This is a genomic window from Streptosporangium nanhuense, assembly GCF_059358815.1.
Window position 1 is genome coordinate 514,874 of sequence record NZ_JCADBG010000002.1, and the last position, 57,671, is coordinate 572,544.

At 69.0% G+C, this 57,671-nt stretch carries 35 protein-coding genes and 1 tRNA gene (2 of these 36 running past the window's edge); 22 read left to right on the forward strand and 14 right to left on the reverse strand.

Features of this window, described 5'->3' with window-relative positions; translation table 11 throughout:
- The 6 genes from AC5L38_RS07100 to AC5L38_RS07125 form a co-directional block, all read right to left on the reverse strand.
- On the reverse strand, positions 1–2,709 hold the start of the coding sequence (locus AC5L38_RS07100; protein WP_495241932.1) for a type I polyketide synthase. 2,826 nt of this gene lie to the left of the window's left edge; 2,709 of the gene's 5,535 nt are visible here — the first part of the coding sequence; the start codon lies at positions 2,707–2,709; its stop codon lies beyond the left edge, outside the window.
- 482 nt (positions 2,710–3,191) lie between these two features.
- Positions 3,192–8,282 carry an amino acid adenylation domain-containing protein gene (locus AC5L38_RS07105; RefSeq protein WP_495241933.1) on the reverse strand — a complete coding sequence of 1,697 codons (5,091 nt, stop codon included), beginning with the start codon at positions 8,280–8,282 and terminating at the stop codon, positions 3,192–3,194.
- A gap of 380 nt (positions 8,283–8,662) precedes the next feature.
- Positions 8,663–11,851, reverse strand: a complete 3,189-nt coding sequence (locus AC5L38_RS07110) for a non-ribosomal peptide synthetase (protein ID WP_495241934.1) — start codon at positions 11,849–11,851, stop codon at positions 8,663–8,665.
- Complete coding sequence (locus AC5L38_RS07115; RefSeq protein WP_495241935.1) at positions 11,852–18,526, reverse strand: amino acid adenylation domain-containing protein; 6,675 nt, start codon at positions 18,524–18,526, stop codon at positions 11,852–11,854. It abuts the gene before it with no gap.
- A gap of 182 nt (positions 18,527–18,708) precedes the next feature.
- Complete coding sequence (locus AC5L38_RS07120) at positions 18,709–19,311, reverse strand: GNAT family N-acetyltransferase (RefSeq protein WP_495241936.1); 603 nt, start codon at positions 19,309–19,311, stop codon at positions 18,709–18,711.
- 337 nt (positions 19,312–19,648) lie between these two features.
- A tRNA-Leu gene (locus tag AC5L38_RS07125) sits at positions 19,649–19,725 on the reverse strand.
- A gap of 113 nt (positions 19,726–19,838) precedes the next feature.
- Between AC5L38_RS07125 and AC5L38_RS07130 the strand changes: the two genes are divergently transcribed.
- From AC5L38_RS07130 to AC5L38_RS07155, 6 genes are all read left to right on the forward strand, one after another.
- Positions 19,839–20,441 (forward strand): ANTAR domain-containing response regulator, encoded by a 603-nt coding sequence (locus AC5L38_RS07130; protein WP_495241937.1) that lies wholly within the window; start codon positions 19,839–19,841, stop codon positions 20,439–20,441.
- 356 nt (positions 20,442–20,797) lie between these two features.
- A complete protein-coding gene (locus tag AC5L38_RS07135) occupies positions 20,798–21,955 on the forward strand; it encodes a branched-chain amino acid ABC transporter substrate-binding protein (protein ID WP_495242081.1) in 1,158 nt (385 codons plus the stop codon).
- A gap of 160 nt (positions 21,956–22,115) precedes the next feature.
- Complete coding sequence (locus AC5L38_RS07140; RefSeq protein WP_495241938.1) at positions 22,116–23,084, forward strand: branched-chain amino acid ABC transporter permease; 969 nt, start codon at positions 22,116–22,118, stop codon at positions 23,082–23,084.
- On the forward strand, positions 23,081–24,250 hold the full coding sequence (locus AC5L38_RS07145) for a branched-chain amino acid ABC transporter permease (RefSeq protein ID WP_495241939.1): 1,170 nt from the start codon (positions 23,081–23,083) through the stop codon (positions 24,248–24,250). Before AC5L38_RS07140 ends, AC5L38_RS07145 begins: the two co-directional genes overlap by 4 nt.
- Positions 24,247–25,095 carry an ABC transporter ATP-binding protein gene (locus AC5L38_RS07150; RefSeq protein ID WP_495241940.1) on the forward strand — a complete coding sequence of 283 codons (849 nt, stop codon included), beginning with the start codon at positions 24,247–24,249 and terminating at the stop codon, positions 25,093–25,095. The genes AC5L38_RS07145 and AC5L38_RS07150 overlap by 4 nt, the downstream gene beginning before the upstream one ends.
- Entirely contained in the window at positions 25,085–25,909 is an 825-nt protein-coding gene (locus tag AC5L38_RS07155) for an ABC transporter ATP-binding protein (RefSeq protein WP_495241941.1), read from the forward strand. The genes AC5L38_RS07150 and AC5L38_RS07155 overlap by 11 nt, the downstream gene beginning before the upstream one ends.
- A 186-nt stretch (positions 25,910–26,095) precedes the next feature.
- Here AC5L38_RS07155 and AC5L38_RS07160 read toward each other — a convergent pair whose 3' ends face one another.
- Positions 26,096–26,665, reverse strand: a complete 570-nt coding sequence (locus AC5L38_RS07160) for a DUF4352 domain-containing protein (protein WP_495241942.1) — start codon at positions 26,663–26,665, stop codon at positions 26,096–26,098.
- A gap of 241 nt (positions 26,666–26,906) precedes the next feature.
- Between AC5L38_RS07160 and AC5L38_RS07165 the strand changes: the two genes are divergently transcribed.
- Genes AC5L38_RS07165 through AC5L38_RS07175 form a run of 3 tightly spaced genes read left to right on the forward strand, consistent with a single transcriptional unit; the run spans position 26,907 to position 29,413 of the window.
- On the forward strand, positions 26,907–27,770 hold the full coding sequence (locus AC5L38_RS07165) for an ABC transporter substrate-binding protein (RefSeq protein ID WP_495241943.1): 864 nt from the start codon (positions 26,907–26,909) through the stop codon (positions 27,768–27,770).
- 3 nt (positions 27,771–27,773) lie between these two features.
- Complete coding sequence (locus AC5L38_RS07170) at positions 27,774–28,622, forward strand: amino acid ABC transporter permease (protein WP_495241944.1); 849 nt, start codon at positions 27,774–27,776, stop codon at positions 28,620–28,622.
- Positions 28,619–29,413, forward strand: a complete 795-nt coding sequence (locus tag AC5L38_RS07175) for an amino acid ABC transporter ATP-binding protein (RefSeq protein ID WP_495241945.1) — start codon at positions 28,619–28,621, stop codon at positions 29,411–29,413. The genes AC5L38_RS07170 and AC5L38_RS07175 overlap by 4 nt, the downstream gene beginning before the upstream one ends.
- A gap of 554 nt (positions 29,414–29,967) precedes the next feature.
- On the opposite strand, the gene AC5L38_RS07180 is transcribed toward AC5L38_RS07175, so the two are convergent.
- The gene (locus AC5L38_RS07180) at positions 29,968–30,312 is read right to left on the reverse strand and encodes a PaaI family thioesterase (protein ID WP_495242082.1); all 345 of its coding nucleotides are present in this window, start codon (positions 30,310–30,312) and stop codon (positions 29,968–29,970) included.
- A gap of 146 nt (positions 30,313–30,458) precedes the next feature.
- Between AC5L38_RS07180 and polA the strand changes: the two genes are divergently transcribed.
- From polA to AC5L38_RS07210, 6 genes are all read left to right on the forward strand, one after another.
- On the forward strand, positions 30,459–33,188 hold the full coding sequence (polA, locus tag AC5L38_RS07185; protein ID WP_495241946.1) for a DNA polymerase I: 2,730 nt from the start codon (positions 30,459–30,461) through the stop codon (positions 33,186–33,188).
- Positions 33,189–33,348: 160 nt separating this feature from the next.
- Positions 33,349–34,455 (forward strand): polysaccharide deacetylase family protein, encoded by a 1,107-nt coding sequence (locus tag AC5L38_RS07190; protein WP_495241947.1) that lies wholly within the window; start codon positions 33,349–33,351, stop codon positions 34,453–34,455.
- Positions 34,456–34,673: 218 nt separating this feature from the next.
- On the forward strand, positions 34,674–36,179 hold the full coding sequence (gene rpsA, locus AC5L38_RS07195) for a 30S ribosomal protein S1 (RefSeq protein WP_362835365.1): 1,506 nt from the start codon (positions 34,674–34,676) through the stop codon (positions 36,177–36,179).
- A 315-nt stretch (positions 36,180–36,494) separates the two neighbouring features.
- Positions 36,495–36,950 (forward strand): GNAT family N-acetyltransferase, encoded by a 456-nt coding sequence (locus AC5L38_RS07200; RefSeq protein WP_495241948.1) that lies wholly within the window; start codon positions 36,495–36,497, stop codon positions 36,948–36,950.
- Positions 36,951–37,243: 293 nt separating this feature from the next.
- Positions 37,244–37,843, forward strand: a complete 600-nt coding sequence (coaE, locus tag AC5L38_RS07205) for a dephospho-CoA kinase (protein WP_495241949.1) — start codon at positions 37,244–37,246, stop codon at positions 37,841–37,843.
- 297 nt (positions 37,844–38,140) lie between these two features.
- Entirely contained in the window at positions 38,141–39,337 is a 1,197-nt protein-coding gene (locus tag AC5L38_RS07210; protein ID WP_495241950.1) for an SLC13 family permease, read from the forward strand.
- Between the two features lie 75 nt (positions 39,338–39,412).
- Here the strand turns inward: AC5L38_RS07210 and AC5L38_RS07215 are convergent, their stop codons facing one another.
- Positions 39,413–42,409 (reverse strand): AfsR/SARP family transcriptional regulator, encoded by a 2,997-nt coding sequence (locus AC5L38_RS07215; protein ID WP_495241951.1) that lies wholly within the window; start codon positions 42,407–42,409, stop codon positions 39,413–39,415.
- A 411-nt stretch (positions 42,410–42,820) separates the two neighbouring features.
- Between AC5L38_RS07215 and AC5L38_RS07220 the strand changes: the two genes are divergently transcribed.
- Positions 42,821–48,049 (forward strand): LamG-like jellyroll fold domain-containing protein, encoded by a 5,229-nt coding sequence (locus tag AC5L38_RS07220; protein WP_495241952.1) that lies wholly within the window; start codon positions 42,821–42,823, stop codon positions 48,047–48,049.
- A 63-nt stretch (positions 48,050–48,112) separates the two neighbouring features.
- The gene (locus AC5L38_RS07225) at positions 48,113–49,069 is read left to right on the forward strand and encodes a hypothetical protein (RefSeq protein ID WP_495241953.1); all 957 of its coding nucleotides are present in this window, start codon (positions 48,113–48,115) and stop codon (positions 49,067–49,069) included.
- Between the two features lie 277 nt (positions 49,070–49,346).
- On the opposite strand, the gene AC5L38_RS07230 is transcribed toward AC5L38_RS07225, so the two are convergent.
- Positions 49,347–49,568, reverse strand: a complete 222-nt coding sequence (locus AC5L38_RS07230; RefSeq protein ID WP_495241954.1) for a DUF397 domain-containing protein — start codon at positions 49,566–49,568, stop codon at positions 49,347–49,349.
- Entirely contained in the window at positions 49,550–50,377 is an 828-nt protein-coding gene (locus tag AC5L38_RS07235; protein ID WP_495241955.1) for a helix-turn-helix domain-containing protein, read from the reverse strand. Before AC5L38_RS07235 ends, AC5L38_RS07230 begins: the two co-directional genes overlap by 19 nt.
- Positions 50,378–50,629: 252 nt before the next feature.
- On the opposite strand from AC5L38_RS07235, the gene AC5L38_RS07240 reads away from it, so the two are divergent.
- From AC5L38_RS07240 to AC5L38_RS07255, 4 genes are all read left to right on the forward strand, one after another.
- Positions 50,630–51,049 carry an ATP-binding protein gene (locus AC5L38_RS07240; RefSeq protein WP_495241956.1) on the forward strand — a complete coding sequence of 140 codons (420 nt, stop codon included), beginning with the start codon at positions 50,630–50,632 and terminating at the stop codon, positions 51,047–51,049.
- A 546-nt stretch (positions 51,050–51,595) separates the two neighbouring features.
- Positions 51,596–52,822, forward strand: a complete 1,227-nt coding sequence (locus AC5L38_RS07245) for a DUF418 domain-containing protein (protein WP_495241957.1) — start codon at positions 51,596–51,598, stop codon at positions 52,820–52,822.
- A 59-nt stretch (positions 52,823–52,881) separates the two neighbouring features.
- Entirely contained in the window at positions 52,882–54,117 is a 1,236-nt protein-coding gene (locus AC5L38_RS07250; protein ID WP_495241958.1) for a sensor histidine kinase, read from the forward strand.
- Positions 54,114–54,776, forward strand: coding sequence for a response regulator (locus AC5L38_RS07255; protein WP_495241959.1), 663 nt, complete (start codon positions 54,114–54,116; stop codon positions 54,774–54,776). Before AC5L38_RS07250 ends, AC5L38_RS07255 begins: the two co-directional genes overlap by 4 nt.
- A gap of 72 nt (positions 54,777–54,848) precedes the next feature.
- Here the strand turns inward: AC5L38_RS07255 and AC5L38_RS07260 are convergent, their stop codons facing one another.
- On the reverse strand, positions 54,849–55,649 hold the full coding sequence (locus AC5L38_RS07260; RefSeq protein ID WP_495241960.1) for a hypothetical protein: 801 nt from the start codon (positions 55,647–55,649) through the stop codon (positions 54,849–54,851).
- Between the two features lie 83 nt (positions 55,650–55,732).
- Here AC5L38_RS07260 and AC5L38_RS07265 point away from each other — a divergent pair, with 83 nt between their 5' ends.
- On the forward strand, positions 55,733–56,521 hold the full coding sequence (locus AC5L38_RS07265) for a class I SAM-dependent methyltransferase (RefSeq protein ID WP_495241961.1): 789 nt from the start codon (positions 55,733–55,735) through the stop codon (positions 56,519–56,521).
- Positions 56,522–56,616: 95 nt separating this feature from the next.
- On the opposite strand, the gene AC5L38_RS07270 is transcribed toward AC5L38_RS07265, so the two are convergent.
- The gene (locus tag AC5L38_RS07270) at positions 56,617–56,841 is read right to left on the reverse strand and encodes a PIN domain-containing protein (RefSeq protein WP_495241962.1); all 225 of its coding nucleotides are present in this window, start codon (positions 56,839–56,841) and stop codon (positions 56,617–56,619) included.
- Positions 56,842–56,891: 50 nt separating this feature from the next.
- Positions 56,892–57,671, reverse strand: the 3' portion of a protein-coding gene (locus AC5L38_RS07275) for a DUF4259 domain-containing protein (protein ID WP_495241963.1). 42 nt of this gene lie beyond the right edge of the window; 780 of the gene's 822 nt are visible here — the last part of the coding sequence; the start codon falls outside the window, past its right edge — the gene reads right to left on this strand; its stop codon occupies positions 56,892–56,894.

Below are 57,671 nucleotides of genomic sequence, written 5' to 3' on the forward strand. Positions count from 1 at the left end.
GCGGTCCAGCGGCAGGTCGTCCTCGACCGGCGCGGGGTTGGCCACGCCGCCGGTGAACGCGCCCTGCGGGTCGGGGTCGATCCAGGCGCGCTGGCGCTCCCACGGGTAGGTCGGCAGCGAGATCCGGTGCCCCTCCTCGCCGAACGCCTCCAGCGCGACGCCGTGCACCCACAGGGTGCCGTACGCGGCCGACAGCACGGCAGTGTCTCCGGTGCCGCCACCGGCGTCCTTGGGGCCGGGCAGGGAGGGCAGCGGCGCGACCGCGCCCGGCGGGGTCTGCGCCCTGGCCAGCCCGGCCAGCTGCTTGCCGGGGCCGCACTCGATCATGATCCAGTCGCCCTCGGCGAGCAGGGTCGCCACGCAGTCGCCGAACAGCACCGGCTCGCGCATGTGCCGGGCCCAGTAAGACGGGTCCGTCGCCTCGTCCGCGGTGATCCAGGTGCCGGTCACGTTCGACAGGAACGGCAGGCTCGGCGCCGACCGCTCGACACCGGCGACCAGCGCGCGGAACTCGCCCAGGATCGGGTCCATCATCGAGGAGTGGAAGGCGTGCGAGGTGCGCAGCTCCATCCTGCCGATGCCCTCCTCCTCCAGCAGGGCCGACAGCTCGGCGATCGGGGCCGGGGGACCGGCCACCACGCACGTGCCGGGGCCGTTGACGGTCGCCACCGACACGCCGTCGGGCAGCAGCGGGCCGATCTCGTCCGGCGCGAGCTGCACCGCGAGCATCGCCCCGGCGGGCATGCCCTGCACCAGGCGGCCCCTCGCGGCCACCAGCCGCAGCGCGTCCGGCAGGCTGAAGACCCCGGCCACGGTCGCCGCGACGTACTCGCCGATGCTGTGGCCGATCATCCCGGCGGGCTCGGCGCCCAGCGAGCGCCACAGCGTGGCCAGGGCGTACTCCACGGTGAACAGGGCGGGCTGGGTCAGCGCCGTCTGCCGCAGCCGCTCGCCGGCCTCCTCGCCGGTGGCGAAGATCAACTCGCGCAGGTCCTCGCCCAGCACCGGCCGCAGGATCTCGGCGCACTCGTCGACCGCGTCCCTGAAGACCTTCTCGGTGCGGTACAGCTCGGCGCCCATGCCCGCGTACTGCGAGCCCTGCCCGGAGAACAGGAACGCCGGGCGCGGGGTGCGCCGGGAGGTGGCGCCGGGGATCGTGCGCTTGGGGTCGCGGAGCGCGGCGACCGCGTCGGCGACGTCGGAGGCCACCACCGCGCTCCTGCGCGACAGCTCCCTGCGCCCCACCCGCAGGGTGTGGGCGACGTCGGCCAGGTCGGCGTCGGGGTGGGCCTCCAGGTGCGCGGCCAGGCGCTCGGCGGCGGCGGCCAGCGCGGTGTCGGTCCTGCCCGAAAGCCGCAGCAGGTGCGCCGGGCGGGGCTCGCGCTCCAGGCGGGACGGCGCCGGGGCCTCCTCCAGCACGATGTGCGCGTTGGTGCCGCCGATGCCGAACGAGCTGACGCCCGCCCGCCGGGGGAAGCCGTTGCGCTCCCACTTGGTCGGCGCCCCCGTCACGTAGAACGGGCTCCGCGTGAAGTCGATCTTCGGGTTGGGGCTCTCGTAGTGCAGCGTGGGCGGGATCAGCCCGTTCTCCAGGGCCAGCACCGCCTTGATGATGCTGGCGATGCCCGCCGACTGGCCCAGGTGGCCGATGTTGCTCTTGACCGAGCCGATGCCGCACCACTGGGTGTCCTCGGTGTCCTGGAGGAACACGCTGCTCAGCGCCGCGACCTCGATCGGGTCGCCCAGCGCGGTGCCCGTGCCGTGCGCCTCGACGTAGGTGATGGTGCGCGGGTCGACCCCGCCCACCCCGAGCGCCTGGGCGATCACCGCGGCCTGGCCGTCCATGCTGGGCGCGGAGAACCCGACCTTGCTGGCGCCGTCGTTGTTGATCGCGTTGCCCAGGATGACCGCCCGGACGTTGTCGCCGTCCTCGATCGCCTCCGACAGCCGCTTCAGCACGATCACGCCACCGCCGCTGCCCCAGATCGTCCCGGCCGCCTTGGCGTCGAAGGCCCGGCAGTGGCCGTCGGGGGAGACGATGCCGTCCTCGTCGTACACGTACCCCTGACCCTGCGGCAGGTCGAGCATCGCGCTGCCCGCCAGGGCCATGTCGCACTCGCCGTTGCGCAGGGCCTCGGCGGCGACGTGGATCGCGACCAGCGAGGTCGAGCACGCGGTGTGCAGGGTGTAGCTCGGGCCGCGCAGGTCCAGCTTGTACGACGACAGCGTGGCGCAGTAGTCGACGTGGTTGCCGACCATGACGGCGAGCCAGCCCGCGTTCGCGTGGGCCTGCGCGTTGCTCCTGATGTTGATCCACTGGTAGAAGTCCCCGCCGGAACCGGCGTAGACGCCGATCTCGCCCGGGTACCTGAACGGGTCGTACCCCGCGTCCTCCAGGGCCGTGTGCGACAGTTCGAGGAAGAGCCGGTGCTGCGGGTCCCGGATCTCCGCCTCCCTGATCGACATGCCGAAGAACGCGGCGTCGAACTCCTGGTGGTCGTCGAGCATCATCGCGGCCGGGACGAAGTCCGGGTCGTCGAGGATGTGGTCGGGCACGCCGAGCGCCCGCTGTTCCTCACGGGTGAAGTGCGTCAGCGACTCGACTCCGTCGGCGAGGTTGCGCCAGAACTGTCTGGCGTCCCCGGCACCGGGCACTCGGCACGAGAGGCCGATGATCGCGATCGGTTCGACGGTGGGCTCCTCGGCCATGCGGGGGTCCCTTTCTTCCATGCGGGGCGCGGTCGGCGCCGGTGCGGGGGGGTGTACGGGGGTCGGCTCGGGTTCCGGTGCGGGGGGTCGTGTGGGTGGCGACTCGATCGCCGGCTCGGCTGTCGGGTGGTTCACCGGCCGGGTTCGCGCTCCGGAAGGTCGTGCGGTCGCCGGTTCGGTCACGGGTGCGGCTTCAGGCGTGAGGGGGCGGGCGGGGATCGGTCCGGCCGCGAGGGCCGGAGGAGGGGCGGGCATCGATTCGGATGTGAGTTCGGGTTCGGGGTCCGGTCCGGATTCGGCTGCGGGGCCGGGTCCGTTCTCGGGTTCGGGGTCCGGTCCGGATTCGGCTGCGGGGCCGGGTCCGGAGTCGGGTTCGGGGTCCGGTCCGGATCCGGCTGCGAGGTCGGATCCGGTCCCGGGTGCGGGTTCGGATGTGGGGCCGAGTCTGGGCTCGGATCCGGGTGCGGGTGAGTGTGCGGTTGTCAGCTCGGCTTCCTTGAGCGGTCCTTGAGGCGGTCCCGCCGCACGGCGAGCCGCCGTGCGGCGCGGTCGAGGCCGGGAGTGGGGCCTCCACCGTCGAGATGCGCGGCGAGCGCGCGGATGGTCGGATGGCGGAACAGGTCCACGATCGGGATCTCCCGGCCGAGGGCCGAGCCCAGGCGGGCCTGGACGGCGGCGATCGCCAGCGAGTGGCCGCCGATCTCGAAGAAGTTGTCGGCCGCGCCCACCCGCGGCACGCCGAGCACGGCCCGCCACACCTCGGCCACGGCCCGCTCGGTCGGGCCGGACACCTCGCCGCCCGCCTCGCCTCCCGGCCGGGACACGGGCGGGCGCAGCGCGGCGCGGTCGACCTTGCCGTTGGGGGTGAGCGGCAGCGTGGGCACCACGATCACCTCGGCGGGGACCGCGTGCTCGGGCAGCACCGCGCGCAGGTGGTCGAGCAGCCGCGGCGCGGCCAGCCCGGGCCTGCGGGGCACCGCGTAGGCGTGCAGCACCGTCTCGCGCCGCTCGTCCCGGTCGGCCACCGCGGCGGCGGCGCGGACCTCGGGGTGGGCGGACAGCGCCGCCTCCACCTCGCCGAGCTCCACCCGGAAACCGCGGATCTTCACCTGGTCGTCGCGCCGCCCGGCGATCGTCACCGTCCCGTCGGGGTTGAGGCGGCCGAGGTCGCCGGTGGCGAAGGCGTCCCCGGTGAAGCGGAGCCGGGTGAGATCGGGGTCGAGATAGCCGGTCGCCAGGTTGGCGCTGCGCACGACCACCTCGCCCAGCTCGCCCACCCCGGCCCGGCCGCCGTGCTCGCCGACCACGACCAGCTCGCTGCCCTCGATGCCGCGCCCCGCCGGGACGGGCTCGGCGCTCTCGCGCACCCAGCCGGGGATCTCGTGCCAGGCGTGGGCCTGCGGGGTCTCGGTGGTGCCGTAGAAGGCCACCAGGCGGGCGGACGGGACCAGGCGGCGCAGCCGCGCGGCGTCGGCGTGGGTGAGCCGGTCGCCGCCGGTCGCGACCAGCCGGACCCCGGGCAGCACCGCGCCGGTCCCGCAGAGCATCCTGGCCAGCTGCGGGGTGAGGTGCAGTACGGTGACGCGGTGCTCGCGCAGCCACGCGACCAGCCGGACGGGGTCGCGGAGCAGGTCCCGCTCCGGCACGCACAGCCGGGCGCCGGTGGCGAGCGGCACGAACACGTCGCGCAGCGCGGGGTCGTGCGCCAGGCCCGACAGCAGGGCGAACCGGTCGGCCGCGGTAACCGCGAAGGTCTTCGCGTACCAGTCGACGAAGTGCGCGAGCGGCCCCTCGCCGGTCACCACCGGCTTGGGGGCGCCGGTGGTCCCCGAGGTGAGCGACAGGTAGCCGCGCTCCGGATGCGGCTCCCACGGCGTCGCGCCGTCCTCCGGTGTCCCGTCCCCGTTTTCGAGCCGCGGAGTCTCGGGCGACGCAGTTCCGGACGGCGCGATCTCCGGGAGCGCGATCTCCGGAAGGCCCGCCAGGGAGGGGGCGTCCGGGCAGCGCAGCGCCGCCACGGCCCCGGCGGCGGCGGCCTGCCCGGCCAGCACCGGAGCCGGGTGCGCCGGGTCGAGAACCACCCAGCGGGCCCCGCTGGCCAGCACTCCCAGCAGCAGCCCGGGAAGCTCGGGGACCCGCGCGCCGAGCACCGCGACCGCCTGGCCGGGCGCGACCCCGGCCGCGCGCAGCGCCGAGGTCGTGCGCCGGCGCAGCGCGGTGAGCTCCGCGTACCCGAGGACCCGCCCCGCGCCCTCCACCACGACGTCGCGGTGCAGGGTGTCCAGCGGCCCGGGACCGTCCCAGACCGGCAGCGCGGCGGGTGCCTCCCGCGGGGCCAGCCGGGCCTCGCGCGCGGCCCCGCCCGGCTCGGCGAGCAGGTCGCCCAGCAGGTGCGTGTACCCGGCCAGCAGGGCGTCCATCCTGGCGGCGGAGAACAGGTCGGGGTTGTAGACGAGCTGCAGGGCGTATCCGTCGCCGCGCTCGCTGACGTACATCGTCAGGTCGAACAGCGCGCCCGGCAGCCCGGCGGGCAGCGGCTCGGTCACGCAGCCCGGCAGGTCCAGCTTGGGCTCGGCGAAGTTGTACATGTTGAACAGCACCTGCGTCACCGGGTTGCGCCCCAGGTCGCGCGGGACGCGCAGCGCCTCCACGACGCGCTCCAGCGGCACGTCGCCGTGCGAGACGACCTCGGCGAGCTCGTCGCGGCAGCGGGCCACGTGCTCCTCGAACGAGGCCTCGGGGTCCTGGCGCAGCCGCAGCGGCAGCATCCGCACGCACATGCCGATCAGCGACTCGAACGCGACGTGCCCCCGGTCGGCGTACGGGGTGCCGACGAGCAGGTCCCGCTGCCCGGAGAGCCTGGAGAGCACCTGCGCGAACGCGGCCAGCAACACCGGGTACGGGGTGACCCCCAGCCGGACCGCCAGCTTCCTGACACGCTCTCCGATCTCGGCGTCAATCTCGGCTGTTCGGAGCGCTCCAAAAAAAGTTTGCACAGGTGGGCGGGGGGTGTCCCTGGGCAGGTCGAGCACCATCGGGGCGTCCCTCAGGTGCTCGCGCCACCAGTCGAGCCCGTCGCCGTCCGAGCGTTCCCTCGACCAGCGCGCGTAGTCGGCGAACGACGCGCCCGCCGGACCCGGCGGGTCGCCGCGGTAGGCGGCGCTCAGGTCCCGGTAGAAGACGTCCTGGGACCAGCCGTCGAAGACGATGTGGTGCACCGTCACCGCGAGCACGTGGTCGTCCTCGGCCATCCGGATCAACCTGGCCCGGACCAGGGAGTCGTGCGCCAGGTCGAACCGCGTCCGCGCCTCGCTCTCCAGCGCCTCCGCCAGCGCGGCCTCGGGGTGGGGGAGCGCCGAGAGGTCGTCCAGCGGGAGCGGCACCTCGCCGGGCGGGACGGCCGTCACGTGGGGCACGCCGTCGCGGGAGGTGATCCGCCAGCGCAGCGTCTCGTGCCGGGCCACCACGGACTCCAGGGCGCCTCGCAGCGCGCGGTGGTCCAGCGGGCCGCGCACGCGCTCGGCCATCGCGATGTTGTGCGCGGGGGTGTCGGGGGCGAGCCGTTCCACGAACCACATGCGCCGTTGCGCGGGCGACAGCGACGGGGGCTCACCGGACAGGGGGCTTTCCGGGGGCGAGGCGTCCCGCAGGGGGGCGTTCCCGACACCGGAGGAGAGGGCGCCGTAGGTACGGGCCGCGTAGACGTCCTCGACCGAGATGTCCCGGCCGAGCTCCGCCCTGATGGCCGACACCAGGCGCATCGCCCGCAGCGAGTGCCCGCCGCGCTCGAAGAAGTCGTCGTCGGGGCCGGGGGCGGGGGCGTCGAGCACCCGTGCCCAGATCCCCGCCAGTCCTGAGGCGCCGGAGGTCTCCCCGTTCGCGTCACCGGAAGTCCCGGAGATGTCCTCGGAGAGACCGCGCAGGGCGGCGAGGTCGACCTTGCCGGAGGCGTTGAGCGGGAGGAAGGGGACGCGCACCACGCGGGTGGGCAGCATGTAGACCGGCAGCCTCCCGGCGCAGTGCACCCGCAGGGCGGCCAGCCCGGGCGCGTCCATCGGCGCGACGTAGGCGACCAGCTCGCCGGGGGCGTCGACCACGGCCTGCGCCACCTCGGGGTGGGCCCGCACCACCGACTCGACCTCGCCGATCTCGACCCGCTGGCCCTGGATCTTCACCTGCCGGTCCAGCCGCCCCATGAAGGCGATCCGGCCGTCCTCCTGCCAGGCGACGTGGTCGCCGGTGCGGTAGAGGCGCGCCCCGGGCACGGCGTCGAACGGGTCGGGCACGAACTTCTCGGCCGTCATGCCGGGCAGGCCCAGATAGCCGCGGCTGACCTGCGGCCCGCCGATGTACAGCTCGCCGGGGACGTCGACGGGACACTCGCGCATGTCCTCGTCCAGGACGTGCGCCCGGCAGCCGCTCAGCGGGTACCCGATCGGCAGCGACCGCTCCCAGCTCCCCGAAAGCTCGGTGCCGACCACGCAGACGGTCGTCTCCGTGGGGCCGTACCAGTTGTGGAAGCGGGTGTGCGCCGACCAGCGGGCCACCTGCTCGGGGCCCGGCGGCTCGCCGGCCGTGACCAGGTCGCGCAGGTGCGGCAGCCGGGCCGGGTCGACCAGCGGCAGCAGGGCGGGCGGGATGAAGCCCCAGGTGACGTCGTGCGCCTCCAGGAACCGCTGCAGGCGGGCCGGGTCGGTCCTGTCGTCGTCCGGCACCAGCTGCACGCAGCCGCCCACGGTGAGCGGCGCGAGCATGTCGAGCACCGAGACGTCGAACCCGAGCGCGGAGAACGCGATCGACCGGCACGTGCCGTCCAGGCCGAAGTGGGCCGCCGCGGCCGAGGCGAACGCGACCGCGGACGCGTGGCTCACGACGACGCCCTTGGGCCGCCCGGTCGACCCGGACGTGTACAGGACGTAGGCGGCGTTCCCCGGCAGCGCCGGGCCACCGTCGGCAATCTCGTCGGCAATCTCGCCGGGAATGCCGGGAGTCCCGCCGGGAATGCCGGGAATCCCACCGGGGATGCCGGGAATCCCGCCGGCGCGCTCCGCCGCGATTTCGGTCAGGATTTCCGCCGGGGTTCCGGCGGTGATTTCACCGGCGGTTCCGGAGGTGTTTTCGGACACGGATCCGGGCGTGGAGTTCGTTTCCGGCTCGACCAGGGGACGCCCGCATCCGTCCAGCAGCATGCGGCCGTGGGCGTCGGCCACGACGACCGCGACACCCGCGTCGTCGAGCACCTCGTCAAGTCGCCGGCGCGGGTGCGCCGGGTCGAGGGGGACGTACGCGCCGCCCGCCATCATGATGCCGAGGACGGCGACGGTCATCAGCGGTGTGCGCCTGGCACAGAGCCCGACCCGGTCCTCGGGACCGACCCCGAGGGCGCGTAACCGCAGCGCAAGCGCGGTGGCGGCGCCCATCAGCTCGCGGTAGGTGAGGCCGGTCTCCCACTGGCGGATCGCCGGTGCGGAGGGCGTCCTCGCCGCCTGGGCGGCGACGAGGCCGCACAACAGCGCGTCCGGGGCGATGTGGGATGGTCCGGTCGTCCAGGCGGCGGGAGCGGGAGCCGTCAACGGCGCCGGTTGAGTGGACGACGGACCGTGCAACGAGGCGGACGACGAGTCCCCCCGCATCGCTTCGAGCATTCACCCCCCATAGCCCTAAACAGGGTTTTTGCCCTGTCAAGTATTCACAAGCGATAAGCCAGACTATTCCTATTATTTGCGCCATCGGCAGTCAAGGATTGAAACTTAAACGTGTGTCGGAATGCCGGTTTCGGCCGCACGGGAAGATCATCGGGCGTTCTCACGCTCCGACATCACCGCAGTTCACGGCGATTCCGTGAACGGAAGGTGACCGGCCACTTCCGTGTGTCGTGAAGCGTCTCACTCCGTGGACACCGAATGTGGCCGGAAGCTACCAAGAGCAAGTGTCCAAAATGCCGATTTCGGTCCTAGTTCACCGGACTGTCATTTCGGTCGTACTCCTCGGCGATCCGCTCGGCCTCCTCGTCGGTGAGCCGGTCGATCTCCGTGGCCAGGCACTCCTCCACCACCAGCGCCAGCCCGCGGACCGAGCGCGTGGTGAACAGGGCGTTGAGCGGCAGGTCGATGCCCACCGCCGAGCAGATCCTCGCGACGACCTTGGTACCGAGCAGCGAGTGCCCGCCGACGTCGAAGAAGTCGTCGTCGATCCCGATGCCGTTCCTGCCCAGCACCTCGCACCAGATCTCGTGCACGAGCTCCTCACTCGCGGTGACCGGCCCGGCGGGCGCCGCCGGTGTCCCCTCCGCGACGGGGGAGGGCAGCGAGGCGCGGTCGAGCTTGCCGTTGGGCAGCCGGGGGAAGTCCCGCACCGGCACGAAGAGGCTCGGCACCATCGTGGCGGGCAGCCGCGAGGCCAGGAACGCCCGAAGCTCCCCGGCGCCCACACCCGCACCGGCCCCCGCACCGGCCCCCGCACCCGCGCCTGCACCCGCATCAGCGCCCGTATCCGCACCGGCGCCCGTGTCCACGTACGCGACCAGTGCCCGGCCGCCGGGAGCGTCGTCCCTGACCGCGGCGACCGCCCGCCGCACGCCCGGGTGCGCCGCCAGCGCGGCCTCCACCTCGCCCAGCTCGATCCGCACCCCCCGCACCTTCACCTGGTCGTCCGCGCGCCCGAGGAACTCCAGGGTCCCGTCGGGCAGCCGCCGCACCAGGTCGCCCGTCCGGTAGAGGCGGCCGCCCTGGCCGAACGGGTCGGGGACGAACCGCTCGGCGGTCAGCCCCGGCCGTCCCCGGTAGCCGCGGGCGACCCCGTCGCCGCCCAGGAACAGCTCCCCGGAGACCCCGACGGGCACCGGCTCCATCGCCTCGTCCAGCACGTACGCGGTGGTGCCCGCGACCGGCATGCCGATCGACATCGACTCCGCGCCCTCCGGCACCCGGTGCGCCAGCGACCAGATCGTCGTCTCCGTCGGCCCGTAGAGGTTCCACAGCTCGCCGGCGACCCGCCGGATCCGCCCGGCCAGCGGCACCGGCAGCGGCTCCCCGCCGCTGAACACGCGCGGCAGCCCGGCGGGCAGCCGCTCCAGGATCTCCTCCAGCACCGACGGCGGCGCCTGCACGGTCGTCACCCCCGCCCGCGTCACCAGCTCGCCCAGCCCGCCGTTGCCGTACGGGGGAGCCAGCACCACCGCGCCGCCCGCCGTCAGCGGGCCGAAGATCTCCAGCGCCGCGATGTCGAACGACAGCGAGGTGAGCAGCAGCATCCGCTCCCGCTCGGTGAACCCCAGCCCGGTGACCAGGTTCACCACCCCGCGATGCGGCACCACCACCCCCTTGGGCACCCCCGTCGACCCCGAGGTGTAGATCACGTAGGCGGGCGAGTCGGGGGAGAGCGGGCCGGGGACGAATTCGGACGCCCCGTTCATCGGCAGCGCGTCCAGCAGGATCGCCGGGGGATGGGACGGCGGCAGCCGCTCCACCATCGTCGCGCGGGTCAGCAGCAGCGGGCTGCCCGAGTCGGCCAGCATGAACCCCAGCCGGTCCGCCGGGTAGTCCGGGTCCAGCGGCACGTAGCAGCCGCCCGTCTTCAGCACCGCCAGCAGCGCCACGATCAGCTCCGCGCTCCTCGGCAGGCACACCGCGACCGGCGTCTCGGCCCCCACCCCGCGCTCGCGCAGCCGCCGGGCCAGCGCGCCCGCCCGCTCCTCCAGCTGCCGGTAGGTGAGGGTCCCGTCGACGGAGACGACCGCGTCGGCGTCCGGCGTCCGCTCCGCCCGCTCGGCGATCAGCTCGTGCAGGCAGCGCTCGGGGTAGGCGGCCTCGGGGCCGTGCCAGGAGGTGAGCAGCCGGGCCCGCTCGGGGCCGTCCGTCAGCGGCAGCCGGGAGATCGGCGATCCCGGGTCGTCGACGGCCGCGCCGAGCAGCGTCAGGAACGCCGAGACCAGGCGCCGGATCGTGTCCTCGTCGAACAGGTCCGTGCTGTACTCGACCCAGCCCTCCATCCTGCCGTCCGGATTGTGCAGCTCCATGGTGAGGTCGGCCTTGGAGGTGCCGTTCCCGTACCGGCCGCGCCCGTCCACCGCGACCTGGTTGAACCCCACCTGGAACAGCGGCGTCCTGCCGGGGTCGCGGGGCGGGTCCACCACCTCCACGAGCTTCGCGAACGGCACGTTCTGGTGGTCGAACGCCTCCAGCACGGTCGTGCGGACCCGGTCCAGCGCCTCGCCGAACGCGGGGTCGCCGCCCAGGTCGGTACGGAGCGGCAGGGTGTTGACGAACATGCCGATCAGCGCGTCCAGCTCCGGCAGCTCCCGCCCGGCGACGGGGGAGCCCACCACGACGTCGGTCCGCCCGCTCCAGCGCGCAAGCAGCACCGAGAACGCCGTCAGCAGCACCGTGAACGGCGTGGTGCCCCGAGCCCTGGCCAGCGCGCCCACCCGCTCGGTCAGCTCCTCGGGCACCGCGAAGTCCAGCGTCGAGCCCAGGTAGCTCATCGTGGCCGGGCGCGGCCGGTCGGAGGGCAGCTCCAGCGGCACGCTCCCGCGCAGCCGCTCCCGCCAGTAGGCCAGGTCGCCGTCCAGCTCGCCGCCGCCCAGCCGGTCGCGCTGCCAGACCGCGTAGTCGGCGTACTGGATCGCGAGCTCCGGCAGCGCGGGCTCGCGGCCCTCGCGCAGCGCCAGGTAGACCTCGGTCAGCTCCCGCCACAGCACGCCGGCCGACCAGGCGTCGAAGACCGTGTGGTGCAGGACCAGCAGCAGCCGGCACTCCCCGCCGCCCAGCGTCACCAGCCGCACCCGCCACAGCGGGGCACGCTCCAGCCGGAACGGCGCGCGCGCCTCCTCCACGGAGACCCGCTCGAGCTCCCGGGCCGCCTCCTCGGGCGGCAGCCCGGACAGGTCGGTCCTGGCCACCGAGACAGGCACCCGCTCCGCGATCGTCTGCACGACCCGCTCGTCGCGCAGCTCGAACGCCGTCCGCATCGACTCGTGCCTGCCCGCGAGCACCTCCAGCGCCCGCTCCAGCAGGTCGGGGTCCACCGGCCGCAGGTCGGCCGCCTCCGAGCGGACGGCGGTGTTGTACACCGCCAGGTCGGGCAGGAGCTCGTGCAGGAACCAGATCCGCTCCTGGGCGAACGAGGCGGGGAAGACGTCCACTTACACTTTCTCCTTCAGACACTCGCGGAGCTGTTCCGCGATGACGGGCAGGGCGGCGGTCTCACCCAGGGTGGCCAGCCAGTGCCACTGCTCCAGGGCGTGACAGAGCCGGTAGAAGGCCAGGCGCTCCGGCCAGTCGTCCGGCAGGTCTCCGTATCCCTCCAGCAGGTGCCGCCGCCGCTCCGCGTCACCCCTGACCGCGAAGTAGTCGGTCCGCGCCAGGTCCATCAGCGGGTCGCCGCCCAGCGCGTTCTCCATGTCGATGACCCCGGTCATCCGCAGCGGGCCTCCCGGGCCGTCCTGCTCGGCGACCATGACGTTGCGCTCGTGGAAGTCGTTGTGGCACAGCACGGGGGCGTCGCAGCGCGCCACCAGGTGGCGGTGACGCGCGACGTACGCGGAGAGCTCCGCGTGCAGCCCCTCGTCCCCGCCGAACTCGGTGAACTGCGCCAGCCTCAGGTCCAGCTGCCCGCCCACGTACGCCTCGTTGGAGCTCTCCTGCGGCCCGTCGATCGGGCCGAACCTCTCCACCCGCACCCCGTGCACCGCCCGCAGCGTCCGGCCCATCTCCCGGTACAGGCCCGCGACCTCGCCGGCCGCCAGCCCGGCGGAGACCTCCGACAGCGGCCGGCCCGGCACCTTCGTCATCACCGCGTACGCGTGCGGCAGGTCGCGCCGCGAGGTGTCCCAGTGCACCATCTCGGGGCAGGAGGCGCCGCTGCCGCGCAGCAGCTCGTAGACGCGCGCCTCCTTGTGCAGCCGCGCCGCCAGCACGTCGGGGTAGATCTTCACGATGAGCTCGCGGTCGGCGCACCTGACCTCGTACACCGCGCTGATCTCACCGCCGGTCCGCAGCACCACCTCCCGCACCTCCGCGTCCGGGTACGGGGTGCGCAGCACCGCCTTCGCGCGCTCCGGCGGCAGCGGCATCGTGATCGCCTTGGCGAACGCCGGGGCGGTCCAGGCCACGCTCACCCGGTTGCCCGCCCGCTCCCGCAGGATCTGGGCCCCGACCAGGTCGTCCGCCTGGGCGTCCGGCATCTCGTCGTCGAACCGCGACAGCACCCGTGTGCGCATCGAGATCAGCACGTGCACCGCGATGCCCAGGCCCAGCACGATGTACATGAGCGCCACGCCCCGGCCGGGGCCGACGCCGATCACCGAGCCCACCGTCGACGCCAGCGCGCCGCCGGGCACCATCAGTGGGTTGAGCAGCTGCTCGCCCAGCGGCGCCACCACCGCCATGCCGATCGGCAGGGTCGACCACGACACCATCTGGTTGAGCGACTGCACGCGGCCGTGGAAGCGCTGCGGCACCTTCGTGTGGATGATCGTCAGGAAGGTGCCGTTCACGATCGACAGGCAGCCCCACAGGCCGAACGCGCCGATGCCCACCACCCACGCGGTGGGCTGCGACCCGGTGATCACCGCGAACACCGACAGACCCAGCGTCGCCAGCATCACCCCGCGCATCCGCCGGCGCCTCGGCCCGCCCCACAGCGCGATCACCATGCCGCCCACCGCCCCGCCCAGACCGCCGACGAAGGAGATCTGCCCGGCGACGGTCAGCGTGGAGAACGACAGCACCAGCGGGGTTATCGACAGCAGCAGCGCCGAGAGCATCACGTTGAGCGTCGCGAAGTAGATCATCGCCGCCCGCAGGTGGCGGTTGCCGACCGACATCCGCAACCCCTGCGCGATCTCCTTCGACAGGGGCTCCCTGGGCGAGTGCGCCATCGTGTCCGGGAAGCGGATCAGCAGCAGCGCGCCCAGCACCAGCACGAAGCTCGCCACGTCGACCGCGAGGATGCCGCCCAGGCCGATGGTGGAGAGCAGCGCGACGGCCACCAGCGGCGCCACGAACTGCGCCGTGCCGATCACCATCTGCACCACCCCGGCCGCGTGCCCCATGTACTCCTTGGGGACGAGCTGGGGGAGCGCGGTGGTGAAGCCCACCCGCTGGAAGATCAGCGCGATCGACAGGCACGCGGTCAGCGGGTAGACGTGCCAGATCTCCAGCGCGCCCGTCCAGAACAGGGCGCCCAGGACGAGCTGCGTGCCGCCCGCCATGCAGTTGCCGAGGATCATCATCGAGCGGCGGCTCGACCGGTCCACGATCGCCCCGGCCAGCGGCGCGATCACCACTCCCGGCATGATCGACAGTGCCACGAACAGGGCGAAGTCCACCAGCGAGCCGGTGGTCAGGTAGATCCACACCGGGATCGCGAAGTCCGTGATCGCGGTGCCCACCATCGACACCAGCTGGAAGGCCGCCACCACCAGGAACCGCCGCAGGCTGGGCGGCGGCGCCTTCGTCCCGGCCTTCGCCCTACCGGACCCCGCGCCCCTGCCGGACCCCGCGCTCTTCCCGGGACCCGCGCCTCTACCGGACCCCGCGCCCTTCCCGGACCCCGCGCCCTTCCCGGGACTCGCGTCCTTCCCGGACCCCGCGCCCTTCCCGGGACCCGCGTCCTTCCCGGGACGCGCCGCCTCCTCCGCGAGGTCCGGGGCGGGGGAGTCGACGGAGACCTCCTCGACCCACCAGCCCGCCCCCGGGCCCCGCGAGGGCCGGTCGAGCGTGTCCGCCGCGCCGTACCCCATCGCGATGTGCGTGTTGGTGAGGATCTCCGACAGCTCGGCGGCCCGATATTTCAGGAAGTAGTGGCCCGCCTCGTCCAGGATCACCAGCGCCGTCGTGTCGCTCAGGAAGTGCCACTCGCGGTAGCGCTCCTGGTAGTAGTCGGTCGTCGGGTCCTGCTCGCCCACCACCGAGATGACCGGCGCCCGCAGCCGCTCCACGCGCTCGGCCAGCACCCGCGTGAAGATCTCCTCCGCGATCAGGGTGTCGCGCCGCTGGTTGCGCACCATGAACCGGACCTGCTCGTCGTCCAGCCCCGAGATGTCGGTGCCCATCGACTTCATCCGGTTCTCGTACACCCGGTCGCCGCGCAACCGGTCGTAGCGCGTCAGCCGCGCCAGCGGCCCGGCGATCCGGCCCCGGGGCCTGGCGAACGGGAAGATCGCCCCGATGTACACCGCCTCCAGCGCGCGGCCCCGCTCCTCCAGCCGCCGCGCCACCTCCACCACCAGCGCGCCGCCGATGCCGCAGTGCCCGTACAGGGCCAGGGGGCCCTCGACGTTCTCCAGGATCTCGGTCACGCACAGGTCCGCGACCTCGTCGATCGGCCGGGTCTCCTCGTCCGGCAACCCGGGGTCGTGCCCGGGGAAGGCCAGCGCGTGCAGCGAGCACCCGTCGGGCAGCGCGTCGGCCAGCGGCTGGAAGATCAGCGGGCTGCCCCCGCCGTACGGTATGCACACGTACGTCATCAGCGCGGGCCCCGGCCTGGTCAGCTCGTACAGCAGGCTCCGCGGACCCGCCGGACCCGCGGGCCGCTCCACCAGGGCCGCCAGCTCGCGCACCGTGGGGTGCTTGAACAGGTCCATCACCCCGACCGCGCGTCCCCCGACCACCGGCAGCGCCTTGCGCATCCGCGCCACCGCCTGGATCGCGACCAGCGAGTGGCCGCCCAGCTCGAAGAAGTCGCCGTCGGCGCCGACCGACTCCACCTGCAGCAGCTCCCGCCAGATGTCGGCGATCGCCCGCTCCACCGGCGTCCGCGGCTCGGCGCCCGGCCCCGCCGCCTCGGCGCCGCGCCGCTCCGGCGCGGGCAGCGCCTCGCGGTCCAGCTTGCCGTTCGGGCTCAGCGGCAGCGCCTCCAGCACCACGAACGCCGACGGCACCATGTGGTCGGGCAGCGTCACCTTCGACGCCCGCCGCAGCTCCGCCGCGTCGAGCCCCACCTCGTCCGCGCCCGTGGGGACCACGTACGCGACCAGGCGTTTGTCGCCCGGCGCGCCGTCCTCCCGTACCGTCACCACCGCCTCGCGCACCCCCGCGAGCCCGCGCAGCACCGCCTCGATCTCGCCCGGTTCGATCCGCTGCCCGCGGATCTTCACCTGGTGGTCGATGCGTCCCAGGAACTCGATCGCGCCGTCGCGGCGCAGCCGCACCAGGTCGCCCGTCCGGTACAGGCGCGCCCCCGCCGCCCCGAACGGGTCGGGCACGAACCGCTCCGCCGTCAGGCCGGGCCGGGCGTGGTAGCCCGTCGCCACCTGCGCCCCGCCGATGTGCAGCTCGCCGGGCACCCCGAAGGGCACCGGCCGCAGGTGGCGGTCCAGCACGTACAGCGAGGTGTTCTCCACCGGGTGCCCGATCGGCACCGTCGCGTCACCCGGGCGGCACCGCCACAGGCTCACGTCGATCGCGGCCTCCGTCGGCCCGTACAGGTTGTACAGCCCCGTCCCCGGCAGCCGCCCGAAGAACCGCTCGGCCACGTGCGCGGTCAGCTCCTCGCCGCTGCACACCACCCGGCGCAGCGACCCGCACGCCTCGACGCCCTCCTCCTCCAGGAACGCCGCCAGCATCGACGGGACGAAGTGCGCCGTCGTCACCCCCCGCTCCACGATCAGGTCCCGCAGGTAGGCCGCGTCCCGGTGCCCGCCGGGCCGGGCCAGCACCAGCCGCGCACCCGTCACCAGCGGCCAGAAGAACTCCCACACCGACACGTCGAAACCCGCCGGGGTCTTCTGCACCACCACGTCGTCGCCGGTCAGCCCGTAGGCGCCCTGCATCCAGCCCAGCCGGTTGCGGATGCCCCCGTGCGTGTTGGGCACCCCCTTGGGCCGCCCCGTCGACCCCGAGGTGTAGATCATGTACGCCGCGTCCGCCGATGTCGCCGACGGCTCCGGGGGAGTGTCCGGCCCGTCCAGCGGATCGTCCAGCACGACCGTCACCACCCGGTCGCCCGCAGACGCGTCCCGCGAGTCCTCGGGAAGCACGCCGAGCACCGCCCGCTGGGCCAGCAGCACCGGCACCGCCGCGTCGGCCAGCATGAACGCCAGCCGCTCCGGCGGATAGTCCGGATCCAGCGGCACGTACGCGCCCCCGGCCTTCACCACCCCCAGCAACGCCACCACCAGCTCGACCGACCGCTCCGCGCACACCGCGACCAGGGCGCCCGGCCCCACCCCCAGCCCCCGCAACCGGTGCGCCAGCCGGTTGGCCCGCGCCTCCAGCTCCGCGTACGTCAGGCGCTCGTCCTCGAACTCCACCGCCACCGCGCCGGGCGTCCTGGCCACCTGCGCCTCGAACATCCCGCCCAGCGTCGCCCCGTCCGCGTACGGCTCCTCCGGCCCCGCCGCGCACGCCAGCACCCGCCGCCGCTCCTCGGCGGGAAGGACGTCCAGCTCCGAGATCCGCGCCGACGGAGCCGCCACCACCGCCTCCAGCAGCGTCTCCAGCTGCGCGGCCATCCCCTCGACCGTGTCCGCGCCGAACAGGTCGCGGTTGTAGACGAACAGCCCGCCCATCCCGTCCGGCTGCTCGGTCAGGAACAGCTCCAGGTCGAAACGCGTCGCCCTGGCCTCGAACACGAACGGCTCCACCGACAGGCCGGGCCAGCGCGTCCCCTCCCTGCGCCCGTAGCTCTGCAGCGCGAAGACCGCCTGGAACACCGGGGACCTGCTCACGTCCCGCTCGATGCCCAGCTCGCCGACCAGCTGCTCGAACGGCAGCTCCTGGTGCGCGTACGCCTCCGTCGTGGTCCGCCTGACCCTCTCCAGCAGCTCCAGGAAGCCCGGGTCGCCCGACAGGTCCGCGCGCATCGCCAGCACGTTCACGAACATGCCGATCACGCTCTCCAGCTCCCGCCGGGGACGCCCGCCCACCGGTGAGCCGACCGCGAAGTCGTCCTGGCGCGCGTACCGGCCCAGCAGCACCTGGTACGCCGCCAGCAGCACCATGTACAGGGTCGTGCCGGACTCACGCGCCAGCCGCGCCAGCCCCTCCGTCAGCTCGCGGTCCAGGTTGAAGATGTGCGAGGCCCCCGCGAACGTCTGCTCGCCCCGCCGCCGCCCGTCCACGGGCAGCTCCAGCGGGACCACCCCGGCCAGCTGGGAGCGCCAGTACGACAGGCCGGCCTCGGAGACGGGCCGATCCCGCTGCCACAGCGCGTAGTCGCCGTACTGCAACGGCGGCTCGGCAAGCTCCGTCCCCGCGTAACAGGCCCCCAACTCCTCGGCGAGGATCTCGGTGGACCAGCCGTCACCGCAGATGTGGTGCAGCGCCACCAGCAGCACGTGATCCCCGGCGCCCCCTCCCGCGTCCCCGGTGGCTGTGGTGTCCTCTTCGCCCACCCGCACCAGCAGCGCCCGCAGCAGCGGCCCCCGCGCCAGGTCGAACGGCAGCGCCGCCGCGTCGCTCACCAGCCGTACCGCCGAGCGCTCGCCGTCCGCCTCCGCCCTCTCCAGCGGAACCTCGACCCGCTCCTGCACCACCGCCGTCGGGCGGCCGTCCTCGTCGGCGGGAAAACGCGTCCGCAGGCTCTCGTGCCTGGCCACCACCGCGCCGATCGCCCGCTCCAGCGCCGCGACGTCCAGCGGCCCCGTCAGCCGCAACGTCATCGGGATCGTGTACGCGGCGGTGCCGGGGGCGAACTGGTCCATGAACCACAGCCGCTCCTGCCCGAACGACAGCGGCGCCCCCTGCCCCGCCGGCCGCCGGGGGATCGTGAACACCGGATCCGGGGCGCGACGGCGCAACCGTTTCTCCAGCAGTGCTCGCTTGGCGTCGGAAAGCTGTGTGCTGCTTAGGGACTGGCCAGGCGAGGACGTCACACGTGTCTCACTTTCGGCAGGGGGATGAGACGCGCTCCGCGGCCGGGAAACGCGCCAGGTCTCTCCTGGACCGCTTACCTTTCCTCAGGATTAATGACATTCATACATATCTGTCTGACCGAGTCGAGATCAACAACACAACCCAATTGCCCAGGAAACGACTTCGGTCACGCTCCCCGCCCTCACCCGCGAAGGTCGCCCTCCTCGTACTCCCACGTCCGCAACACCAGCGACCGCCCCTTCTCCTCCGAGGGGACGGGCGGCGCGTCCGTCAGGTGGTACCCCGCCGCGCGGGCCACCGCCACGCTCGCCGCGTTGTCGGCCTCGATCTCCAGCAGCAGCCGGGACACCCCCACCGTCTTGCGGGCGAACTCCGTCATCACCCGCACCGCCCCCGACGCCAGCCCCCGGCCCCGGTAGGCGGCTCCCAGCCCGTAACCGATCTCCGCGACGTCCAGGCCCAGCCCGCTCAGCATCAGCAGCACCTCGCCCGCGGGCTCACCCCCGTCCACGGTGATGGCCAGCTGCATCCGCTCCCCGGCCGCCCGCCGCCGCCTGGCCCGCTCCAGGTAGGCCCGCGCCGCCTCCGGGTCGAACGGCGAGGCCAGCGGCGTCCAGTAGGCCACCTCGGGGTCGTCGAACAACTCCACCATGGCCGGCAGGTCGTCGTCCTCCCACTCGCGCAGCACCACCCCGTGCCCGCCCAGCCTCACCCGCTCGGGAAGGCACACCCGCCCGGCACCGAGATCGTCCAGCCCCGTCCGGCCGTCCCCCGAAGTTTCCACGCCGACACCTCCCGTTTCGCCACTTCACGCCACTTGCGAGCAACCTACTCCGCTCGTGGGGCCACCATCCGCGCCTTGGTGTTCGAAGTCACCGGTGCGCCGTTCACGCACCGCTCCGAGGGGAGGCCGCGACGGCCGGTTCACGGTGCCGGGCGGCGGAAGGAGAGGAGCGCCGGGCGCCGCAAGGAGAGGAGCGCGGCCGGCGGTTTCCGCGGAAGGCCACCGGCGGTTTTCGAGCCGCCGCACACGGCGTCCGGAAACTCGTGGGACGACCGGCGCCGGCAGGTCCCGGGAAACACGGGAGCCGACCGGCCCCGGGCCGATCGGCTCATCACGATGGTGCCCCGAGTGGGATTCGAACCCACACTGAATGGATTTTGAGTCCATCGACTCTGCCGGTTGGTCTATCGGGGCTTTTTTTGTTCTATGTCCGGATTTTGCGCGCCACCTAAGAGCTTACCTAGAAGTAGATCACTCTCGGGCACCGGCGTGGTCCCAATCTAGCGGACGTCGGTACTCTCTTGCTCGTGAGTACGCAGCGGCGAGTGGTGATCGCGGAAGACGAGGCACTGATCCGCCTCGACCTCAAGGAGATGCTGGAGGAGGAGGGGTATGCGGTCGTCGCGGAGGCCGGAGACGGGGAGTCGGCGGTCAAGCTGGCGATGGAGCAGCGGCCGGATCTGGTGATCCTGGACGTGAAGATGCCCATCCTGGACGGCATCTCGGCGGCCGAGCAGATCGTGTCGCAGCGGATCGCGCCGTGTCTCATCCTCACGGCCTTCTCGCAGCGCGATCTGGTCGAGCGGGCGAGGGACGCCGGCGCGATGGCGTACCTGGTGAAGCCGTTCACGAAGTCGGACCTGGTCCCGGCGATCGAGATGGCGGTCAGCAGGCACCAGGAGATCGCCGCGCTGGAGCGCGAGGTCGGCACGCTCTCGGAGCGGCTGGAGACGCGCAAGCTGGTGGAGCGGGCCAAGGGCCTGCTGATGGAGCGTCACGGGTGGAGCGAGCCGCAGGCGTTCCGCTGGATCCAGAAGGCCTCGATGGACCGACGGCTGAGCATGCGGCAGGTGGCGCAGATCGTGGTGGCTGACGGCGCGGAGCCCGAGGTGGAGGCCCCGGAGGCCTGACAGGAGAATTTCGGCCATTTTCGGACGCTGTGCCCGCCAGGCGCCCGTAGAGCGCCTCCCAGGGGGTGCGGAGCGGGCCTCCGGGCGGCCGGAGTGATCGCCCTGGAGACCGCGAGGTCGCCAGTGACCACGGCTTTTGCATCTGATAGCCGAAAAGGATCGGTGTTATAACGAAGCGGCAACGGTGGGCCGTCCTGTATCGACCCGTGACATCCGCTAGTTGTACTAACCGACACAACCCCTGGCCACCCGCCAGGGAGGGCATCTGTGAACTCGGTCCCGACGAGGGGCCGGGCGAAAGGAAGGCAACCTTGCGGCCTAAGACTGCACGCCTCGGTGGAGTGCTTGCCGCCGGTGTGGCGCTCACCCTCGGTCTCGCTGCCTGCAGCAGCGGTGGTACGGAGGCCACGCCGGCTGCTGAGGGTAGCTCCGGTGCTGCCGCCCCCAGCACTGTCAAGATCGGCTTCATGGGTGACCTGACCGGTGCCAACGCCGGCATCGTCATTCCCCCCCGGAACGGTGCGAAGCTCGTCATCGACGAGTACAACAAGACCAACCCGGCCGTGAAGATCGAGCTTGTCGAGTACGACAGCCAGGCGGACCCGTCCAAGGCGGTCGCCCTGGCCCAGCAGGCCATCAAGACCGACAAGATCGTCGGCCTGATCGGTCCCGCGTTCTCCGGTGAGTCCGCCCAGGTGGCGCCGGTGCTGGAGGAGGCGAAGCTGCCGAGCATCTCGGCGTCCGCCACCAACGCCGCGCTGGCGACGAACGGCTGGAAGTTCTGGCACCGCGTGCTGCCGAGCGACAGCATCCAGGGCCCCGGCATCGGTGACTTCATCGCGACCGGTGTCGGCGCGAAGAAGGTCTTCGTCATCGACGACAAGTCCGAGTACGGCAAGCCGCTGTCCGACGCGGTCAAGGCCGCGCTCGAGGCCAAGGGCGTCAAGCCGGAGACCGACTCGCTCGACCCGGCCGAGAGCGACTTCTCCTCCGTGGTCAACAAGGTCGCGGCGTCCAAGCCCGAGGCGATCTTCTTCGGCGGTTACTACGCCGCGGGCGGCAACCTGCTCAAGCAGCTCCGCGACAAGGGCGTGACCGCGAAGTTCCTGTCCGGCGACGGTTCGCTGGACAAGGGCCTGATCGACGGCGCCGGTGCCGACAACGCCGAGGGCGCCCTGGTCGGCTGCCCCTGCTACATCGCCACCCCGGACGTCACCGACGCCAAGGTGAAGGCCTTCGCCGACGCCTACAAGGCCGCCTACAGCGCCGACCCGGCCATCTACGCGGCCGAGGGCTACGACGCCGCGACGGTCTTCGTCGACGCCATCAAGGCGGGCAACGTCACCCCCGACAAGATCAACGAGTTCATCGCCACGGTGGACCTCGCGGGCGTCTCGAAGCAGGTCAAGTTCGAGGCCAACGGTGAGGTCTCCGCGAAGGACATCTACATCTACCAGGTCAAGGATGGTGCGATCGGCCTGCTGGGCAAGGCCACCGAGGCCAAGCTGGGTTAGTCCGGCGCTGAAGGACATTAGGTAGTCGACGCGCGGGGAGCGGGAACGCCGCGAATGCGTTCCCGCTCCTCTCGTACTTCCAGAGAGTCCACGAGGTTCTGCTGGAGGCGGTGTGCTACCCGGACGTGCAGGCGACCCCCGCTAGAAGTGGTAATCCCTAGTGCTCAATGACTTCATCAATCAGTTCTGGCCGGCAACGATCGACGGCCTGGCCTTCGGCTCGATCTACGCCCTGATCGCGCTCGGTTACACGATGGTGTACGGCGTGCTGCGGCTGATCAACTTCGCGCATTCCGAAGTTTTCATGATCGGCACCTTCGGTGCGATGTTCGTACCGTTCGTGCTCGGCATCAACTCACCCCTCACCGGCATCGCGCTGGTCGGCCTCATCCTGGCGATGATCCTGGCCGGCATGCTCGCCTCGGCGGGCACCGCGGTGGCCCTGGAGCGAATCGCATACCGGCCGCTGCGCCAGCGTGGCGCGTCCCGGCTGGCGGCGCTGATCTCGGCGATCGGCGCCTCGATCTTCCTGCAGGAGCTGTTCGCGCTCCTGGTGATCCCGAACGTCTTCAACCGTCCGGAGCAGGGCAGGATCCAGATGGGTCTGCCCCGCATCATGGAGCGGACCGAGCTCTTCTCGATCTTCGGCCACGTGGTCCGGGTCGACCAGGTCTTCGTCATCGTCGCCGCGGTCGGCATGATGGTCGCGCTGGACGCCCTGGTGAACCGGACGAAGATCGGCCGTGGTATCCGCGCCACCTCGCAGAACCCCGAGGCCGCGGTCCTGATGGGCGTCGACATCAACCGGATCGTCCGGATGACCTTCCTCATCGGCGGCAGCATGGCCGGCGTGGCGGGCGCGCTCTACCTGATCTCGTACGAGAACACGAACTTCCTCATCGGATTCCTCTTCGGTATCAAGGCGTTCACCGCGGCGGTCCTGGGTGGCATCGGTAACCTGCGCGGCGCCCTGGTCGGCGGAATCACGCTCGGACTGGTGGAGAACTACGGAGCCATCTTCTTCGGCTCCGACTGGAAGCACGTGATCTCCTTCACCATCCTCGTCTTGGTCCTGATGTTCCGCCCCACCGGCATCCTCGGTGAATCACTCCAGCAGGCGCGCGCATGAACCAGAAGAATCCCCTGGCAGGCATCCGCACCGGCCTTGGCCGCTTCGGTGACGCCATGCACGATCGCTGGCAGGACACTCCCGGCTGGCAGCGCTGGATCCTTTACGTAGCCCTGATCATCGGGGCGCTGCTGCTGCCGTCGGAGAGCCTCGCCCCCATCATGTCGCCCTACACCGACTGGGCGAGCATCCTGTTCTTCCCGATCGGGACCTACGTGGTCCTGGCGATCGGCCTGAACGTGGTGGTCGGCCAGGCGGGCCTGCTCGACCTGGGCTTCGTCGCGTTCTACGCGGTCGGCGGCTACGCGATGGCGCTGATCGGCACCCGGCTGGGCTGGAACTTCTGGCTCATCCTGCTGGTCGGCATCGGGATCTGCGCCCTGTCGGGCATCACGCTGGGCGCTCCGACGCTGCGGTTGCGCGGTGACTATCTGGCGATCGTCACGCTGGGCTTCGGTGAGATCATCCGCATCACCGCCCGCAACACCGACGAGATCGGCGGCCCCAACGGCATCCGCGGCATCCCGCACCCGCCGAGCTACGAGGACCTGCACCTGTTCGGGATCAGCATCCCCAACGTGTTCGGGGTCGATCCGTTCAAGTACGGCGTGCTGGACCCGCGACCCTATTACTACCTGCTGGTCGCGCTGGCCGTCATCGTGATCATCCTGGTGAAGCGCTGGGAGAAGAGCCGGGTCGGGCGTGCCTGGGCGGCGATCCGCGAGGACGAGGACGCGGCCGAGGTCATGGGCGTGCCGACGTTCCGCTTCAAGATGCTCGCCTTCGCCATCGGCGCCTCCATCGGTGGCGCGATGGGCGTGCTGTGGGCGGCGAAGGCCATCTCGATCAACCCGAACGACTTCCAGTTCCTGCTGTCGGCGACGATCCTGGCCGCGGTGGTCATGGGCGGCGCGGGCAACCTGCCGGGTGTCATGCTGGGCGCCTTCGTGGTGGCCTGGCTGCCCGAGCGGTTCCGCGGCCTGCAGGAGTACCGCATGCTGATCTTCGGTGCGGTGCTCGTGGCACTGATGATCTTCCGTCCGGAGGGTCTGCTGCCATCGCGCCAACGCAAGGCGGAGCTGAAAGAGGGGTCAGGCGGGATGGGTACGCTCGGAGCCGAGGTTCCCGGGCCCGAGTCGCAGGGTGAGGAGGTGGCCTCCAAGTGAGCGCCGAAGTGAATCCGGCCGACGCGAGTCCGGCGGGGACGAGCCCGAAGGCCGTGCAGACGGAGCGCGCGGGCCGCGCCATGCTGGAGCTGAAGAGCCTCGTCATGCGGTTCGGCGGTGTCACGGCACTGCGTGACGTCAACCTGACCATCAACGAGGGAGAGATCTTCGCTCTCATCGGCCCGAACGGCGCCGGAAAGACCACGGTCTTCAACGTGGTCACCGGCGTCTACCAGCCGACCGAGGGCGAGGTCCGCTTCCTGGACGAGAAGATCAGCGGCGTCAAGCGCTTCAAGATCACGAAGCGGGGCGTCGCCCGCACGTTCCAGAACATCCGGCTGTTCCACAACATGACGGCCATCGAGAACGTCATGGTGGGCGCGGACGCGCACCACAGGTCGGGCATGGTCAGCGTGGCGCTGGGGCTTCCCTGGCACCGCCGGGCCGAGAAGGACGGGCGAAAGCTCGCGATGGAGCTCCTCGACTTCGTCGGCGTCTCGCACCGTGCTCACGAGCACGCCAAGAACCTGCCCTACGGTGACCAGCGCCGTCTGGAGATCGCCCGCGCGCTCGCGACCAACCCGAAGCTGCTGCTGCTGGACGAGCCCGCCGCCGGTATGAACCCGGCGGAGAAGGTCGCTCTGCAGCAGCTGATCCGGGACATCCGCGACGCGGGCCGGACGATTCTGATCATCGAGCACGACATGAGCCTCATCATGGGCATCAGTGACCGCATCGCGGTGCTGGACTTCGGCCAGAAGATCGCCGATGGCCTGCCGGACGAGGTGCGGACCGACCCCCGGGTCGTCGAGGCGTATTTGGGAGCTCCCGCCGATGCTTCTTGAGGTCAAGGACATCCGTGTCCACTACGGCAAGATCGAGGCGCTCAAGGGCATCTCGGTCGAGGTGAACGAGGGCGAGATCGTCACGCTCATCGGGGCGAACGGGGCGGGCAAGACCACGACCCTGAAGACGATCTCGGGCCTGCGCGGCCTGTCGTCGGGGAGCATCATCTTCGACGGCAAGGACATCAGCAAGATGCCCGGCCACAAGCGGGTCCTCGCGGGCCTGGGGCAGGCGCCCGAGGGCCGGGGCGTGTTCCCCGGCATGACGGTGCACGACAACCTGCTCATGGGCGCGTACACCCGCTCGGGTGACTTCAGCGCCGACCTGGCCGAGGTCTACGAGCTGTTCCCCCGCCTGGCCGAGCGCAGGACCCAGATGGGCGGCACGATGTCCGGCGGCGAGCAGCAGATGCTCGCCATCGGCCGCGCGCTGATGGCCAAGCCCAAGGTGCTGCTGCTGGACGAGCCGTCGATGGGCCTGGCGCCGCTGCTGGTGCAGCAGATCTTCGAGATCATCGAGGAGATCAACCGCCGGGGCACCACGGTGCTGCTGGTGGAGCAGAACGCCCAGCAGGCGCTGAAGCTGGCCCACCGCGCCTACGTCCTGGAGACCGGGAAGGTGGTCAAGAGCGCGCCCGCGGACGAGCTGCTCAACGACCCCGCCGTGCAGGCCGCCTACCTGGGCGGCGGCGCGGAGATCGACCTGGAGGCGGAGGCGGCGCACGCCAAACCCGCTCCGGCGGCACCCGCTTCCGCTCCTGCTCCGGCTCCGGCTCCGCAGGAGAAGCGGGACACCACGGAAGAGCTGCCCTGACGACCCCGTGCGTCCACGGTCCTCGCGGACCCGATGGCAGGTGACGGGCCCGTCGCGCGAGCGCGGCGGGCCCGTCCACGCGGGTGGCGGCGAAGGCTTCCGATACGGGAGTCTCCCGCCGGGACGACGCCCGGCAGCGACCCCGGGCGGCACCCGGGTACGGCGCCGGGAGGGTCGGGGACGGCTCTACGCCAGCGGCACCTGAACGCCGTCGGTGCCGCCGGTCACGCCGAGGGGCGGGTCGCCGAACAGCCGGATCGCCGACACCTTCGCCTCCTTGGGGATGTCGTACCAGAGGTCCAGCTCGACCCTGACCCCGGCGCCGAGCGGGAGCTCGTCGGGCTGCCGCTTGATGGCCTGCGCGAACTTGTCGACCGTGTAGGCGCTGCCGTCGGAGGCGACGAGCTTTTGCCGTTTGGCATCGAACCGGGCGTTGGTGCGGCCGGGGTTCTCCACCAGGATCCGCACGACCACGTACTGCCCCTTGGCCTGCCACTCGGCGTGGCTGCCGAAGAAGCCGCTCAGGCCCTTCTGCAGGCCGATCACCTGGAACCGGGTGTCGCCGTCGGTGACCGGCGCGGCCTTCACCGGGCTCTCGCTCGGCCGTACCGGGCGCGGCGGGAGCTCGTAGGTCGGGGTGGGCGCGGTCGGGGGAGAGGCGGAAGGCGCCGGGTCCGCTCCGGCACAGCCGGACAGCACGACGGCGGCGGCGACGGCGACGGCGGCGCCGGTGAGCAGGATCAGCGGATCACGCACACCCGGCAACGTAACCGAGGTAGATCCTGAAGTTCAACGGCTCCCCCCGATGGGGGTCGTCGATCAGGCAAGTTCCGGTGCCCGCATCCACGTGGCGGCAGGGTATTGAACAGAAAACTCCGGACGCGGTTGTTGTCCGAATTGTGTCGTACTGGTGATCTGCATGATTATGCAGGTGATGAAGCATGACCTGCACTGAGGTATCCATACAAGAAGCGACATTGACCGTAAGGAGGCCTTCGTGGGCCTGAGTTTTGTTTCCCGTCGTGCGATGGCGGTGGGCGCCATGGTCGTCGCCGGTGCGCTCGGCCTTTCGGCCTGCGGTGGTGGCGACTCCACCTCCGCCAGCCCGAGCGATGGTTCCTCGGCAAGCGCCCCCGCGGCCGCGGGCGGCCCCAAGCTCGTCACTCCCGGCAAGCTGACCACCTGCACGAACCTGCCCTACGAGCCCTTCCAGTTCAAGGAGGGCGACAAGGTCGTCGGCTTCGACGTCGACATCGTCGACCTGGCCGCGAAGAAGCTCGGCCTGACGCAGGAGATCGTCGACATCGACTTCGCCGTCATCAAGAGCGGTGCGGCGATGGCCACCAACAAGTGTGACGTCGCCGCCGCCGGCATGACGATCACCGAGGAGCGCAAGGCCAACATCGACTTCTCCGAGCCCTACTTCGACGCCACGCAGGCCCTGCTGGCCAAGAAGGGCGCCGGCGTCAAGACCCTCGACGAGGTGAAGGCGAAGGGCCTCAAGCTCGGCGCCCAGGCCTCCACCACGGGCCTCGACTACGTCAAGGAGAAGGGTCTCGACCCGAAGGAGTTCGCCGACTCCCCCAAGGAACTGCTGGGCCTGCAGTCCGGCCAGGTCGACGTGATCGTCCAGGACCTCCCGGTCGTCCTGACCTGGCTGAAGAAGCCGGAGATCGCCGACAAGTTCGAGCTGGTCGCCAGCCTCGACACCGGCGAGCAGTACGGCGTCGGCCTCAAGAAGGGCGCCGACCCGATCCTGCTCAAGGCGATCAACGAGGCGATCTCCACCGCCAAGTCCGACGGCACCTACGAGCAGATCTTCGTCAAGTGGTTCGGTAAGAAGCCCGGCGAGCTCGGCTAACCGATGACCGACCACCCAAAGACGGCCGAGCCCACTCCTGGCGGGGGCGCCCCCGCCAGGAGTGGGCTCAGTCCCCGCAAGAGGCAGCAGATCAGCAGGGGCGTCCAGTACTTCGTGCTGGCGGCCGTGGTCGTCTTCCTCGCCCTGCGCATCGAGTGGGGCAAGCTCGGGGAGAACTTCACCAGGCCCGACATCGCCGAGAAGACGCTTCCCGACCTGTTCACGGTCGCGTTGAAGAACACGATCATCTACTCGGTCGGCGGTTTCGTCTTCGCCTTCCTGCTCGGCCTGCTGTTCGCGCTGATGCGGCTGTCGTCGGTGCGGCCCTACCGGTGGATCGCGGTCGCCTACATCGAGATCTTCCGTGGGCTGCCCGCCCTGCTGGTCTTCCTGCTCATCCTGTTCCTGCCGCTGGCCATCACCGGCTTCGAGGTGCCCGGCGGCACGTACGGGCAGGGCATCCTGGGCCTGACGATCGTCGGCTCGGCCTACATGGCCGAGACGCTCCGTGCCGGGCTCCAGGCTGTCCCCAAGGGGCAGATGGAGGCGGCGCGCTCGCTGGGCATGTCCTACTCGCGGGCCATGGTCAGCATCGTCATCCCGCAGGCCGTGCGCATCGTCATCCCGCCGACGACCAACCAGTTCGTGTCCCTTCTCAAGGACTCCTCGCTGGTGCTGTTCCTGGGCGTCTCGGGCGACTACGTGGAACTCACGAAGTTCGGCAACGACACGGCCTCGACCTATGCCAACGCCACGCCCATCCTGGTCGTAGGTGTGACGTATCTACTGGTCACCATCCCGCTGGGGTACCTCGCGTCCCGGCTGGAGAGGCGACAGGCGAGGGGACGGTGACAGTGACTCCGACGGCTTCAGAGCCCCCGGCGGCCCCGGCGGCCCACGCGGTCGAGATCCGTGACCTGCACAAGTACTTCGGGAAGAACGAGGTCCTGCGGGGCATCGACTTCGCCGTCGACCCCGGCCAGGTGGTCTGCGTCATCGGCCCCTCGGGGTCGGGCAAGTCCACCCTGCTGCGCTGCGTGAACCTGCTGGAGCAGCCCACGTCGGGCAAGGTCGTCGTCAACGGCGTGGAGCTGACCGACCGCGACGTCGACATCGACGCGGCCCGCCGCGGCGTCGGGATGGTCTTCCAGCAGTTCAACCTGTTCCCGCACATGACCGTCCTGCAGAACGTGATGATCTCGCAGCGCCGGGTGCTGAAGCGGGGCAAGGCCGAGGCCGAGCGGATCGCCAGGGAGAACCTGGACAAGGTCGGCATCGGAGAGAAGTGCGACGCCTTCCCCGCCCAGCTCTCCGGCGGGCAGCAGCAGCGCGTGGCCATCGCCAGGGCACTGGCCATGAGCCCGGCGCTGATGCTCTTCGACGAGCCCACCTCGGCGCTCGACCCCGAGCTCGTCGGGGACGTGCTCACGGTCATGCGCAAGCTCGCCGAGGAGGGGATGACCATGCTCGTGGTCACCCACGAGATGGCGTTCGCCCGCGACGTGGCCGACCGGGTCGTGTTCATGGACGGCGGCGTGATCGTGGAGGACGGCGCCCCGGAGCAGGTGATCAGCGCCCCGCAGCACGAGCGCACGAAGACCTTCCTGCGCCGCGTGCTCGACCCGACGCACACCGACATCTGATCTGCCTCCACCGAGTCTCACACGGCCCGCGCCACCCGGCGCGGGCCGTACGTGTGTGACGAGGCGGGAGCGAGGGACGGGGCGCCGGAGGACCGGCGGGGACGGATCCCGGCGCGGTCGTGAGCGTGTCGTGAGAGTCCGCGCGAGGCCGCGAGAGCCCGCGTGCGGCAGACGGGAGCGGATCCCCGGCGCGGGCGCAGGCGTGTCGCGAAAGAGCCGGAGCCGGGCCGCCGGGAAAGGGAAGGGGAAAGGGGAAGGACCGGAGCGGGAGACGGGCCGGCGGAGACGGGGAAGGGCCGGAACGGATTCCGGCCCGCGGAGCCCACGGGCACGAGCCGAACGCGGCGAGCCCGGGGGAGACCTTTGGCGCCATACGGAGCTTCCCCGACCCCGCACGTTTTCTACTCGGCCTCCCCACGGGCATCGCCGTCACCCACCGTAGCGGACTCCTCACGCGGAGAGGGCAAAAAGGCGGTCCGAATATGATCGAGGACGAGATGTGATCAGACGATCGGCGGACGTGATCGGGCCCGATCGGGTGTGGGAGGGCCCTGTCAGGCGTCGCGCAGCATGCACGTGAGACGTGAGGTGCAGACCCGGCGGCCCTGCTCGTCGGTGATCTCGATGTCGTAGGTGGCCAGCGTACGGCCGCCGTGGATCCGGGTGGCCACCCCGGTGACCAGCCCGGACGTGGCCGAGCGGTGGTGGGTGGCGCTGATCTCGATGCCCATGGCGATCCGCCCGGGGCCCGCGTGGATCGCCGCGCCCGTCGAGCCCAGCGTCTCCGCCAGCACGCACGACGCGCCGCCGTGCAGCAGGCCGTACGGCTGGATGTTGCCCTCGACCGGCATCGTTCCGACCACGCGCTCCGGGGTGGCCTCGGTGATCACGATGCCCATCCGGTCCACCAGCGTGTTCCTGTGCGATGCGCCGAGCGCCTCTTCGATGCGCCGGGCGGCTTCGTCGCGGTCTGTCACGGTCAAGGGGGCGTCTCCTGTCGTACGAGGTCAGGTTTTCTGTCGCACCAGGAGACTAGGCTTTCGGTGTGCCGAAGAGCGAAGCGACCCCCACTCGTCCGTGTCTCCTGCTGCTGGATGGGCATTCACTGGCCTATCGGGCGTTCTATGCCCTGCCGGAGGAGAATTTCTCCACCACCACGGGCCAGACGACCAACGCGGTCTACGGTTTCACCTCGATGCTGGTCAACGTGCTCCGCGACGAGCGGCCGACCCACGTGGCGGTCTGCTTCGACCGTTCGGAGCCCACGTTCCGCCACGAGGAGTACGCCGAGTACAAGGCGAACCGGAGCGCGAGCCCCGACAGTTTCCGCAGCCAGATGAGCCTGATCCACGAGGTGCTCGACGCCTTGCGCGTGCCGCACCTGTCGCTGGCCGGATACGAGGCCGACGACCTGATAGCCACCCTCGCCACCCGCGCCGCCGAGCAGGACATGAACGTGCTGGTCGTCACCGGCGACCGCGACGCGCTGCAGCTCGTCGACGAGCGGGTCACCGTGCTGATGACCCGCGTCGGCATCAGCAACATGACCCGCTTCACCCCCGAGGCGGTGCTGGAGAAGTACGAGCTCACCCCGGCCCAGTATCCCGACTTCGCGGCCATCCGCGGCGACTCCAGCGACAACCTGAAGAACATCCCCGGCGTGGGCGAGAAGACCGCCGCCAAGTGGATCCGCGAGTTCGGCTCGCTGGAGGAGCTGGTCAACCGGGTCGACGAGGTCAAGGGCAAGGTCGGCGACAAGCTCCGCGACCACCTCGACCAGGTGCTGATGAACCGGCGGCTCACCCAGCTGATCCGCGACGTGCCGCTGGAGCACGACGTCACCGCCCTGGAGATCGGCGCGGCCGACCGCGAGGAGATCAACAAGATCCTCGACACGCTGGAGTTCCGCGGCGAGATCCGCGACCGGCTGTTCAAGACGATCGGCTCGGCCGAGGCGGAGGCGGAGGAGGGCTTCGAGGTCGAGGCCGTCACCCTGGGCCCCGACGAGGTGGGCCCGTGGCTGCGCGCGCTGCCCGAGGGCCGCGCGGGCCTGGCCTTCAAGGGCGCGTACGGCAGCGGCACCGGCCGCGTCGACAGCGTCGCCATCGCGGCGGCCGGAGCGGGGGCCGGCGCGGCCGCCGGCGCGAAGAGCGGCCCCGGCGCGGCGTTCATCGACCCGACCACGCTCACCGAGGCCGACGAGGCGGCCCTGCGCGAGTGGCTGGCCGACGCCTCGAAGCCCAAGGCCGTGCACGACGCCAAGGGCCCGATGCTGGCGCTGTGGGCGCAGGGCATGGAGCTGCGCGGGCTCACCTGCGACACCGCCCTCGCCGCCTACCTGGCGATGCCGGGGCAGCGCTCGTTCCCGCTCGAGGACCTCGTGCGGGTCTACCTCCGGCGCGAGCTGCGCAGCGAGGCCGACAACGGCGGCCAGGCCAGCCTCTTCGACGCCGAGGACGACGACGGCGCCCGCGATCTGGCTTTGCGGGCGCTGGCGGTCGGCGAGCTCGCCGACGCGCTGGAGGCGTTCTTGGAGCCGCTGGGGGGCACCCACCTCATGCGTGACGTGGAGTTGCCGCTCGTCACCGTGCTGGCCGAGCTGGAGCGGGCCGGCATCGCCGCCGACCGGGAGCACCTCGGCGCCCTGGAGGCCGAGTTCGGCGCCGCGGTGAAGCAGGCCGTCGAGGCGGCGCACGCCTCCGTGGGCGGCGAGCAGTTCAACCTGGGCTCGCCCAAGCAGCTCCAGGAGATCCTGTTCGTCAAGCTCAACCTGCCCAAGACGAAGAAGACCAAGACGGGCTACACCACCGACGCCTCCGCGCTTGCCTGGCTCGCCGCCCAGACCGAGCACGAGCTGCCGACGATCATGCTGCGCCACCGCGACCAGGCCAAGCTCAAGGTCACGGTCGAGGGCCTGATCAAGGAGATCGCCGACGACGGCCGCATCCACACCACGTTCAACCAGATCGTGGCGGTCACCGGGCGGCTCAGCTCGGAGAAGCCCAACCTGCAGAACATCCCGATCCGCACCGCCGAGGGCCGCCGCATCCGGCAGGGGTTCGTGGTCGGCAAGGGCTTCGAGACCCTGCTCACCGCCGACTACAGCCAGATCGAGCTGCGCGTCATGGCCCACCTGTCCGGGGACGAGGCGCTCATCGCCTCCTTCGAGTCCGGGCACGACTTCCACATGGCCACCGCGGCCCGGGTCTTCGACGTCGAGCCGCAGAAGGTCACCGGGGAGATGCGGGCCAAGATCAAGGCGATGAACTACGGCCTCGCCTACGGCCTGTCCGACTTCGGGCTGTCGGAGCAGCTCAACATCCCGGTCTCCGAGGCGCGGGCCCTCAAGGAGGAGTACTTCGAGGAGTTCGGCGGCGTCCGCGACTTCCTCAACGCGATCGTCGCCCAGGCCAGGAACGACGGCTACACCGAGACCATCCTCGGCCGCCGCCGCTACCTGCCCGACCTCAACAGCGACAACCGCCAGCGCCGCGAGATCGCCGAGCGGATGGCGCTCAACGCGCCCATCCAGGGATCGGCGGCCGACATCATCAAGGTCGCCATGCTCAACGTGCAGAGCGCGCTGAAGGAGGCGTCGCTGGGGTCCCGGATGCTGCTGCAGGTCCACGACGAGCTCGTGTTCGAGGTGGCCCCCGGCGAGCTGGAGACCCTGCGGGAGCTGGTCACCGACCGCATGAACGCCGCGTACTCCCTGCGCGTCCCGCTCGCCGTCTCGGTGGGCGTCGGCCGCACCTGGGAGGACGCCGGGCACTGACGGCCGCTTCCGGGAGGCGCCGAACGGAGCGCCTCCCGGACCCTCCGGCGGGGGCTGAGACCGGTCGCGGGATGCCGGACCTCACTGATTGGCCGGGCCTGTCCGAGTCTGTTCTAGGCTGGTGATCCAAGCCGAGAAGCTCGACGGGCACGGGAGTTCTGTGCGGAGTCCAATCCCCCTGACGAAGATCATTTTACTGGCCAACGTGCTGGTCGTCGTGGTGGCGGTGGTGGTGCTCCTGGTGCTCCCGCCGGCCTCCGCGCCCCCCGGCGCGACCCGGCCGGGCACGGTGACGAGCGGCCCGTCGTCGTCCGCGTCACCCCCGCCCAAGCTGCCCTCCGCCGAGCTGCCGCCCCCGATCACCGCCTCGGCGGAGTTCGCCCGGCAGGTGAGGGCCAACGAGGCCGGAGCGGTCCCGATCCTGATGTACCACCGGATCACCCGCAAGAGGCTGGCCTCCATCGACCGCACCCCCGCCCAGGTGCGCAAGGAGCTGGAGCGGCTCGCCAGGGGCGGCTACGTGCCGGTCACCGCGCGGGAGTTCGCCACCGGGAGGATGGACATCCCGGCGGGCAGGTACCCGGTCGTGCTGACCTTCGACGACGGCCATCCCAGCCACTTCGCCCTCGACGCGAACGGCGTCCCGGCCAAGAACACCGCGGTCGGCATCATCTACCAGGTGGCGGCGAAGTATCCCGGCTTCCGGCCCGTCGCCACCTTCTGGGTGAATCGAGACCCGTTCGGCCTGCGCGAGCGTGAGGACCAGGAGCGGGCCGTGCGGTGGCTGGCCTCGCGGGGCTTCGAAGTGGCCAACCACACCTGGAGCCACCCCCACCTGCCGAACCTGTCCAGGAAGAAGGTCGTCGAGCAGGTGGCCAGGGTCGAGCGGCTGCTGAAGAGGCTCGGTGTCCCCCCCTCGCAGACGATGGCGCTGCCGTTCGGCGCGATGCCCCGCAAAAGATCTACCGTTCAGAAGGGGAAATGGGACGGAGTGTCCTACCGGTTCAAGGGCGTCTTCCTCGCCGGTGCCGAACCGTCGGTCTCGCCGTTCGTCAAGGACTACGACTGGCGCGCGATCCAGCGGATCCAGAGCAACGGCAGGAAGGGGGAGTGCCGCAAGTGGTGTTCCGAGTACTGGCTCGGGTGGCTGGACAAGCATCCCCGCGAGCGCTACACGGCCGACGGGGACCCCGATCGGATCTCCATCCCCAGCAGGCTTCGAGGTAATATCAGGGCGGACCGGAGGCAGAAGATCAACGCTTATTGAGCGAGATCGTTATCCTTTCGGCACGCGGGCGCGTAGAGTCACTGGATTGACCATACCCGTCTGGTCTCATATGCTGATCGCTGCGCTGTGGGCTCGCGCGCGTCTCGGACGGAGTGGGCTCGCGCTCGATCACACCGATGAATTCTTCGGCTGACGGTAAGAGGCCTGCCGCGCGTTCGCCACATCGACATCTGTCCGCGTTCGGAGCAACTCCACACATGACGAGCAGCACTGAGGCCACCTCGAGCACCCCGCAGGTAGCGGTCAACGACATCGGCTCCGAGGAAGAGTTCCTCGCAGCGATCGACCTGACCATCAAGTACTTCAACGACGGCGACATCGTCGAGGGCACCGTCGTCAAGGTCGATCGAGACGAAGTTTTGCTCGACATCGGCTACAAGACCGAGGGTGTCATCCCCTCGCGCGAGCTCTCGATCAAGCACGATGTCGACCCGGCGGATGTCGTCGAGGTTGGCGAGCACGTCGAGGCCCTCGTCCTCCAGAAGGAGGACAAGGAAGGCCGCCTGATCCTGTCCAAGAAGCGCGCTCAGTACGAGCGGGCCTGGGGCACGATCGAGAAGATCAAGGACGAGGACGGCATCGTCACCGGCACGGTCATCGAGGTCGTCAAGGGTGGACTCATCCTCGACATCGGCCTGCGTGGCTTCCTGCCGGCGTCCCTGGTCGAGATGCGGCGCGTCCGCGACCTCCAGCCGTACGTGGGCCGCGAGCTCGAAGCGAAGATCATCGAGCTCGACAAGAACCGCAACAACGTGGTTCTGTCCCGCCGCGCCTGGCTCGAGCAGACCCAGTCCGAGGTTCGCCAGACGTTCCTCAACACCCTGCAGAAGGGTCAGGTCCGCAAGGGCGTCGTCTCCTCGATCGTCAACTTCGGTGCGTTCGTCGACCTCGGCGGCGTCGACGGTCTGGTCCACGTCTCCGAGCTCTCCTGGAAGCACATCGACCACCCCTCCGAGGTCGTCGAGGTCGGCCAGGAGGTCACCGTCGAGGTGCTCGACGTCGACATGGAGCGCGAGCGCGTCTCCCTGTCGCTCAAGGCGACGCAGGAAGACCCCTGGCAGCAGTTCGCCCGCACCCACCAGATCGGTCAGGTCGTCCCGGGTCGCGTCACCAAGCTGGTGCCGTTCGGTGCGTTCGTCCGCGTCGAGGAGGGCATCGAGGGCCTGGTCCACATCTCCGAGCTGGCCGAGCGCCACGTCGAGATCCCCGAGCAGGTCGTTCAGGTCGGCGACGAGATCTTCGTGAAGATCATCGACATCGACCTCGAGCGCCGCCGGATCTCGCTGTCGCTCAAGCAGGCGAACGAGGGTGCGATCGGCGCCGACGTCGAGTTCGACCCCACGCTGTACGGCATGGCGGCGACCTACGACGACTCGGGCAACTACATCTACCCCGAGGGTTTCGACTCCGAGACCGGCGAGTGGCTCGAAGGCTTCGACAAGCAGCGCGAGGAGTGGGAGCGGCAGTACGCCGAGGCCCAGACCCGCTTCGAGGCTCACAAGAAGCAGGTCGAGGAGGCCCGCAAGGCCGAGGCCGAGGCGGGCGAGGCTGCCCCCACGTCCTACTCCGGCGAGACCCCGTCCTCGGGTTCCACCGGCGCCTCCAGCAGCAGCAGCGGCTCCTCCGCTCCGGCGGCGGGCGCCCTGGCCTCCGACGAGGCTCTCGCGGCTCTGCGCGAGAAGCTCGCGGGCGGCCAGAACTGACCTCGCTGTCATGACAACGCGGTAGAAGATCGACGGAAGGGCCCCGCCTCGGCGGGGCCCTTTCCGCTTTCCCGGCCGGGGTTCTCTTGTGGTGTGGCTTCGCGTTCCCGGCAGGGGCCTCCCGTCGCGTGCTCTTGAGTTTCCCGGCCTCTTCCGCCATGCGGCTTCGCGCCCGCTCAAGGAATGTCGCCCCCGTCCCCACCGAGGCCGGGCCGCCTCTTCCCGGCCCTTCCCGCGCCTTCGGCGCCTGCGGGGGCGTCCGGTGGCGGCCGTCCAGCCTCGCCCGGTGTCTCGCCCGGCCGCTAGGGTGACGGCGTGATCGTGATCGAGGTGGCGGAGCCCGAGGACGCGGGCGAGATCCTGACCGTGCAGCGCGCCGCCTACGTGGGCGAGGCCCAGCTCTACGGCGACCCGTTCATCCCGCCGCTCGTGGAGTCGGCCGCCCAGGTCCGCAAGGCCGTCGAGACGGCCATCGTGCTCGTCGCCCGCGACGGGGCGAGGATCGTGGGGTCGGTCCGCGGCCGGATGTCCGGCACGACCTGCCTGGTCGGCCGCCTGGTGGTCGCCCCCGACCGGCAGGGCGCGGGCATCGGCGGATCCCTGCTGGCCGCCCTGCACGACGAGGCCGCCACGGCCCTCGCCTTCGACCTGTTCACCGGCCACCTGTCGGAGGGCAACCTGCGCCTCTACCGTCGCCACGGCTACCGCGAGACCCGCAGGGAGCCGATGAGCGACCACCTGACGCTGGTGCACATGCGCAGGGAGCTGTGAGGGCCTCAGGAGCGTTCCCGTACGTCGGGTGATGTCCGGTGGCGTCCCAGGGCCGGAGGGCGGCAGGCGTGACCTCCGGCGCCGAGATGGGCGATTCCTGCCTGCTCGCCGGGTGCCTCGGGTCGTCAGCCGGTAGGCAGCGTGAGGGGCGCTTCCGGCCCCCGCGGGAGGGACGACCACCTCGTACGACGGGACGAACAGCGACCTCAGGTGCTCCCGTCCCCGCCACCGAATGTGAAAACCCCGTCGCCGGCCGCGCCGGAGCGCGGCCCGCACGGCGTATGCTGCGGATCATGTTGAAGGTGGGGCTTACCGGTGGCATCGGGTCGGGCAAGAGCGAGGTCTCCCGGCGGCTGGGCGCCCGGGGTGCCGTGGTCATCGACGCCGACAAGATCGCCAGGGAGGTGGTCGAGCCGGGAACCCCCGGGCTGGCCCGCGTGACCGGCGTCTTCGGCACGGGTGTCCTGCGCGAGGACGGCTCGCTCGACCGGGAGAAACTCGGCTCGATCGTCTTCGCCGACTCCGAGAAGCTCGCCTCCCTCAACGCCATCGTCCACCCGCTCGTCGGCGCCAGGGTCGGCGAGCTGCAGGAGCAGGCGGCCCCCGGCAGCATCGTGATCTACGACGTGCCGCTGCTGGCGGAGAACAAACTCGCCCCCATGTACGAGGTGGTGATCGTCGTCGACGCCGCCGACGAGGTGCGCGTCGCCCGGCTGATCGAGCTGCGCGGCATGAGCGAGCAGGACGCCAGGGCCAGGCTCGCCGCCCAGGCGACCCGCGAGGAGCGGCTGGAGATCGCCGACATCGTCGTCCCGAACGAGGGGACTCTGGAGGAATTGGAGGCCCGGATGGACGGCATCTGGGCCGATCTCACGTCCCGCGTCACCGTCTGAGCGGGAGAGTTCGTCCGGGGGACCTTGGCGGTTACTGAGCGGGAGAGTCCGTCCGGGGATTTCGGCGCTCACTGAGCGGAAGGGCCCCTCTGGGACCTCGGCGCTCAGTAAGCGGGAGAGTCCGTCCGGGGATCCCGGTGCCTACTGAGATCCCGATGCCTGCTGAGGGGGAGGGCCCGTCCGGGGATCCCGGCGCTCGCCCGAGCCGCACGCTTCATGAGATCTCGGTGACCCACGCCGGAGCCTGGGCGCCATAACCCCGCCCCGGCCCTGTTCGCGCAGGTGAGGCGTGCGAACATGTCCGATGTGCTGCGGCGATTGAGTGTTCTGGATCGGATCCGCTTCGGACTACTCGGCCTCGGCCTCCTGTTCGTCGCGACCGGTCTGCTCCCCCTCCAGGAGGCCTGGAGCGAGATGGAGCGGATCGCGCCGATCCTGCTGTTCCTCGCCGCGGTGATCGTCCTGGCGGACCTCGTCAAGGAGGCTCAGCTCTTCGACGTGATCGCGACCCGGCTGGCGGTGGTGGGACGGGGGAACCACGTCGCGCTGTTCCTGCTGTGCACGGCCTTCGCCTCGCTGGTCACCGTCTTCCTGAACCTGGACACCACGGTGGTACTGCTGACGCCCGTCATGCTCGCCCTCGCGGCCAGGACCGGGATCGCCGCGCTGCCGCTGGCCATGACGACCCTCTGGCTGGCCAACACCGCCGCCCTGCTCCTGCCGGTGTCGAACCTGACGAACCTGCTGGCCATGGAACGGCTCGGCATGTCCGCCCGCGAGTTCGCCGGGCGGCTCTGGTTGCCGCAGATCGTCTCCATCGCGGTCACCATGGTCTTCCTGTGGCTGTTCTTCTGGCGCCGTGGCCGTCGCGGAGCGGCCCGCTACGAACCGCCGATCCCGGGGCCGGTCGCCGACCCGGTGCTGTTCAGGATCGCGATCTCGGCGTGTGTCCTCTTTGTCACCGCGATCCTGCTGGAGCTGCCGATCCAGTTCGCCGCCCTGGGCGGAGCGGCCCTGATGATCGCCGCCTTCGCCTGGCGTGACCGCAAGAAGCTCACCCTCGAGCTGTTCCCCTGGCAGCTGCTCGTCTTCGTCGTCGGCCTCTTCCTGGTGGTGCCCACCCTGAGCCGGTACGGCCTGGCCTCGGTGATGAGCTCCCTCGTCGGGACCTCCGGGGGCGCGGGGGGCGACGGGGCCTACCGCGTGGCGGCGGTCGGCGCGGTGCTGTCCAACCTGATCAACAACCTGCCCGCCTACACGGTGGTGGAGCACGCCATCCCCCCGGGCAGCCGGGACCTGCTGCTCGCCCTGCTCATCGGCACCAACGCAGGCTCGGTGATCACTCCGTGGGCCTCCCTCGCCACCCTGCTGTGGTTCGAGTGGTGCCGCCGTCGGGGAGTGCGGGTGCCGATGCTCACGTTCGTCCTGACCGGGACCGTGCTGGTCGTGGTGGGGGTGACGGCCACGGTGGCGGCGTTGCTGCTCACGGCCTGAACGGGACGCAGACCTGTGTGGGCGCCCTGCAAAAAGCCCTTGGAGCTATCTTCCTCGACCTTCGTCAATCCGTGATCACCCTGGTGATCGTGTTGTGAAAGCCGACACCCCATGTATCCGCTGGGCGATCTCCCCGGCTTCTGGGACTCCCATGGGAGAGAGGATGTCGAAGGCCATTTTCCACTGAGTGGTGGCCTTTTCGGTCCTGCCGAGTGCGTGTAGCGCATGGGCGAGGTGGTCGCGGGCCAGACCCTGCCGGTACCGGTCTTTAATGGTGATGGCTATATCCAGAGCGGCATGCTGATTCTCCAGCGCCGACTGTCTTTCCCCAGTTTCCAGGAGGACTGTTCCGAGATTCATTAAGATGTCGCACTCAGCATACTGGTCTCCTACCTCCTTTATTTGGATAAGGGCCTGTCTGTGCTGTTTGATGGCCTCGGCATAATTTCCCTGCCGTCTGCGTATTCTGCCTATATTGCTCATGGCATTTGCTTCAAATCGGCGATTTCCCACCTCTCTGTTCAGTCGGATCGACTGGTGTTGAAATTCCAGGGCTGTCTCTAGATCGTTCAGGGTTTCGTGAACTTCGCCCAGAATTACCAGTGTATAAGCCTCGTCATTTTGATTTTTTGTCTTGCGGTCAAAGGCCAGGCAGCGTTCGATACAGCGAAGCGCATCCAGCGACCGGCCCAACCTGAGATGGGCGATCCCCAGAGTGAACATCGCCGTCACTTCGCCCTGCTCATCGTCGAGTCGCTGAAACAAATCGATCGCCATCAGGCAGTTCTTCATCGCCTGCCGGAAGTCTCCGGTCCAGAGCAGGCTGTATCCGATCCGGCTCAGTGTATAGCCCTCCCCCTTCCGGTCCCCTGTCGTCCGGCTGAGTTCCAGGGCCTGCCGTTGATACTCAAGACATTTGTCTATTTTCCCGGAGAACATGTTCGCCGCGCCCAGGGCGTTCAGTATCCGTCCCTCACCGTGCTGGTCGCCGACCTCGCGGACAGCCGACAGGGCGGTCTGGTAAGTCGTCAACCAGTCATCGGTTCTGTCTCTGAGATAGAAAAAGTAATCCAGCGTGTATGCGATCTGCCACGCGTAACCAGGCCATCCATGCCCCGCTGCGTGGTTGACAGCGGAAATCAGTGCCGGATATTCGATGTCCAACCATGCGGTTGCGGAATCATAATCGTCAAAGACTGGAATGCCGTGCGAAGGGGGTTCCGAGATGAGCTTGATCTCGCTGTGGTCGGCGTGCACCTGCTTCATGGCGGATCTGGCCGTGTGCAGATACCAGTCGAACAGCCGGATCAGCGCGCTGTGCCGAGTCGCCTCGGTGTCTTCGGACTCGCCCTGTTCGCGGGCGAACAGGCTCACCAGGTCATGCATGATGAAACGCCCGTCGGTGCCGCACTGGACGAGGTGCGCGCCGACGAGCGTGTTGAGAGCCGCGTTCACGGCTCCGACGGACGAGCCGGCCAGGGCGACGACCTCGTCGACGCCGATGTCCGGGCCGGGATGAAGCCCCAGCAACCTGAAGGTCCGCTGTGCATGCTCGGGCAGGCCCCTGTAGGACATCGTGAAAGCGGCCCGGACACCTACATGCGGGTCCTCCTCGATGTCCAGGGCCGTCAGCCGGTTCTCCCGGAGAAGCCTGGCCGTGAAGTCGGCGATGGGCAGCGTGGGCTGGCCTACCAGATGCGCTGCGGCCAGCCGCAGCGCGAGCGGAAGATATCCGCAGAGGTGAGCGAGTTCGAGTACGGCGTCGGCTTGGTCGCTGATCCGTTCCTTCCCCAGGACGGCGATGAGCAGTGCCTTCGCCTCATCGGGTGAGAGCAGGTCGAGGGTGAGCGTGTCGACATCGTGCGTCGCGGTGAGTCCCCGCAGAGAGTCCCGGCTAGTGATCACCACCTTGCACAGCGACGAGCCGGGCAGCAACGGACGTATCTGTTCCGGCTTGGCCGCGTTGTCGAGCACCACGAGCATTCGTCTGTCCGCCAGAAGTGATCGATACATCGACGCCCGCTCGTCGACCTCGTGGGGAATCTGGTCCGTGGCGACCCCGAGTCCTTTCAAGAGCTGGTGCAGCGCCTGAGTACCGGTGACTGGCTGCCCTTGGGAGTAGCCGTGAAGGTTCACGTACAGCTGCCCGTCGGGAAACCGGTCCGCCACACGGTGTCCCCACCGCGTTGCGAGCGCGGTCTTCCCGATCCCGGGAGTGCCGGTGATAGCGGTGATCACCACGGCTGACGCACCGTTCCGACCCACGGAGAGCAGGAGGTCCAGACGTCGCAGACTCTCCTCACGACCGGTGAAGCGAGCGATGTCGGCCGGCAGCTGCCTGGGCACGACCGTCGTGGGCGATGCGACTGGGGAGGAAGATGCCGGAGAGGAGGGGACGGGTTCTGTCGAAGTGGTTTCAGAGTTTGGTCCACCCGCCAGGATCGACCGGTGCAACCGGGTGAGCTCCTCACCCGGGTCCAGTCCGAGTTCCTCGCGGAAGTGCCGCCTGGCGATGCCGAATTCCTCCAGCGCCTCCGCCGTACGGCCAATTTGATGAAACGCTCGCATCAACTGACCTCGGAAGCCCTCATGTAGAGGGTGCTCCGCTACTAGCAGGCGCAGTTCGCCGATCAACTCCGCGTGCCGTTTCAGAGTGAGATCCGCCTCGATGCGTTTGAAGACGGCGGCGATGCGTAATTCTTCGAGCGCTCCTCCCTCCGCTGCCTGAAATTCGGGTTGGGTGCCGTCGAGTGCGGGGCCGCGCCAGAGCGCCAGTGCCGTACTGAAGTGATCAGAGGCTTTCGCGGCTTCGCCTTCGATCATGGCGGAGCGTCCCGCCGCCGTCTCGGTGAGGAAGACATCGAGGTCGGAGTCGCCCGGCAGCAGCCGCAGGGAGTAGCCGGTAGGCGTGCCCACCAGGGCGTTCGCGTCGTCGAGCAGGCGCCGTACGGACCACAGGTGATTGTGGAGCAGTCGCCGGCCGGTCGCCGGAATGGCTCCTCCCCACAGGGCCGTCAGTAATCGGTCGTGGGGGACGATCCGATTCGCCTGCAGCACGAGAAGAGCGAGCAATGTTCGTTGTTTGGGCCCTACGACATTGACCGAACGCTTGTCGCGCCATACGTCGACCGGACCAAGGACGCGAAGCTGCGTTTCGACTCTCCGTACGGTCATCGCTGAGTGAAGTGGTGCGTGTGCGCCCCGCACATATTTCCTGTCCTGGACTGCTTCATACGTGACTCATCCCCTGTTCAATGCGCGGAATCCGACCGTATAGCAAGATCAAGACATTCTATAGGACAAGATCAACAGCACCGGCCGGGATGCTTACCGCGATCATCTTCGGCCGGGCCCTCCCATTTCCTTGTCCGGCCGGTCAATCTCCCTTTCACGATGGAGGCACCGGTGGGGTTTCCCTTACCGAACCGTCCCTTCGCGCCGCCCCGGCGGCGCAGACCGAACAGACGGGTCACGACCACGGTCGTGACCGTCTCGGCCCTGGCGGCCTCACTCCTGGTGTCGGGCGGCGTCCTGCCCGCACAGGCCGCCGATCCCGAACCCGCACCCTCGGCGCCGCTCCAGACGCCGTTTCCCCGCCCGAAGGACCCCGACGCTCCGCTGCGCGCGGCGGTCGAGGAGGCCAGGAAACAGAACAAACCGGTCGAGGCGATCGGAGCTTTCACCGAGACCTCGCGCACCTGGGCCTTCCCGGACGGCAGCCTGAAGACGGAGTCGTACTCGGGCCCCGCGCAGGTCAGGCAGGACAACGGCCTGTGGGCGTGGATCGACACCACGTTGGTGGAGAAGGAAGGCGTCCTCAAGCCCAAGGTGGCCAAGGCCGACCTCGCCTTCTCCCTCGGCGGGGACGACACCCCGTTCGCCACGATGAAGCGTGACGCCGACCAGAGCCTCAGCCTCTCCTGGGACGGGAAACTGCCCCGCCCGGTGGTGAAGGGCAACGTCGCCACCTACCCCGATGCCGCCGGACCTGCCGCCGACCTGGTCGTCACCGCCCTGCCCACCGGCTTCCGGCACGACGTGGTGCTACGCGAGCGTCCCAAGGAGGCGCTGGAGATTCGCATCCCGGTGGAGTCTCCGGAGCTGACCCTCGCCATGTCCAAGCGGGGTGGTCTGGAGCTCACCGACGGCAAGGACAAGGTCGTCGCCCAGGCACCGAAACCGGTGATGTGGGACAGCACCGGCGCTGGCGCCCAGGGCCCCAATGCCGCCGCACCGCGCAACGCCCCGATCGCCACCTCCGTCGTCGAGGACGCGGGCAAGCGGACGCTGGTCCTCAAGCCGGACGCCGGCTGGCTGGCCGACCCCGCCACCGTCTACCCCGTCGTGGTGGACCCCACCTCCACGTTGACCGTCAAGACAGACACGCTGCTCTCCAGCGGTGCGGACTGCGTCACCAACGACCAGCCGGGCGCAACGCTGCTGAAGATCGGCGCTGCCTATTCCAGTTGCAACGGGGTGAGCGCGGTCAACTACTTCCGCTCTTACCTGACGTTCGACGTCGCCGGCCTGGCCAACAAGCCCATCATCTCCTCCACCATGCAGCTGTGGCGCACCGAGTCACCCGGCTGCCACCAGCGTGGCGACGGCAAGGTTTACGCCACCCGGGTCAACACCACCTGGACAGTGGGCAGGATGACCTGGTCCAACAAGCCTGCCAGTCTCGGCTATGTGGCCACCCCCTGCCCGACCACGAACGTCCTCACGCCCGGCGTGATGACCTGGCCGATCACCAACTGGGTCAAGGACTGGGCCGCGGGCCAGCCCAACTACGGCATCGGGCTCGAAGGTCCCACCGAAAATGTCGATCGCTACAGCGGCTACTCGGCGGTTTACCATTCCGCGGAGACCACCGGCACCGGCGCCACCCCGCCCAAGCTGATCACTCAGTACATCCTGCCGCCGGAGATTCCCACGGTCACCGCCGAGTCGGTCGACTCGATGGACGGCGACCACGCGATCGTGCGCAAGAGCTCGGCCAAGGTCGGCTACAAGTCCACCTCCGTCGACGGAAGGAACATCGACTACTACGTCTCCGTGGTCGAGTCCACCGCGCCGCTTCCTTCCTGGACGACCGGCGGAGGAGAGGTCGGGAAGTGGAGCTTCACCGACGGCACCGGAGGCATCGACTCCAGCGGTAAGGGCAACATCCTGACCTTCGTCGACGGCCGCTACTCGTGGATCGACGGCAAGGACGGCAAGGCGCTCCTTCTCAACGGCACTGCCGGGAATCCCTCCCAAGCCTCGACCGCGGGTCCGGTGCTGCGGACGGACAAGAGCTTCTCCGCGGCGGGTTGGGTCAGGCTGGACGTCGGGACCAGCACGATCCCGCTGATCAGCCAGAACGGAACCGTCAACAGCGCCTTCAGCGTCGGCTACGACTCCACCGCCCGCAAGTGGAACATGCAGATGTACCACGACAACACCGCCACCAGTCCGGTGACGGAGATCAAGTCCTCCACGACGGCGTCGACCGGTACCTGGACCCACCTGGCCGGCGTCTACGACGCCGTCGCCAAGAAGATCCGCCTGTACGTCAACGGCGTCCAGTCCGCGGAGGCCGAATACACCGTCACCCCGTGGCAGGCCACCCGATCCTTCGAGCTCGGCAACGGCAGGCGTGGCGGCATCGGCTACTCCTCAGTCAAGGCAGCCTACGACGAGATCCGCGCATACGACCGTGCCCTGAGCCCCACCGAGATCCAGTGGATGCTCAACCTCACCCCGCCCACCAACGCCAACGTGCCCTCCGGCCAGAGCGCGTCCATCACCTACGACGTCAGCAACGTCGACAGCTTCAAGTTCTCCGTCAGGGCCTGCATCAACGGGGCAACTCCCATCACCTGCAGCGAGAGCCCGTACTACCGCATCACCACCGACGCGCCGTACGTCCCCACGGACGCCGAGACCGGCATGGCCGACCCGACCAGGCCGATCCTGTCGGGCATGGTCAACCGCCCCTCGGGCGGACCGGTCACCGCCAAGTACTTCCTGTACGACAACGCCGGCACGCCGATCGGATCGAGCCCCCTGGGCGCGAGGTCGGTCAACGGTGGTGAGCGCGCGTCGTTCCAGGTGCCGGAGAACACCGTCCAGGCCGGTCGCACTTACAAGTGGCAGATGCAGGCCTGCGTCGTCGGCGGCGGCACGTCACCCGACCCGGGCCCCAACCCGACCCCGACTCCCACTCCTACGGTCACTCCCACTCCGACGATCACCCCGACCCCGACCCCGACCCCCACTCCGACGGGAGACACGACCCCTCCCACAGTCGTGAAAACCGTCCCGGCCAGCGGCGCGACGGGGGTCGAATCCTACGCCGACGTGGTGGTGACGTTCAGCGAGCGGGTGACGGGCGCCCAGATCGAGGTCATCGGCTACAACCCCGACTTCTCCATGCCGGTATCCGGCACGCCGGTGATGGACGCCACCGGCAAAATACTGACCTTCGAGCCTTACATCCTGCAGGAAGAGATGCGGTATGTAGCCAAGGTGACCGGCGCCAAGGACCTCGCCGGCAACACCATGGCCCCTTACCAGTGGACGTTCTACACCCCCGGCGGCCAGGCCCCCGCGGCCTCGAAGTCGAACGCTGCTCCTCCGGCCAGGGGAGGCGCGGCGTCAACCGCCCAGGACGAAGGCGTGGAGGAGATCTGCACGGCCAAGACCGCCTTCGTCACCTTCACCACCCCGGGCACCCCGACGGACCCACCCGCCGAAACCGTCAACCACCTGACCCTGCTCAAGGACAACTTCGTCATCAAGACGGCGAAGGTCGACCCGACGGCCTGTGACGGTTCGCCGTGTACGGTGACCGACTCGACCGTCATGAGGATCGGTGGCAGTGGTGTCGACAAGACCGCTGCGGTGATTGGGTTCAGGCTCGACGAACTTCCCGACGGCGCAGGTGTGTCGGAGGGCATCCTCAAGCTCGGCACTCCGACCTGCCCGGCCGGAACCTGCCCGGCAGACACAGTCATCACCGCAACCCCGTTGAAGAGCCCGGTCACCGGTGAGAGCAAGGGCTCAGATCTAGCGAGCGACATAGATACCGGCACCATGCCCTACTCCCTGCCGTTGAGCGGGCTACAGGCAGACATCGCCGGCAGCGAATACCAGTGGTTGATGCTCACCTCCAACAACGACGAACTCATAGCCTTTGGCGATGCGGTGGCGGTTGAGCAACCTTCGCTGATGCTCACCTATCTCCCGGCGGGACCGCCTAGCAAGGTGCTCAACCTGGTGACTCAAGCAGGGGATGCTAGCGCGATCGCCAGTTGGGGATTGCCCGAGATCACGGGCAGCGTAGCCTTACTCGATGATTACGACGTCGAGGTAACGGATGCAGGCGGAGGTGTTGTAAAAACACTCAAGGTTTCCGATCCTATGGCAACAATTGCTGGGCTGACCAACGGTGTTAGCTATACGGTAAAAGTGCGTTCGCGTACCGTATTTGGGGTCAGTGACTGGGAATCCAAACAAGTAACACCGAAGCCTCTCCCTCCCGTGACACCACCTCCCGGATCCACGCGTCCGTGTGATACCTGGGAATTCAAGGGGGCGGTAGAAAATTGGTTTAAGGCTCAAGATGCTGTTCTCGAAGGCCGAGCCGCAAATGTCTGGGACGATCCGAGCGGTGCACCGTCCAGCTCTCTCAGTGCGAAGCTCTCTCTGATCAATTCGTCGTTGGTCGCGGAGAAGGAGGCACTGGACGCCAAGGGAACCAGTCGCACTAATTCAACGGTTTCACTGCGTGATGTGGTCGTCCAGGAAACATCTAGTGGCATGGTACGGGTGACCGCCGGTGTTGAACGTACGTGGGATCTGATCGACCAGGGCGCTGCTGACGCCAGATCAGTACATGCTGAATCCAAGGACTCGTACTACATCACCGCCGTTGCCTTCCATCGATGTGGGGAAGTGACTTACGAAGAGGTTCTTGTCGAGGTCGAGGAAGACCCGACCGACTTCTCTGACGATCCAGACTCCCCAAGCGCAGGCGGTAGTCCAGCGGGTTCTACTCCGGAAAATAAGTGCACCTACGATCCTAAGAATGCAACTACTTATCCGGTTATGGTTCACGCTCGGCAGAGGGTCAAGCTGACAAAAGCATGGGAGCTCAATGCGGAGATGTGCTCTCAATGGCGTGTCCCGTGGGGCTCTGCGACGACGACCGATCACTGGAAAACATCTAAACATATCAACTACATGCATGCTTATCCGCTGAATGGCGATATGCGTTCGCATGAGAGTAAGTATAGGCAGAGAAATACCGAGCTGAAGAGCAAGGTAACCGTGTGTTTCTACAACACGAAGTGGAAGATAGAACCTGCCGGAAGTGTGTCGCTAGAGGTAGGGGCCAGCGGTGGGGGTGGTGGGAGCCTGGGGAGCGCATTCAGTGCTGAGCGCGGCCTGGAATGCATCCCTTACGAAGAGGAACTGACAGGACCGAAGTATCCGGAGGATGGCGATACGATCCGTAAGCCTCGCATCTATAATAAGATGCCATATGTGGAGGGGCATTGCAATCAAGACCTCCTTCACTGGTGTCTCATAAATTCTTATGAGCATAGAATGCTCGGTGAATTTAAATTCTGGTATCGCGTAAATGGCGAGACGAAATCCGTCTCAGATCGCGTCGCTCTAAGGGATAGGTGGCGTAAGTACGACGGGCAATACGATGGCGATCACTGATGAGTGAAGTCGCTCTTCGATTGCTTTGATAAGTTGGTTTCAGGAGAACCGGCAGGTTTTTGAGTGGCTGTGGTGGACGGTCCGTTGGAGTGTTCACCACAGCCACTTTCTATATGGAGGGTAAATAAAGTGAAGTGGGATTTGAACTCGTATAAACCCGTGGGATGCATGGTTGCTTTGGCTCTGCTTGTTGGGCAATGCGTCATTGGCGATTCGGGTAAATATTCTTCCGTGACCGCATTGGAACGACTTAGATTCGTAGCAGGAAACGCTTTCTCTGTCGCTAACCCGGGTTATCGAATTCTTTTTGGGAAAGAATTTGAGATCCGACGGGAAGGGAGTCATGGAGTGCTCCCTGTCGAAATATCTCCGCAGTGGTCCGATGTAGGCGACGACGGCGTCTGGCCAATGGGCCCCTTTGAGCTCCGACAGAATATTTTCACTGGGAAAATCGAGTCACCAGCGTTGCCGGCATCGCGAGCCAGTCGTGTGACGGAAACAATGAGACGCTCCGATGAGACGATCAAAGAAGCTCGAAAGCGGGCTGCGAAACTTCTCTCCGAACTTAGGGGCGGCGTAGACTTGGGAGCACTCGTAGAGTTCCAAGAACCTGTACTGTCTAGTATTTCGTCTGACGAAGATATTGGAATGCGCAGAGTGATTCTATCCTTCGATGGCACCAGGCGGCCCATCTACTGGGAGCTGGGCACGTGCGAGTCTAAGGGATTGCCGTCATCATGCGAGGAATTGTCTGCGGTAGGACAGTTTCAGCAATGGGTGAGTTTGCTGCGCCCTGGCGACGAAAACTTACTTCGCAACTTCGACCTTAATCTGCGCGACCTGCAACTTGCTGCTAGAGAAGCGAAAGTATTCGCAGCAATCGAAATTGGTATATCCGCTAAACAGCTGAAAAGCTTTTTTGGGGATTCCAACGTGCGGATGGTTTACGTTACATCTGCGAGCTTGAGATGTGCGCCGGGTGACAGTATCGAATGCCGTTACCGCCCATTCCCAAAATGAAGGTCGTGAGTTCTTTCCAAGGTTACAGTTAATTGCTTACTGTAACGATCCGGGAAATCCTGTTAGCGCAGGCTTTCTCGATGTTGCCCGCTACGGTCCAGAGGAAAATTTTCTCCGTGCGGCGATGTCGAAAATTCGCTCGACGACCTCGGCCGCTGTCTCTCACACTCGCCATGCGGCGCCGTCTGGGATTCGTCCCTTCTCTACCGGATGTCAGCAGCCACATGGTCGTCCTGGCCTGCGAAACCTCCCGCTGGATGCTGGTAATCAGGGCAGATCAGCCAAAGCGGCCCAACTTCACGGCGGTAAGGAAGGTGTGCCACTCGCCTGGGGTGAAGACAAGGGCCGGCGCCGTGCAGTTCTTGCTGTCGCGGACGGCGACGACCCCCGGGAGGTTTCCGGCGACCTCGACGCAGTTTCCACCGCTCTCGCCGCTGAGGGAGCTCTTCTTCCAGGCGGCCCCGGAGAGGTCAGGGCCGGTCAGGTCTGCTGCTTCCATTGGTCCCTCGCTTCTTTGATCATCTCTAGCGACTGTCCGGGACGATGCGCCTCTGCTCGGATCCTGTCATATCTGTCCCAGACGACGCCCACCAGTTTGTGTTCCGCCGACACTTCACCTTCCCCGGCAGACTCCACGGAGACGGCGGTCGGCGCGTCAGCCAGCTGGGCGAGCACGAATCCGGACATCAGGCCGGTCGTGCAGGAGGTGTCGTGCGGGACGATTTGTATCGTCACGTTCTGACGGCCGGCGATGGTCATGAGATGGTCGAGCTGCTCGCACATGACCTCGGGGCCTCCGATGGGGCGGCGGAGCACCCACTCGTCGAGAAGGGTCCACAGGACGGGTGGGTTGTCCTTCTTGAGAATCAGTTGCCTGCGCATGCGGGCGCCGACCTGGTCTTCGACCTCCTCCTCCGAACCCGCCAAGCCGCCACGGACAACGGCTCGCGCGTAGTTCTCCGTCTGGAGCAGACCGGAGACCAGCAGGGGATCCCAACTTCGCAGCACGCGGGCCCGGGGCTCGATCTCGTCGGACCATCTGAGGAACCAGGCCGGCCCGGTGGGGGCGGTGATGTTGCGGCAGAGGTGGGTGAAGAGGTCGTCCGTCTTGAAGAACCTGTCGAAGTCGGCCGCCAGCTTGGTGCCGGGCCTCCGGTTGCCGGTCTCGATGTGCCCGATGAACGACGACGAGACGCCCAGATGATCACCCAGTCGGGCCTGCGACAGGCCCGCCTCCCTGCGAGCCCGTCCCAGCTCGCGGCCGAAGCGCTGAGCCGGTGTCAGGCGTGGGTCGAGATCATTTCCCATGTTCGCCTCCCAATCGTCGCGATGACGTCGGCCGTCGAATGAACGACAAACGCCTACAGCTCGTGTGGCTTTTCGTCGTCAATTCGTCGGCCGATCTGTTCTGCAACGGCAGCATAACTGTGTGCACTCTATAGGCCAAGACTTTATCCGGGCGATGCGAGGGAACCAAAAGGACAATTCGCCCGGATAATGGAGTCATTGGGGCAGGCGAATTTTCGACGTCTGCACCCTCACGGAAATGGCGGTGATCCGATGGGTGCTGAAACAGTTCCCGGGCTCGGCCTGCTGGGCCGGGTGCATCTGCCCGGGGTGGCCGAGTCGGTTTCCTCGGCCCGGCGATACGTGCGAACGGTGTTGGAAGACTCGGGCCGGCTTGATACGTACGACGCCGAGCTTCTGGTCAGCGAGCTGCTCTCCAATGCGGTCAGGCATTCGGAGTCGGGACGCGCCGGAGGTCGGGTGACGGTCGTGGTGGCGAACCTTGGTGACGTCATCCGGGTGGCGGTGATCGACGAGGGGTCCTCCACCTGCGTACCTGTGCTCCCGGCCGAGCCTGACGAGGACGCCGAGGGTGGCCGTGGGCTCTGGCTGGTCAGCGAGGTGGCCCTGTCGTGGGGCTGGTACGAAGGTGCGGCGGGACGCGTCGTCTGGTTCCAGTTGGGACGGCGATGACCGGCACACCGGACGACGCGAAACCCGGGACGATAGCCATCCTCGTCGCCCGGTACGGCAGGCATTGGCTCATCTCAGAGGCTGCGGGAGGTGGCTATTACGCCGTACGCCGCCACAGTCTGTCCGAGGAGGTTCTCGACGGAAGGCATCTGTCCAACGTGATGTGCGCGGGCACCCTGGGGGAAATGGCGCGTCGCCTGGCGGCCGAGAGGGAACGCGAGAATCGGCCATTGAAATAACAGCGTATGGGTTCGAGGGGGCCGCTGATTCGATCGTAAGGTGCGGTCGTGTTTCCTGGCGCGCATGTGCGTGGCGAGCGCATAAATTGTCGCCGTCACTCGTTCAACTCTCCGATACGGCACCCGCCTCCCTGCTGACCCGGCGATTTAATTTGTTGTGCCGTGCCGGTACTCAGCTCTGCCGGCCCGGCCCGGCGATCCTGACCCTGCGGATGAGCCGAGGATCGACGCATTGGGTCTTGCGGAGGAAGCGAAAGTAGCCGCTCGCCCGAAGCGGTGGGCGGCCGGTTTCGGCGATGGTGTTGCCATGCCGGATCCCGATGTCCCCACACAGCCCGCACGACACGTCCCGGTGCAGCCCGCACGGCACGCACCGGTCGCGCCGAAGCAGCGGATCGCCGCCCTCGACGCGCTCCGCGGCTTCGCGCTGTGCGGGATCATCTTCATCAACATCCCGCAGACCATGGAGATGTTCGCCTTCGCGGGTCAGTTGCCCACGCCGCTGCGCCTGTTCTTCTACGGCCGCTTCTATCCCATCTTCTATCTGCTGTTCGGCGTGGGATTCGGGATCTTCCTGCGGTCCGCGATGAGGCGTTCGGAGCGGCCTCGGCTGCTTCTGGTCCGGCGGTTCGTCGCACTGGCTGTGCTGGGTGGCGTTCTGCACCTGTTGCAGCCGGGTGAGGTGCTCCTGCCGTTCGCCATTACGGGGCTGCTCATCCTGCTGCCGCTCAGCTATCTGCCTGGGCGTGCCCTGTTCGTGGCCGGAGTGCTGTTGACCGTCGCGGGGGTGCTGGCCGGTGTCGGCGGTCTGGGGCTGTTGCCCGGCCTGTTCGCACTGGGATTCGCGCTCGCCGAGTTGCGGGTGCCGGAGAGGCTGGAGGAGAGTCGCGGTCATTTTATCGGCTTGGGGGTCGCGGCGCTGGTCATCGCCCTGCTGACCTACGGGCTGATCGTGCTGGGGCCGCCCGACATCGCGCAGATCAGGCTCGGCATGGTCCTCTCGCTCGCCACCGCCGCCTGCTACACGGCCGGGTTCCTGCTCCTGCTACGGACTCGGATCGGTGCCGCGCTCTCGTGGGTGCTGGCCCCGATGGGGCGTATGGCGCTCACCAACTACTTCAGCGCCGCCCTGCTGTTCGTCCCGATCGGAACGGCCATCGGGTTGCGTGACTCGTCCTCATGGGATCTGGCGGTGCTCCTGGGCGTCTGCATTCTGGTCTTCCAGGCGGGCGTGAGCATCCTGTGGCTACGGGTGTTCGGCTACGGTCCACTGGAGTGGGCGTGGCGGTGCGTCACATACTGGCAGTGGCTGCCGATCGGCGGTCCCCGTACCCGCGCCCACACCCGTACCCGCACTCGTGCCGACACGGGCACGAGTACCGGTAGCAGCACAGGCATCAGCGCAGGCACCGGTACAGGTACAGGTACCGACGCAGGCATCGGTGCCGGTACCGGTGCCGATGCCGGTGTCAGCGAGGGTGCCGACGAGGGTGATGGTGCCGGCCGGAGAGGAAGAGGGCGCGCAGGGGCATGAGGTGGTGGATCGGGGCGACGGCGCGGCTCGGAATCCGCACACCCCAGGGTCGCGACACCTTGGTCGCCGTAGTCCTGGCGGCGCTCAGCCTGACGCGGCTGCTGCTCGTCTTCGTGTCCGGGGAGGTACGGGCCGCGCTGGCCGTGCTGCCCGCATGGGCGGTCGGCTGCGGTTACCTGCTGGCCACCGCCGACCTGGCCACGATCGCCGTACGCCGCAGGTGGCCCGGTGCCGCGCTGGTCGTCGCGACGGTGATCCCGCTGGTCGGGGCCGCGCTGCCCACCCGGCCGCCGCTGCTGGGAGTGGGCGTGGTGGTGTGCGCTTACACGGTCGCTAGCCTGCTTCCGCCGCCCAGAGCCACCCTGATCGTCGCCGTTGCCTGCGTCGCCCACCTGCTGGGCGGTCTGGCGATCACCGCGGCCGGTGGGGACGTCGGTGGGCTGCTGACGTTCTGGGGCGTCTCTCACATGGACGGTCCGGCCATGGCGGCCGCGGTGGTGGCCGCCTACTCGGCACCCGCCATGGTGGGCTTCCACGTACAGGCGCGAAGGGCGGGCGCGGCCAGGACAGCGGCCCGCATCGAGCACGAGCGGGAGGAGCGGGCCAGGGCCGCCGTACTGGAGGAGCGCGCCAGGATCGCGAGGGAGCTGCACGACATCGCCGCCCACGACCTGTCCGCGATCGTCGTCCAGGCGGGTGCCGCCGACCGGCAGCTCGACCGCGACCCCGAGGCGGCCCGCGAGACCCTGCGCGCGATCCGGGCGCAGGGCCGCGAGACCCTCACCGCGTTGCGCGCCCTGGTCGGGCTCATGCGCGAGAACGGCACCGACCCCGACACCGGCGACGGACGGGTTCCGACACTCGCCCGGATGGAGGAGATCGTGCGTCGCTCCCGCGAGAGCGGCATGACGGTCGAGACGCACGTCCGAGGTGAGCCGCGCCCGCTGCCGGTCACCGCCGACCTCGCGGCCTCCCGCCTCCTGCAGGAGGCGCTGACCAACGCCCGGCGGCACGCATCCGGTGCCGCGGTGACCGTGGTGACCGTGTTCGAGGACCGGGCCGTGCGGGTGACCGTACGCAACGCCGCGCCACCACGTCCGCCCGAGGGTAAGAATCCTGCCGGGCCCGCCCTCGGTGGAGGTGCCAACGGTGGTTACGGTCTGCTCGGCATGCGCGAGCGGGTCCGGCACGCGGGCGGTAGCCTCGTCGTCGGGCCGCACTCCGAGGGCGGCTGGCAGGTCGCCGCCGACTTCCCCGTGGACGCGTGGACCCATGGCCCCGTGGAGGAGCGTTGACGATCAGGGTCGTGATCGCCGATGACCAGGCTGTCGTCAGGGCGGGATTTCGCACGATCCTGGAGTCCGAGCCCGACATCGAGATCGTCGGTGAGGCCGCCGACGGTGAGGCCGCGGTGCGGGTCGCCACCCGGGTCAGGCCCGACCTGGTCCTGATGGACGTGCGGATGCCGGTCCTGGACGGCATCGCCGCCACCGCTCGGCTCGCCGGGCTCGCCGTCGAGCACCCGATAACGGTGCTGGTCGTGACGACGTTCGATCTCGACGAGTACGTCTTCGACGCGCTGCGCAACGGAGCTCAGGGCTTCCTGCTCAAGGACATCGAGCCCGACCAGCTCGTCGAGGCCGTCCGGGTGGTCGCCTCCGGCCAGGGCCTCGTCGCGCCGTCGGTCACCCGCCGCCTCATCGCCGAGTTCGCCCGCGCCTCCGGCAGGGTCCGCCGGCCCGCCCCGCTGCCCGAGCTGACCGGACGAGAGCACGACACGCTCGTGCTCCTCGCCCGGGGGATGTCCAACCTGGAGATCGCGCGCACCCTGGCGGTGAGCGTCTCCACCGTCAAGACCCACGTGGCCGGCCTGCTGGCCAAGACCGGCTGCCGCGACCGCGTCCAGGCGGTCATCTACGCCTACGAGCACGGCGTCGTCGAGCCGGGCGGGTAAGCCCGGTTCGGTGCGGGACAGGCTTGACGACGAGCGGGAACAGCCGTGGGCAGGGGAAGGTCCGGGAGCGGGTTACGAGACCTTGGCGGAGGGAGCGTTCCAGGTTTTGCAGGACTTGGGGTCGGAGGTGGAGTAGCCCCGCTTGGTCCAGTAGGCGACGTTGGCGCCCTTGCCGAAGTAACGATCCTTGCCCTTGGGGGCGTCGGCATCGACCCTGGCGAGATCCAGCAGGCGCCGGGCGTCCTTGGCGGGGTAGCCGAGGGCGTGCCACACGCCCTTCGCGGTGATCCCGCCCAGGCAGTTCGCCTGCAGGCTGTAGCGGCGGAGCTGCTCCTGGATCTCCTTGTCGTCGTCGGCGTGCAGGGCGTTGTAGCCCTCCCTGATGTCGGCCGCGTGCTGCACGTACTCGCCGTAGGCGGAGCTCAGCTCCGCGAGGATCGGAAGGTCATCGGATGCCTTGATCCAGTCAGGACGGATGTGTACGGAGATGTAGATCCCATAGCAGTTGACGGCCTCCGACCTCGCGGGGCTCATCTTGGCCCCGAAACAGGCGCGCCTGGCGTCCTTCTCCAGAACGGTCCCCGTCATCTCCAGGCTGGGCTGCACGGACGACAGATCGGCCTCCTTCAGGTACGGGAGCCAGGCGTTGTTCATACAGGTGAAGAGCGCTTTGACGTACTTCTTGACGGAGGCGAGGCTCTTACCCTTGGCGGGTCTGTCGGCGCACCCCGCGGCGGGGAGCCTGCCGGCGGAGTAGAGGGAGTTGCCGGTCAGGAGCGGGGCGTCCTCGACCGGATATGTGAGGGCGGTGGCCGTACCGGGGAAGAGCAGGACGGAGGCGGCGGCCGTCGCGATGATCACGCGGATTTTCATGCTCTTGGACATTAGGGCATATGTCTATTGTTCGCCCGGCCGTTCGATTCGTTTTTCCGAGGGGCGGAGGGGCATGATCGGGTATGGAGACGACACCGGAACTGCTCGCTTATTACGGGCAGGACAGGGAAGACGGCAGGCTTCGCGCGGGCCGTGGGCGGCTGGAACTGTGGCGGACGCAGGATGTGCTGCGCCGGGCGCTGCCTCCGGCTCCGGCCGACGTGCTGGATGTGGGTGGCGGCACCGGGGTGCACGCGGAGTGGCTCGCCGCCGACGGATACCGGGTCGAGCTGATCGATCCCATGCCGCTGCACGTGGAGCGGGCGGCGAGGTTGGGCGGGGTCACCGCGAGGCAGGGGGACGCCAGGGAGTTGCCGGTGCCCGACGAGAGCGTGGACGTGGCGTTGCTCCTGGGCCCGCTCTACCACCTCGCCGACCGGGCCGACCGGGTCCGCGCCCTGGCCGAGGCGGTACGGGTGGTGCGGCCCGGCGGCCTGGTGGCCGCCGCGACCATCAGCCGCTACGCGGCCATGCACGACATGATCTATCAGGGCTCGTACCTGCTGGAGGAATACCGGGAGATAGCGCGCTCGGCCGCGCTGGACGGGGTCATATCCCACGTGCGGTCGGGGTTCACCGGCTACTGCCATGATCCTGACGACGTCCCGGCCGAGTTCGCCGATGCGGGCCTTCCCGATGTCGCCCGCTACGGCCTGCAGGGGCCGTTCTGGCTGTACGGCGACATCGACGACTGGCTCGACGACCCCGGTCGCCGCGCTCTCATGCTCGACGCCCAGCGTCGCCTGGAGTCGGTCCCCTCCCTGTTGGGCGTCAGCGGTCACATGCTCACCCTCGCCCGCAAGGTGTGTTGATCCCGGCGACGGGGATCGTGCGTCTTCCGTGTCGCCGGCCACCGGCCGGATCGGCGAGCCGGCGGTTCGCTCCGTGGCCGACGCCGTCGGTTTCGTCAGATGTCGTCGGGCAGGAGCCGAAAGCACTCGTGGCCGGTGAGCGGGCGGATCGCACGGAAGTGTTCACGATCCAGGGTGAAGACGGCGTCGGTCCGGAACTCGGCCGCCAGAGCCGCGTTCATCGCGTCGGTCAGGCCGATGTTCATCGTCCGGTAGCGGGTCATGAGCGCGCCGGCGGTGCGCAGGTGCGGTGACACCTCGGGTACCTCGTACCGTTTCACGTCGATTCTTCCCAGCATCCTGCTCCCGGCCGGCGGACGAAGGCATGACGTCACACCGGCAGTGCGGGAAGCGGAGGGACGAGGTCGAGGCCGAGGTGGCGGCCCGTGGCGGCCAAGGCCGTGTGGACATCGTCGAAGACCCGCTGAGTGACGGATTCCCCGAGGTCCTCGTAGGAACGGCCGAAGTCGATCCAGGCCTCGGCCGTGGTGCGGCCACGAGAGATCCGTTCCGCGTACGCGCCCGGCGTGAGCTGTCCGAAGACGGTGAGCTCCTGCAGGCCGGCGGGACGCCACCACGCGAGCCAGGCCGGGTCGTCGTTGACGGCCAGGACGAGGCGTTCCGCCACGTCCGCGTAGGCGGTGTCGTCCGGCAGGCTTCGGCCGTCGATACTCCAGTACGCCCGCAGCCACTGCTTCCCCAGGCGGGAGAAGTCCGGGACGAGCGGGACGGGCGGGTCCTGCGGCTCACCGTGGAGAGCCTTGCGGTAGGGCTCCAGGTGCTCCATGAACGCCTGCCAGTCCTCGGCTCGGACCTCGCTGAGCCAGTTGTCCCGCGAACGGGTGGCCAGGGCGAACGCGGCGACGGCCAGCCGACGCAGGTCGTCGGAGACGGTGAGGGGAGTGCGGTCCAGCCAGTGATGGGCGGCCTCGTCCGGAGCGATGCCGGAGATCCGGGCGGCGACCAGGCACGCGAGAGCCAACGCCTCATCCACGGCTCCCTCCTCGGCGTACTCCTCGTTCTCGCGCACGAACGCGTCGAGCGACTCGGCCATCGTCGTGGCGGCGTCGTCCTTTCCCGCCAGGTCCGTGATGGCGTCAAAGGCCTCGTC

Bases quoted from the DNA above. Each gene is read 5' to 3' on its own strand.
- AC5L38_RS07235 (WP_495241955.1), bottom strand. From the start codon at position 50,377: ATGGGAAATGATCTCGACCCACGCCTGACACCGGCTCAGCGCTTCGGC.
- AC5L38_RS07240 (WP_495241956.1), top strand. From the start codon at position 50,630: ATGGGTGCTGAAACAGTTCCCGGGCTCGGCCTGCTGGGCCGGGTGCAT.
- AC5L38_RS07265 (WP_495241961.1), top strand. From the start codon at position 55,733: ATGGAGACGACACCGGAACTGCTCGCTTATTACGGGCAGGACAGGGAA.
- AC5L38_RS07155 (WP_495241941.1), top strand. From the start codon at position 25,085: ATGCTTCTTGAGGTCAAGGACATCCGTGTCCACTACGGCAAGATCGAG.
- AC5L38_RS07170 (WP_495241944.1), top strand. From the start codon at position 27,774: ATGACCGACCACCCAAAGACGGCCGAGCCCACTCCTGGCGGGGGCGCC.
- AC5L38_RS07260 (WP_495241960.1), bottom strand. From the start codon at position 55,649: ATGAAAATCCGCGTGATCATCGCGACGGCCGCCGCCTCCGTCCTGCTC.
- AC5L38_RS07210 (WP_495241950.1), top strand. From the start codon at position 38,141: ATGTCCGATGTGCTGCGGCGATTGAGTGTTCTGGATCGGATCCGCTTC.
- rpsA (WP_362835365.1), top strand. From the start codon at position 34,674: ATGACGAGCAGCACTGAGGCCACCTCGAGCACCCCGCAGGTAGCGGTC.
- AC5L38_RS07180 (WP_495242082.1), bottom strand. From the start codon at position 30,312: ATGGGCATCGTGATCACCGAGGCCACCCCGGAGCGCGTGGTCGGAACG.
- AC5L38_RS07230 (WP_495241954.1), bottom strand. From the start codon at position 49,568: ATGGAAGCAGCAGACCTGACCGGCCCTGACCTCTCCGGGGCCGCCTGG.
- coaE (WP_495241949.1), top strand. From the start codon at position 37,244: ATGTTGAAGGTGGGGCTTACCGGTGGCATCGGGTCGGGCAAGAGCGAG.
- AC5L38_RS07145 (WP_495241939.1), top strand. From the start codon at position 23,081: ATGAACCAGAAGAATCCCCTGGCAGGCATCCGCACCGGCCTTGGCCGC.
- AC5L38_RS07245 (WP_495241957.1), top strand. From the start codon at position 51,596: ATGCCGGATCCCGATGTCCCCACACAGCCCGCACGACACGTCCCGGTG.